Source organism: Bacteroides nordii, from assembly GCF_019930665.1.
Classification (GTDB): domain Bacteria; phylum Bacteroidota; class Bacteroidia; order Bacteroidales; family Bacteroidaceae; genus Bacteroides; species Bacteroides nordii.
The window spans coordinates 3,517,962-3,575,632 of the sequence record NZ_CP082886.1 but is presented as its reverse complement, the minus strand read 5'-3'; the positions used below and the strand labels follow the sequence as shown (position 1 = coordinate 3,575,632).

General features: G+C 44.2%; 54 protein-coding genes (2 of these 54 cut by a window edge). 32 read left to right on the top strand and 22 right to left on the bottom strand.

Annotated elements, in window-relative coordinates; translation table 11 throughout:
- Positions 1-851 carry the 5' portion of an NAD kinase gene (locus tag K8P02_RS14125; RefSeq protein WP_002562592.1) on the bottom strand. Its footprint begins 22 nt before the window's first position, so the window shows 851 of its 873 coding nt (coding positions 1-851); it begins with the start codon at positions 849-851; the stop codon falls past the left edge of the window.
- 103 nt (positions 852-954) lie between these two features.
- Between K8P02_RS14125 and K8P02_RS14120 the strand changes: the two genes are divergently transcribed.
- From K8P02_RS14120 to folE, 14 genes are all read left to right on the top strand, one after another.
- On the top strand, positions 955-1,668 hold the full coding sequence (locus K8P02_RS14120; protein WP_007486882.1) for a pyridoxine 5'-phosphate synthase: 714 nt from the start codon (positions 955-957) through the stop codon (positions 1,666-1,668).
- Positions 1,668-2,390 carry a MotA/TolQ/ExbB proton channel family protein gene (locus K8P02_RS14115; protein ID WP_002562590.1) on the top strand — a complete coding sequence of 241 codons (723 nt, stop codon included), beginning with the start codon at positions 1,668-1,670 and terminating at the stop codon, positions 2,388-2,390. Before K8P02_RS14120 ends, K8P02_RS14115 begins: the two co-directional genes overlap by 1 nt.
- Before the next feature lie 8 nt (positions 2,391-2,398).
- The gene (locus K8P02_RS14110; RefSeq protein WP_002562589.1) at positions 2,399-2,818 is read left to right on the top strand and encodes an ExbD/TolR family protein; all 420 of its coding nucleotides are present in this window, start codon (positions 2,399-2,401) and stop codon (positions 2,816-2,818) included.
- Positions 2,818-3,657, top strand: coding sequence for an energy transducer TonB family protein (locus K8P02_RS14105; RefSeq protein WP_002562588.1), 840 nt, complete (start codon positions 2,818-2,820; stop codon positions 3,655-3,657). The genes K8P02_RS14110 and K8P02_RS14105 overlap by 1 nt, the downstream gene beginning before the upstream one ends.
- 68 nt (positions 3,658-3,725) lie before the next feature.
- Complete coding sequence (locus K8P02_RS14100) at positions 3,726-4,277, top strand: DJ-1 family glyoxalase III (RefSeq protein WP_002562587.1); 552 nt, start codon at positions 3,726-3,728, stop codon at positions 4,275-4,277.
- A 4-nt stretch (positions 4,278-4,281) separates the two neighbouring features.
- Positions 4,282-4,944 carry a 2-C-methyl-D-erythritol 4-phosphate cytidylyltransferase gene (locus K8P02_RS14095; RefSeq protein WP_002562586.1) on the top strand — a complete coding sequence of 221 codons (663 nt, stop codon included), beginning with the start codon at positions 4,282-4,284 and terminating at the stop codon, positions 4,942-4,944.
- Positions 4,937-7,033 (top strand): ATP-dependent DNA helicase RecG, encoded by a 2,097-nt coding sequence (recG, locus tag K8P02_RS14090; protein ID WP_025868150.1) that lies wholly within the window; start codon positions 4,937-4,939, stop codon positions 7,031-7,033. Before K8P02_RS14095 ends, recG begins: the two co-directional genes overlap by 8 nt.
- A 221-nt stretch (positions 7,034-7,254) precedes the next feature.
- Complete coding sequence (gene ndk, locus K8P02_RS14085) at positions 7,255-7,719, top strand: nucleoside-diphosphate kinase (RefSeq protein ID WP_025868149.1); 465 nt, start codon at positions 7,255-7,257, stop codon at positions 7,717-7,719.
- Positions 7,720-7,737: 18 nt separating this feature from the next.
- The gene (locus tag K8P02_RS14080; RefSeq protein WP_025868148.1) at positions 7,738-8,619 is read left to right on the top strand and encodes a M23 family metallopeptidase; all 882 of its coding nucleotides are present in this window, start codon (positions 7,738-7,740) and stop codon (positions 8,617-8,619) included.
- Positions 8,620-8,728: 109 nt separating this feature from the next.
- The gene (locus K8P02_RS14075; RefSeq protein WP_007486889.1) at positions 8,729-9,271 is read left to right on the top strand and encodes a DUF1599 domain-containing protein; all 543 of its coding nucleotides are present in this window, start codon (positions 8,729-8,731) and stop codon (positions 9,269-9,271) included.
- Positions 9,261-10,709 (top strand): BT_3928 family protein, encoded by a 1,449-nt coding sequence (locus tag K8P02_RS14070; protein ID WP_025868147.1) that lies wholly within the window; start codon positions 9,261-9,263, stop codon positions 10,707-10,709. The genes K8P02_RS14075 and K8P02_RS14070 overlap by 11 nt, the downstream gene beginning before the upstream one ends.
- A gap of 64 nt (positions 10,710-10,773) precedes the next feature.
- Entirely contained in the window at positions 10,774-11,529 is a 756-nt protein-coding gene (gene tpiA, locus K8P02_RS14065; protein ID WP_002562580.1) for a triose-phosphate isomerase, read from the top strand.
- A 91-nt stretch (positions 11,530-11,620) separates the two neighbouring features.
- Complete coding sequence (locus tag K8P02_RS14060; protein WP_025868146.1) at positions 11,621-12,067, top strand: SPOR domain-containing protein; 447 nt, start codon at positions 11,621-11,623, stop codon at positions 12,065-12,067.
- 7 nt (positions 12,068-12,074) lie between these two features.
- Positions 12,075-12,656: a GTP cyclohydrolase I FolE gene (gene folE, locus K8P02_RS14055; RefSeq protein WP_002562578.1), complete on the top strand. Its 582-nt coding sequence runs from the start codon at positions 12,075-12,077 to the stop codon at positions 12,654-12,656.
- 88 nt (positions 12,657-12,744) lie between these two features.
- Here the strand turns inward: folE and dnaG are convergent, their stop codons facing one another.
- From dnaG to K8P02_RS14010, 9 genes are all read right to left on the bottom strand, one after another.
- Positions 12,745-14,760, bottom strand: a complete 2,016-nt coding sequence (gene dnaG, locus K8P02_RS14050; protein WP_002562577.1) for a DNA primase — start codon at positions 14,758-14,760, stop codon at positions 12,745-12,747.
- A gap of 109 nt (positions 14,761-14,869) precedes the next feature.
- Positions 14,870-15,643: a prephenate dehydrogenase gene (locus tag K8P02_RS14045; protein ID WP_002562576.1), complete on the bottom strand. Its 774-nt coding sequence runs from the start codon at positions 15,641-15,643 to the stop codon at positions 14,870-14,872.
- A gap of 103 nt (positions 15,644-15,746) precedes the next feature.
- Entirely contained in the window at positions 15,747-16,808 is a 1,062-nt protein-coding gene (locus K8P02_RS14040) for a bifunctional 3-deoxy-7-phosphoheptulonate synthase/chorismate mutase type II (RefSeq protein ID WP_025868145.1), read from the bottom strand.
- A 102-nt stretch (positions 16,809-16,910) separates the two neighbouring features.
- On the bottom strand, positions 16,911-18,095 hold the full coding sequence (locus tag K8P02_RS14035) for a pyridoxal phosphate-dependent aminotransferase (protein WP_025868144.1): 1,185 nt from the start codon (positions 18,093-18,095) through the stop codon (positions 16,911-16,913).
- The gene (locus tag K8P02_RS14030) at positions 18,070-18,918 is read right to left on the bottom strand and encodes a prephenate dehydratase (RefSeq protein ID WP_002562573.1); all 849 of its coding nucleotides are present in this window, start codon (positions 18,916-18,918) and stop codon (positions 18,070-18,072) included. The genes K8P02_RS14035 and K8P02_RS14030 overlap by 26 nt, the downstream gene beginning before the upstream one ends.
- A gap of 526 nt (positions 18,919-19,444) precedes the next feature.
- On the bottom strand, positions 19,445-20,404 hold the full coding sequence (locus K8P02_RS14025; protein ID WP_002562572.1) for a tetratricopeptide repeat protein: 960 nt from the start codon (positions 20,402-20,404) through the stop codon (positions 19,445-19,447).
- A gap of 124 nt (positions 20,405-20,528) precedes the next feature.
- Positions 20,529-22,439: a RecQ family ATP-dependent DNA helicase gene (locus K8P02_RS14020; protein WP_025868143.1), complete on the bottom strand. Its 1,911-nt coding sequence runs from the start codon at positions 22,437-22,439 to the stop codon at positions 20,529-20,531.
- A 120-nt stretch (positions 22,440-22,559) separates the two neighbouring features.
- Entirely contained in the window at positions 22,560-24,278 is a 1,719-nt protein-coding gene (recJ, locus tag K8P02_RS14015) for a single-stranded-DNA-specific exonuclease RecJ (RefSeq protein ID WP_195350078.1), read from the bottom strand.
- Between the two features lie 933 nt (positions 24,279-25,211).
- Positions 25,212-25,661 (bottom strand): acyl-CoA thioesterase, encoded by a 450-nt coding sequence (locus tag K8P02_RS14010; protein WP_025868316.1) that lies wholly within the window; start codon positions 25,659-25,661, stop codon positions 25,212-25,214.
- A gap of 79 nt (positions 25,662-25,740) precedes the next feature.
- On the opposite strand from K8P02_RS14010, the gene K8P02_RS14005 reads away from it, so the two are divergent.
- The 11 genes from K8P02_RS14005 (at position 25,741) to glmM (ending at position 37,385) form a co-directional block, all read left to right on the top strand.
- Positions 25,741-26,304, top strand: coding sequence for an L-threonylcarbamoyladenylate synthase (locus K8P02_RS14005; RefSeq protein ID WP_002562568.1), 564 nt, complete (start codon positions 25,741-25,743; stop codon positions 26,302-26,304).
- Complete coding sequence (locus tag K8P02_RS14000; RefSeq protein WP_002562567.1) at positions 26,305-26,874, top strand: sugar transferase; 570 nt, start codon at positions 26,305-26,307, stop codon at positions 26,872-26,874.
- An 8-nt stretch (positions 26,875-26,882) separates the two neighbouring features.
- A complete protein-coding gene (locus K8P02_RS13995) occupies positions 26,883-28,673 on the top strand; it encodes a chloride channel protein (RefSeq protein WP_002562566.1) in 1,791 nt (596 codons plus the stop codon).
- Between the two features lie 142 nt (positions 28,674-28,815).
- Positions 28,816-29,784 carry a methionyl-tRNA formyltransferase gene (fmt, locus tag K8P02_RS13990; RefSeq protein WP_122202210.1) on the top strand — a complete coding sequence of 323 codons (969 nt, stop codon included), beginning with the start codon at positions 28,816-28,818 and terminating at the stop codon, positions 29,782-29,784.
- 344 nt (positions 29,785-30,128) lie between these two features.
- On the top strand, positions 30,129-30,722 hold the full coding sequence (locus K8P02_RS13985; RefSeq protein WP_002562563.1) for an RNA polymerase sigma factor: 594 nt from the start codon (positions 30,129-30,131) through the stop codon (positions 30,720-30,722).
- A gap of 78 nt (positions 30,723-30,800) precedes the next feature.
- A complete protein-coding gene (locus K8P02_RS13980) occupies positions 30,801-30,974 on the top strand; it encodes a hypothetical protein (protein ID WP_002562562.1) in 174 nt (57 codons plus the stop codon).
- 68 nt (positions 30,975-31,042) lie between these two features.
- Positions 31,043-31,693 carry a ribulose-phosphate 3-epimerase gene (gene rpe, locus K8P02_RS13975; protein ID WP_002562561.1) on the top strand — a complete coding sequence of 217 codons (651 nt, stop codon included), beginning with the start codon at positions 31,043-31,045 and terminating at the stop codon, positions 31,691-31,693.
- A gap of 3 nt (positions 31,694-31,696) precedes the next feature.
- The gene (locus tag K8P02_RS13970; RefSeq protein WP_195350076.1) at positions 31,697-33,805 is read left to right on the top strand and encodes a ComEC/Rec2 family competence protein; all 2,109 of its coding nucleotides are present in this window, start codon (positions 31,697-31,699) and stop codon (positions 33,803-33,805) included.
- A 161-nt stretch (positions 33,806-33,966) separates the two neighbouring features.
- Entirely contained in the window at positions 33,967-35,004 is a 1,038-nt protein-coding gene (locus K8P02_RS13965; RefSeq protein WP_025868067.1) for a DHH family phosphoesterase, read from the top strand.
- 235 nt (positions 35,005-35,239) lie between these two features.
- A complete protein-coding gene (locus K8P02_RS13960; protein WP_007486912.1) occupies positions 35,240-35,950 on the top strand; it encodes a DUF4827 domain-containing protein in 711 nt (236 codons plus the stop codon).
- Between the two features lie 46 nt (positions 35,951-35,996).
- On the top strand, positions 35,997-37,385 hold the full coding sequence (gene glmM, locus K8P02_RS13955) for a phosphoglucosamine mutase (protein WP_025868066.1): 1,389 nt from the start codon (positions 35,997-35,999) through the stop codon (positions 37,383-37,385).
- A gap of 106 nt (positions 37,386-37,491) precedes the next feature.
- On the opposite strand, the gene K8P02_RS13950 is transcribed toward glmM, so the two are convergent.
- From K8P02_RS13950 to K8P02_RS13905, 10 genes are all read right to left on the bottom strand, one after another.
- On the bottom strand, positions 37,492-37,974 hold the full coding sequence (locus tag K8P02_RS13950; protein WP_155921483.1) for a hypothetical protein: 483 nt from the start codon (positions 37,972-37,974) through the stop codon (positions 37,492-37,494).
- Complete coding sequence (locus tag K8P02_RS13945) at positions 37,944-38,408, bottom strand: N-acetylmuramoyl-L-alanine amidase (RefSeq protein ID WP_025868064.1); 465 nt, start codon at positions 38,406-38,408, stop codon at positions 37,944-37,946. Before K8P02_RS13945 ends, K8P02_RS13950 begins: the two co-directional genes overlap by 31 nt.
- 44 nt (positions 38,409-38,452) lie before the next feature.
- Complete coding sequence (locus K8P02_RS13940) at positions 38,453-38,803, bottom strand: hypothetical protein (RefSeq protein ID WP_007486915.1); 351 nt, start codon at positions 38,801-38,803, stop codon at positions 38,453-38,455.
- 6 nt (positions 38,804-38,809) lie between these two features.
- A complete protein-coding gene (locus tag K8P02_RS13935) occupies positions 38,810-39,289 on the bottom strand; it encodes an HU family DNA-binding protein (protein WP_196039458.1) in 480 nt (159 codons plus the stop codon).
- Between the two features lie 463 nt (positions 39,290-39,752).
- Entirely contained in the window at positions 39,753-43,166 is a 3,414-nt protein-coding gene (locus K8P02_RS13930) for a T9SS type A sorting domain-containing protein (protein WP_155921482.1), read from the bottom strand.
- Positions 43,167-43,705: 539 nt separating this feature from the next.
- A complete protein-coding gene (locus K8P02_RS13925; protein WP_025868062.1) occupies positions 43,706-44,620 on the bottom strand; it encodes an Rpn family recombination-promoting nuclease/putative transposase in 915 nt (304 codons plus the stop codon).
- Positions 44,621-44,959: 339 nt separating this feature from the next.
- The gene (locus tag K8P02_RS13920) at positions 44,960-45,421 is read right to left on the bottom strand and encodes a hypothetical protein (RefSeq protein ID WP_025868061.1); all 462 of its coding nucleotides are present in this window, start codon (positions 45,419-45,421) and stop codon (positions 44,960-44,962) included.
- A 146-nt stretch (positions 45,422-45,567) separates the two neighbouring features.
- Positions 45,568-46,170 carry a DUF6633 family protein gene (locus K8P02_RS13915; RefSeq protein WP_044158545.1) on the bottom strand — a complete coding sequence of 201 codons (603 nt, stop codon included), beginning with the start codon at positions 46,168-46,170 and terminating at the stop codon, positions 45,568-45,570.
- The gene (locus K8P02_RS13910) at positions 46,106-46,996 is read right to left on the bottom strand and encodes a DUF7833 domain-containing protein (RefSeq protein ID WP_122202201.1); all 891 of its coding nucleotides are present in this window, start codon (positions 46,994-46,996) and stop codon (positions 46,106-46,108) included. The genes K8P02_RS13915 and K8P02_RS13910 overlap by 65 nt, the downstream gene beginning before the upstream one ends.
- A gap of 2 nt (positions 46,997-46,998) precedes the next feature.
- A complete protein-coding gene (locus K8P02_RS13905; RefSeq protein WP_007486923.1) occupies positions 46,999-47,208 on the bottom strand; it encodes a hypothetical protein in 210 nt (69 codons plus the stop codon).
- Between the two features lie 116 nt (positions 47,209-47,324).
- On the opposite strand from K8P02_RS13905, the gene K8P02_RS13900 reads away from it, so the two are divergent.
- The 6 genes from K8P02_RS13900 (at position 47,325) to K8P02_RS13875 (ending at position 55,186) form a co-directional block, all read left to right on the top strand.
- Entirely contained in the window at positions 47,325-48,089 is a 765-nt protein-coding gene (locus K8P02_RS13900) for a helix-turn-helix domain-containing protein (RefSeq protein ID WP_007486926.1), read from the top strand.
- 362 nt (positions 48,090-48,451) lie between these two features.
- Positions 48,452-49,123, top strand: a complete 672-nt coding sequence (locus K8P02_RS13895; protein WP_025868056.1) for a hypothetical protein — start codon at positions 48,452-48,454, stop codon at positions 49,121-49,123.
- A gap of 16 nt (positions 49,124-49,139) precedes the next feature.
- Positions 49,140-51,071 carry a hypothetical protein gene (locus tag K8P02_RS13890; protein ID WP_195350059.1) on the top strand — a complete coding sequence of 644 codons (1,932 nt, stop codon included), beginning with the start codon at positions 49,140-49,142 and terminating at the stop codon, positions 51,069-51,071.
- 29 nt (positions 51,072-51,100) lie between these two features.
- Positions 51,101-52,573 carry a hypothetical protein gene (locus K8P02_RS13885; RefSeq protein ID WP_195350057.1) on the top strand — a complete coding sequence of 491 codons (1,473 nt, stop codon included), beginning with the start codon at positions 51,101-51,103 and terminating at the stop codon, positions 52,571-52,573.
- A 15-nt stretch (positions 52,574-52,588) separates the two neighbouring features.
- Complete coding sequence (locus tag K8P02_RS13880) at positions 52,589-54,214, top strand: PEGA domain-containing protein (protein WP_122201868.1); 1,626 nt, start codon at positions 52,589-52,591, stop codon at positions 54,212-54,214.
- Positions 54,215-54,643: 429 nt separating this feature from the next.
- Positions 54,644-55,186 (top strand): glutathione peroxidase, encoded by a 543-nt coding sequence (locus K8P02_RS13875; protein ID WP_025868051.1) that lies wholly within the window; start codon positions 54,644-54,646, stop codon positions 55,184-55,186.
- Between the two features lie 3 nt (positions 55,187-55,189).
- Here the strand turns inward: K8P02_RS13875 and K8P02_RS13870 are convergent, their stop codons facing one another.
- Together K8P02_RS13870 and K8P02_RS13865 are read right to left on the bottom strand one after the other, a co-directional pair.
- Entirely contained in the window at positions 55,190-55,699 is a 510-nt protein-coding gene (locus K8P02_RS13870) for an NUDIX hydrolase (RefSeq protein ID WP_025868050.1), read from the bottom strand.
- A gap of 20 nt (positions 55,700-55,719) precedes the next feature.
- A complete protein-coding gene (locus tag K8P02_RS13865) occupies positions 55,720-56,940 on the bottom strand; it encodes an S-adenosylmethionine:tRNA ribosyltransferase-isomerase (RefSeq protein ID WP_025868049.1) in 1,221 nt (406 codons plus the stop codon).
- A gap of 80 nt (positions 56,941-57,020) precedes the next feature.
- Between K8P02_RS13865 and K8P02_RS13860 the strand changes: the two genes are divergently transcribed.
- A protein-coding gene (locus K8P02_RS13860; protein ID WP_025868048.1) for a DUF2027 domain-containing protein crosses the window boundary here: on the top strand, positions 57,021-57,671 show its 5' portion. 402 nt of this gene lie beyond the right edge of the window; 651 of the gene's 1,053 nt are visible here — the first part of the coding sequence; its start codon is at positions 57,021-57,023; its stop codon lies off the right edge, out of view.

Below are 57,671 nucleotides of genomic sequence, written 5' to 3'. Positions count from 1 at the left end.
CACATCAGTTTAGATCGTAAGGTGTCGAAGAAGATATGGTCGTAGCGTTTTACTACTTTGATAGCGTAAGGAGCTTTTCGGATTGTTAGTCGTGTTGTTTCTTTACATGTTTCGCTTCGTCCGTCTATGGCTACGAGGAAATTGTGGCTACGACTTTCCACATCAAGGGTTAACTCCCAATCATCACAAATAACAATTGGACGTACGTTAAGACTGTGTGGAGCTACAGGAGTAATGGCTATTGTTTTGGAATGCGGTACAATGATAGGTCCCCCTACGCTGAGTGAGTAGGCCGTAGAACCTGTAGGTGTTGAAATTATTAATCCATCTGCCTGATACGTAGTGAGGAAAGCTCCATTTATCGCTGTTCGTATGCTGATCATTGATGAGCTATCGCGTTTTAATATTGCAATTTCATTAAGTGCATATGGAGAGCATTGTAAGTGTTTGTCATCACATATCAGTTGAAGTACACTACGTTCTTCCACGCTATATTGTCCTGTATGTATTTCATTAAAGGTCTTCTCCATCTCTGCCGGAGATATATCAGCAAGAAATCCCAAACGTCCGGTATTGATTCCTAGAATCGGAATGTTCTTGTCGCCAACTCTGCTGGCTGCTTTCAGAAAAGTTCCGTCTCCACCAATGCTGATAACCATATCGGCCGAAAAGTTATTGCCATCAAACAATCCGGCAGGATGGATGTTCAATTTCATATCCGATACCAGAAAGTGATAAAATTCTCTGCACAGGAATATTTCAGCATCGTGTTCTTCCAGAATGCGGAATAATGTTTCTGCGTGTGATGATTTTTTGGCTTGATACGTATTTCCGAAGATAGCAAATTTCATATGTAACATCATTAGTTAGGATGCAAATTTGGCATTTTTTTTCGGGATTGCTGTTATGGTGTTACTAATATTTGTATTTTTGCAGCAAACAATTCATGTAATGATGACTAGATTAAGTGTGAATATAAATAAGGTGGCTACCTTGAGGAATGCCCGCGGTGGAGATGTTCCTAATGTGGTAAAGGTGGCACTGGACTGTGAGGCTTTTGGAGCGGACGGAATAACTGTTCATCCCCGACCTGATGAACGACATATCCGTATGGCTGATGTATATGATTTACGTCCGCTATTACGAACAGAATTTAATATTGAAGGGTATCCTTCTCCCGAGTTTATTGATCTTGTGTTGAAGGTAAAGCCTCACCAGGTAACTTTAGTTCCTGACTCTCCTTCTCAAATTACCTCCAATTCCGGTTGGGATACAAAGGTTAACTTTGATTTTCTGACAGAGGTACTTGATGCGTTTAATACTGCCGGGATTCGTACTTCTGTATTTGTATCCGCTGATGCGGAGATGATTGAATATGCAGCTAAGGCTGGTGCTGATAGAGTAGAACTTTATACAGAACCTTATGCTACTGCTTTTTCTAAAGATCCGGAGGCTGCTGTTGCTCCTTTTGTTGAAGCTGCTAAGGTGGCACGTAAACTGGGGATTGGGCTGAATGCCGGACATGATCTTAGTTTGGTGAATTTGAATTTCTTTTATAAAAACATTCCCTGGCTGGACGAAGTTTCTATTGGACATGCATTGATAAGTGATGCGCTTTATCTGGGACTCGAACGTACTATCCAGGAATATAAAAATTGTCTTCGCTAATGAATACACTTCTGTTATTGGCCCAAGGGGCCGCAAGTATGGCTGATTCTCTGGCAACAGCCAATCCGGTACTTACACCTGTAGATGCTCCGGCAGAGATGAATATGCTTGATATGGCTGTGAAAGGTGGCTGGATTATGATTGTACTGGCTGTACTTTCAGTAGGATGTTTCTATATCCTGTTTGAACGTATGTACGCTATTCGGAAAGCGAACAAGGAAGATCCGATGTTTATGGATAAAATAAAAGATTATATTCATAGCGGAGAAATTAAGTCTGCCATAAACTATTGCCGTACTGTAAATACTCCTTCCGCTCGTATGATTGAGAAAGGAATAAGCCGTCTTGGTCGTCCGGTAAACGATGTACAGGCAGCTATCGAAAATGTAGGAAATATCGAAGTGGCTAAACTGGAAAAAGGATTGCCTGTAATGGCTACGATTGCAGGTGGTGCTCCGATGTTGGGTTTTTTGGGTACGGTAACCGGTATGGTACGTGCTTTCTATAATATGGCCAATGCAGGTAGCGGAAATATTGATATAACGTTGCTATCGGGAGGAATTTATGAAGCAATGATTACTACAGTGGGTGGTTTGATTGTTGGTATTATTGCTATGTTTGCTTATAACTATCTCGTAATGTTAGTAGATCGTGTGGTAAACAAAATGGAATCAAAGACAATGGCTTTTATGGATTTACTCAATGAGCCTGCTCAGAAATAACTATTAATATGGCATTAAAACGAAGAGCTAAAATATCTCCTAACTTTAGTATGGCATCCATGACGGATGTTATATTTCTGTTGCTGATTTTTTTTATGATTACTTCTACTGTGGTATCTCCGAACGCTATTAAAGTGTTACTTCCGCAAGGAAAACAGCAGACTTCAGCGAAGCCTCTGACACGGGTGATTATCGATAAGGATCTGAATTTTTATGCGGCTTTCGGTAGTGAGAAGGAACATTCTTTAACGTTGGACGAATTGACACCTTTTCTGCAAAGTTGTGCAGAGAGAGAACCGGAAATGTTTGTCGCACTTTACGCAGACGAAACAGTGCCTTACCGTGAGATAGTGAAAGTTCTGAATATAGCGAATGAGAATCATTTTAAAATGGTGCTGGCTACACGCCCACCTGAAACAAATAAATGATGGACGGAAAGAAAAAGGGTGAATACATAGGAATGTTGGGTGCATTGTTGGTGCATGTAGCTATTATTGCTCTTTTGATTCTGGTGAGTTTCACTCTCCCCAATAATCAGGATGAAGGTGGTGTGCCCGTAATGATGGGGGATGTAGATGCTTCGTTAGGAAATTATGATCCTTCTACAATGGTAGATGTAGATGTTCTCCCTCCGGAGGATGTGCCGGAAGTGGTAGAATCACAGGAAACCGTGGAGCAGGAGATGATAACGCAGACAGAAGAGGAAACGGTTGTCATAAAGCCTAAGGTTGAGCCTAGAAAGGAAAAGCCTGAAGTGGTGAAGAAGCCCGAGAAAACTGCTGCTGAGAAGGCTGCAGAGGCAAAAAAACTTGCTGAAGAAAAAGCAGAACGAGAACGGAAAGCTGCTGCAGAAGCCGCAGCAAAACGAGTTTCGGGAGCTTTTGGTAAAGGTGCTCAGATGGACGGAAGTAAAGGAACAGCCAATAGTGGTACAGGTGTAGAAGGCAGCAAAGATGGTAATTCGTCGTCCGGAGCTAAAACAGGTGCGGGGGGCTATGGAACATTTGATCTTGGTGGACGTTCTATAGGAGAAGGAGGTTTACCTCGTCCTGTGTACAATGTTCAGGAAGAAGGCCGTGTAGTAGTTTCTATTACTGTGAATCCGGCCGGGCATGTGATTGCCACAAGTATTAATCGGCAGACGAACACGGTAAACACTGCATTGCGCAAAGCAGCGGAAGATGCTGCCAAAAGAGCTCGCTTTAATGCTGTGGAGGGTGTGAATAACCAGACAGGTACTATAACGTATTACTTTAATTTGAGATAAATAATTAACCAATTAACGCGCCAGCCAATTGGTGGATAACTGATTGGTGTTGGCATATTATTTAGAGTATGGGAACTGTATATGCTTTTTTCGCAGACGGATTTGAAGAGATTGAAGCCTTCACCGCTATTGACACGCTGAGACGTGCCGGATTGAATGTAGAAATTGTATCTGTGACTCCAGATGAGATTGTTGTTGGTGCACATGATATTTCGGTACTTTGCGATGTTAATTTCGTGAACTGTGACTTTTTTGATGCTGATCTGTTATTGTTGCCTGGTGGTATGCCCGGTGCGGCTACTCTTGACAAGCACGAGGGGTTGCGCAAACTGATTCTGAGTTTTGCAGAGAAGAACAAACCGATTGCAGCCATTTGTGCAGCACCTATGGTACTTGGTAAACTCGGCCTGTTGAAAGGGCGCAAGGCGACTTGCTATCCAAGTTTTGAGCAATATCTTGACGGAGCTGAATGTGTTAATGAACCGGTTGTAGTAGATGGTAATATTATTACAGGTATGGGACCGGGTGCTGCTATGGACTTTGCATTGGCTATTGTAGAAAAACTCGAAGGTAAAGAGAAAGTAGAAGAATTGGTAGAGGCAATGTGTGTAAGACGCTGATGCTATGACTCATACTGTCTTGATTGTTGCCGGTGGTAAGGGATTGCGTATGGGGAGTGATCTTCCCAAACAATTTCTTCCTATTGGTGGAAAACCTGTGTTAATGCATACCATTGAAGCTTTTCATCATTTTGACAGGACGATGAAAATCATTCTTGTATTGCCCCAAGAGCAGCAAACTTACTGGCAGGAACTCTGTGCAAAGCATTCATTTGTTATTGAACATACTGTTGTTGACGGAGGTGAAACACGTTTTCATTCTGTGAAGAATGGCTTGGCTTGTGTTAACTCCGGGTTGGTGGGAGTACATGATGGAGTACGTCCGTTTGTTTCTCCGGAAGTTATAAAACGTTGCTATGAACTGGCTGCTATAAAAAAAGCAGTAATACCGGTAATTGATGTGGTAGAAACAGTACGTCATATAACAGAAACAGGTAGTGAGACGGTAAGTCGTAATGATTATAAATTAGTTCAGACTCCGCAGGTATTTGATGCAGAACTTTTGAAACAAGCTTATGCACAGGAGTATACTCCTTTTTTTACTGATGATGCTTCCGTTGTGGAAGCAATGGGAGTTTCTGTTTGTCTGGCAGAAGGGAACCGGGAAAATATAAAGATTACCACTCCTTTTGATTTGAAAATAAGTAGTGCTCTGGTGAATGTTTGATTTAACTACACGTGACATAAAATATATATCCGGCGTAGGGCCACAGAAGGCGGGTGTACTCAACAAAGAGTTGGAGATATATTCCGTGCACGATCTTATTTACTATTTTCCTTATAAATATGTTGACCGTAGTCGTATTTACTATATCCATGAGATAGATGGAAATATGCCCTATATTCAATTAAAAGGGCAGATACTGGGTTTTGAAACTTTTGGTGAAGGTCGTCAGCGTAGATTAGTGGCACATTTCTCTGACGGAACAGGAGTGGTAGATTTAGTGTGGTTTCAGGGAATCAAATTTATCATAGGTAAATATAAAGTTCACGAAGAATACATTGTATTTGGCAAGCCGACTGTCTTTGGCGGACGTATCAATGTGGCACATCCCGATATGGATAAGATATCCGAACTAAAGCTTACTGCTACCGGCTTGCAGCCTTATTATAATACAACGGAGAAGATGAAGCGTAGCTTCCTCAATTCTCATGCAATAGCCAAGATGATGGCGGCTGTGCTTCAGCAAATGCAAGAACCGCTTCCTGAAACTTTATCTCCTAAGATCCTTGCTGGTCATCATTTGATGCCATTGACAGAGGCTTTGCGTAATATTCATTTTCCTGTCAATCCGGAACTTCTGCGTAAGGCACAGTATCGTTTGAAATTTGAAGAGCTTTTTTATGTGCAACTCAATATTCTACGCTATGCCAAAGACCGTCAGCGGAGATACCGGGGATATGTTTTTGAAGTTGTCGGTGACGTATTCAATACGTTTTATTCCCGTAACCTTCCTTTTGAACTTACCGGTGCGCAGAAACGTGTATTGAAAGAAATTCGTCAGGATGTCGGGTCCGGGCGGCAAATGAATCGTTTGTTGCAGGGTGATGTGGGAAGTGGAAAGACGCTGGTAGCGTTGATGAGCATGTTGATGGCGCTTGATAACGGTTATCAGGCATGTATGATGGCTCCTACGGAAATACTAGCCAACCAGCATTATGAAACGATAAAGGAGTTTCTTTTCGGTATGGATATTCGCGTAGAATTACTTACTGGCTCGGTGAAAGGTAAAAAGCGGGAGGCTATTCTTTCCGGTTTGCTCACCGGAGACGTTAATATACTGATCGGTACCCATGCCGTTATTGAGGATACTGTCAATTTCTCATCTCTTGGTTTTGTGGTTATAGATGAGCAACATCGTTTTGGTGTAGCACAACGTGCCCGTTTGTGGAGTAAAAATGTACAGCCTCCTCATGTACTCGTGATGACGGCCACCCCGATTCCCCGTACGTTGGCGATGACCTTGTATGGAGATCTTGATGTTTCCATCATTGATGAACTGCCTCCTGGCAGGAAGCCTATCTCTACTGTTCATCAGTTTGATAACAGGAGGGAAAGCCTTTATCGGTCTGTCCATAAACAGATTGCCGAAGGACGCCAGATTTATATTGTTTATCCGCTTATAAAAGAGAGCGAAAAGATTGATTTGAAGAATCTGGAAGAAGGTTATTTGCAGATTTGTGAAGAGTTTCCTGAATGTAAAGTCTGTAAAGTTCACGGGAAAATGAAACCTGTCGAGAAGGACGAACAAATGCAACTTTTTGTATCGGGAGAGGCACAAATAATGGTGGCCACTACCGTTATTGAAGTAGGAGTAAATGTACCCAATGCTTCTGTTATGATTATTGAGAATGCTGAGCGTTTCGGATTATCACAGCTCCATCAGCTTCGTGGTCGTGTGGGGCGTGGTGCCGAACAGTCTTATTGTATTCTGGTGACAAATTATAAACTTACTGAGGAAACCCGCAAACGACTTGAAATCATGGTACGTACTAATGACGGTTTTGAAATAGCGGAGGCTGATTTGAAATTGCGTGGTCCGGGAGATTTGGAGGGTACCCAGCAAAGTGGCATTGCTTTTGATTTGAAGATAGCTGATATTGCCCGGGATGGTCAGTTGTTGCAATATGTCCGTAATGTTGCACAAGAAATTGTTGATATCGATCCGGAAGCTCGTAATCCGGAGAATCAGATATTGTGGCAGCAGCTTAAAGCACTTCGTAAGACGAACGTTAACTGGGCTTCTATAAGTTGAAAAAAACGGTTAAACATACAGCTTATTTGCAAAACATGCTGCAAAACATATTTCTTATTATTTCTCCTATTTATAGGACTTTAGAACCTCTTTCCCTTACTATTTGCTTTTCGGATTACGAAAAAAAGTTAAGGAAGTACCTTGTTTTTCGTCGGGAAATGCTATCTTTGGAAGAATTTTATAATAAATGTGCCATTTAACACTTTGAAAGAAGTCATCTTATGATTGAAAAAACGTTAGTCATCTTGAAGCCATGTACCGTTCAGCGGGCGTTAATCGGTGAAATACTTCATCGTTTTGAACGTAAAGGTTTACGTTTGGCTGGTATGAAGATGATGAAGTTGACAGACGAAGTATTAAGTGAACATTATGCCCACCTGAGTGCAAAGCCTTTCTTTCAGCGTGTGAAAGATTCTATGATGACAGCTCCTGTTGTCATTTGTTGCTTCGAGGGGGTGGATGCAATTCAAACTGTCCGTACGTTGGCTGGTCCTACTAACGGGCGTCTGGCAGCACCGGGAACTATTCGTGGGGATTACAGTATGAGCTTTCAAGAGAATATAGTTCATGCTTCTGATTCACCTGAGACCGCGGCAGCCGAATTAACCAGATTCTTTAAACCAGAAGAGATATTCGATTACAAACAGGTGATATTTGATTATCTGTATGCAAATGACGAATATTAATTGAATTGACGAAAACGAATGAATTTCAATTGTATTAAAACCGTAATGATTGCCGCAGTGGCTATGGTCAGCCTGAACTCTTTTTCTCAGGACTTGATCGCCCGGCAGGCCCCGATTGACAAGAAATTAAAAACTGTAGACTCTTTGGCATTGCAAAAGCAGATTCGTGCCGAACAAGCTGAATATCCCGCATTAAGTCTTTATCCGAACTGGAGTAATCAGTATGTGCATGCTTACGGAAAGGATGTTATCATTCCCGAAACTTACACTATTGACCTGACCGGTTTCCATATGCCTACTCCAAGCACACGCATTACTTCGCCTTTCGGTCCTCGTTGGAGAAGAATGCATAACGGTCTTGACCTTAAAGTGAATATTGGTGATACAATCGTAGCTGCTTTTGATGGAAAGGTACGTATTGTTAAATACGAACGTCGTGGGTATGGTAAATATGTAGTCATTCGTCATGATAATGGGTTAGAGACTGTGTACGGACATTTGTCTAAGCAATTGGTTGAAGAGAATCAATTGGTAAAAGCCGGTGAAGTGATTGGTCTGGGTGGTAATACCGGACGTTCTACAGGTTCACATCTTCATTTTGAAACCCGTTTCCTGGGTATTGCTATTAATCCGGTTTATATGTTTGACTTCCCGAAACAGGATATCGTAGCAGATACATATACATTCAGAAGATCTAAGGGTGGTGCAAGCAGTAAGACTGGTGCTCATGATGCTCAGCTGGCAAGTGACGGAGCCATCAGATATCATAAGGTGAAGAGTGGAGATACCTTGTCTCGTATTGCAAAATTGCGTGGTGTTTCTATTAGTACACTTTGTAAGTTAAATCGTATTACTACTAAGACGATTCTGCGTCCCGGACAAGTTTTACGCTGTTCATAAGAGAAATATATTTATTTATAGTGCAAGTAGCCGGACAATGTATGATTGCCCGGCTATTTTTTTCTTTTTTCTTCGATTATTGTTACCTTTGCGCTCTATTTGTAAGGAAATGAAAGATACCAAGCAACAATTTGAGCATGTCACCGCTTTGTGCCGTGACCTATTTTCCAAGAAGCTGCACGATTACGGTCCTGCGTGGCGCATTTTGCGTCCGGCTTCTGTTACTGACCAGATTTTTATAAAGGCCAACCGGATTCGTAGCATTGAAACAAAAGGTGTGTCATTAATTGACGAAGGCATTCGTTCAGAGTTCATTGCGATTGTCAATTATGGTATTATCGGATTGATACAGTTAGAACTTGGTTATGCCGATTCTGCTGATATCAGTAATGAGGAAGCAATGGTTCTTTATGATAAATATGCAAAGGAAGCTTTGGAACTAATGCTTGCTAAAAATCATGATTACGATGAGGCGTGGCGAAGTATGCGTGTCAGCTCCTATACCGATTTGATTCTAATGAAGATTTACCGTACCAAGCAGATTGAGAGCTTGTCAGGTAATACATTGGTGTCTGAGGGAATTGATGCAAACTATATGGACATGATTAATTATTCCGTTTTTGGTTTAATTAAAATAGAATTTGAAGACTAAGAATTTACATATCATTCAAAAGACGTGGACGAATGCCTGCCGTTTCCTACTGGCAGCAGCATTTATATTTTCCGGATTTGTGAAAGCTGTTGATCCGCTGGGGTCACAGTACAAGATACAAGACTATCTGGAAGCTTTTGGTATGATATCGTGGTTTCCTTCTTTTTTCCCTTTGTTGGCAGCAGTTATTCTGTCAGCTATAGAGTTTTCGGTAGGGGTTTGCATGTTTTTTGGTATACGGAAAACTACGACCACAATTCTTGCTTTGCTCATCATGCTGTTCATGACTCCGTTGACTCTTTATTTGGCATTGAAGAATCCGGTTTCAGACTGTGGCTGTTTTGGCGATGCATGGGTATTGACTAACTGGGAAACTTTCGGCAAGAATATTGTGTTGTTGATTGCAGCTTATTCTACGTTCCGGTGGAAGAAACAGATTATACGTTTCATTTCGGCAAAGACAGAGTGGTTGGTGTCATTGTATACTGTATTATTTGTGTTTGCTCTTTCATTTTATTGTCTCGCACATTTGCCTATTCTGGACTTTCGTCCCTATAGGATAGGAAATAATATTCTTGCAGGGATGGAAATACCGGACGGAGCAAAGCCAAATGTTTATGAAACTACTTTTGTTCTGGAAAAGAATGGTGAGAAGAAGGAGTTTACACTTGATAATTACCCGGATAGTACCTGGACGTTTGTAGATACACGTACGGTTCTGAAAGAGAAGGGATATGAACCCTCTATTCACGATTTCTCATTATTGGAACAGAGTACAGGTGAGGATATCACTGATAAGGTGCTGACTGATATCGGTTATACTTTTTTGTTGGTGGCGCACCGGATAGAAGAGGCGGATGATAGTAATATAGACCTTATTAATGAGATATATGATTATTCGGTTGAAAATGGTTACGGCTTTTATTGCCTAACTTCTTCACCGGAGGAAGAGATAGAACTTTGGCGTGATAAGACCGGGGCAGAGTATCCGTTCTGTCTGGTGGATGATATCACCCTGAAAACAATCATTCGTTCCAATCCGGGGTTGGTACTGATAAAGAATGGTACAATTCTGAATAAGTGGAATGATGCCGATTTACCGGATGAATATGCGTTGACCGATAAGTTGGAAAAACTGGAAGTGGGTAAGCTGAAGAAGGTAAGTGATGTGCATACTATCGGATATGTATTTCTGTGGTTTGCTATACCGTTGCTACTTGTGTTAGGACTGGATATTCTGGTCGTAAAACGTAGAGAAAAGAAAGGAGAAGCGCTGAGAAAAAGAAATGCCGAATTGTTAAAGGTGCTTCCCGCACGGGGAGGTTCGGCAGGCGATGATGGTGCTAATCATGCTGAGGAGAATAATTTGATAAACCAGGATCTGGTTGATAAGACTGATAAACCGGGTCACTCAGATAAACCGGGTCACTCTGGCTAACTTCAATCGTCTAATTGTAAATTGTTTAATCGTAAATATATTAACCCTTTTAATAAAAAACAAAATGAGAAAGAACATTGTTGCAGGAAACTGGAAAATGAACAAAACCCTCCAGGAGGGTATTGCTCTTGCAAAAGAATTGAATGAAGCATTAACAGCTGATAAACCTAATTGTGATGTAGTAATTTGCACTCCGTTTATTCACCTTGCTTCTGTTACTCCTATTGTAGATGCTGCTATTATCGGTGTAGGTGCAGAAAACTGTGCAGACAAAGTTGAAGGAGCTTATACAGGTGAAGTTTCAGCTGCTATGGTTGCTTCTACTGGTGCAAAGTATGTAATCTTAGGTCACTCAGAACGCCGTGCTTACTATGGTGAGACTGTTGAAATCTTGAAAGAGAAAGTGAAATTAGCTTTGGCTAACGGTCTGACTCCGATCTTCTGTATTGGTGAAGTGTTGGAAGAACGTGAGGCGAACAAACAGAATGAAGTAGTTGCTGCTCAGTTGGCTTCTGTATTCGATCTGTCTGCTGAAGATTTTGCTAAGATCGTTTTGGCGTATGAGCCGGTTTGGGCTATCGGTACAGGTAAAACTGCTACTCCTGCTCAGGCACAGGAAATTCATGCATTTATCCGTTCGGCTGTTGCTGAAAAATATGGTAAAGAGATTGCTGACAATACTTCTATTTTATACGGTGGTAGTTGTAAGCCTTCTAATGCTAAAGAATTGTTCTCTAACCCGGATGTTGACGGTGGATTGATCGGTGGTGCTGCTTTGAAAGTTGCTGACTTCAAGGGTATCATTGACGCATTCAAATAAGAACATGAGATAGGGTTATAAGGTTATAAAGTTATAGGGTTATAACTTTATAACTTTATAACTTTATCACCCTATAACTTTATATTGCCTTATGAGAAAACTTGGTTTACTTTTGTTGTTGTTTGCTTTTGTCGGTGCAATGCAAGCCCAGAATATAGTGAAGAGTCTGGAACGAAATGTTCCCGGACAGGGCAAGGTGACTATCCACCAGGATCCTCGTATTGAGGCATTGTTGGGAACGGAACATACTGCTACCGGAGAGCAGAAAGTACTTAAAGCTTCTGGTTTTCGTGTGCAGACGTATGCCGGTAATAACACCCGTCAGGCAAAGACTGAGGCCCATAATGTGGCAGCGAAGATAAAAGAGTTCTTCCCGGAATTGCCTGTTTATACCCCTTTTAATCCTCCCCGCTGGCTATGTCGTGTCGGAGATTTCCGTAGTATTGAAGAAGCAGACGCCATGATGCGCAAATTGAAAGCAACCGGCGTATTCAAGGAAGTTTCTATTGTTAAAGATCAAATAAATATCCCTTTATAATTTCATTATGTTAGGAAAAGAAGAAATTGTCTCTCCGGCTTTGGAGGATTTGAAAAGTCACTATCGCAGTATTATTACTTTATTGGGCGAAGATGCCGAAAGGGAAGGGCTTTTGAAAACTCCCGAGCGTGTAGCCAAAGCCATGCTCAGTTTAACAAAAGGATATCATCTGGATCCTCACGAAGTGCTTCGTTCTGCTAAGTTCAAGGAGGAATATAGCCAGATGGTGATAGTGAAAGACATTGATTTCTTCTCTCTCTGTGAACACCATATGCTTCCGTTTTATGGAAAGGCACATGTGGCTTATATTCCCAATGGCTACATCACGGGGTTGAGTAAGATTGCCCGTGTAGTCGATATCTTCTCTCATCGTCTGCAGGTGCAGGAGCGTATGACATTGCAAATTAAAGAATGTATTCAGGAAACTCTCAACCCATTGGGAGTAATGGTTGTGGTAGAAGCCCAGCATATGTGTATGCAAATGCGTGGTGTGGAGAAACAAAACTCAATAACAACTACATCTGATTTTACCGGAGCTTTCAATCAGGCTAAAACCCGGGAGGAATTTATGAATCTGATAAACAGGTAAGCAGTGATTAGCGGGGTAGTGATTAGTACCATGCGGTATAATAGCGCAGCCACTAATCACTCATCATTAATCACTACTGCACTAATCCCTATCTTAGCACCACTCTATCTCCAAGTCTTTTTGCCATCAGACTTTGGATTTCTTTCATCTCTTTGTAGCGTTGCATAAGGGCAGCGCATTTCTCATCATCGTCTTCGTTGGCAGGATCTTGCAGGGCATACATGATGTGCTTCAGCTCTGCTGCTACAATTGCATTCTTAAAGTTTATCATCAATGTAGGAACCAGTTCAAAGAGGCGTTCCTCGTCTGTAACTATTTTCTGTGTTTTGGAGTGAAATTTACTCAGTTGATACCGGTCACTTGCCAGTTCGGTAGCAATGGAACTGATTTCCGGATCGGAGTGGGCTATAAAATAGCGTTCGGCTATAAATCCGGGATTATGGATATGGGATGCTGCTTCTGTAAGGATACGTCGGTGCAAGGGATTGTGAAATGCGAGTTCATCTTCTTTTAAGTCATGAACGATGTATTCAATCACACTGACCGGAGTTTCCTGTCCCTCTTCATCCTCCATGTTGCACATTATCTTTTCCCCATAGCGCACTATTGCCTGAAGAATCAGCCGTTCGTACCGATAAAACTCCTGGCCTTCTTTTCCTTCCTGGGGGATGTAAGACTGATAAGAATCTTCCAATTCGTCAGGTGGGAAAGGAGGAGGGAAATCTCCATTTTGCATTTCTGCCGGAGCGCCGGATGAATTGTTAGCGTTGAGTATCGGTTTATTCTCTTTTTCGGCTTGTATTTCTCTTCGTTTGGCAACTTCCGAAACAAGTAGTTTATCTTCTACCCGCAACAATTGTCCGCACTCTTTGATATACACATCGCGCACAATTGCTTCCGGGATCACTGAGATGCTTTGTACGATGTTATTAATGAGTTCTGCCCGTTTGATCGGGTCTTTACCGGCATCTTCCAGCAGTAGGTTGGTCTTGAAACGAATAAAGTCGGTTTCATGTTCCTTGATGAACGCCTGGAATTCTGTAGCATTGTGTTTCCGGGCAAAGGAGTCAGGGTCGTCACCATCGGGTAGAAGGCAGACCTTAATATTCATTCCTTCTTCCAGCAACATATCAATACCACGGATGGAAGCCTTGATACCAGCCATGTCGCCATCATAAAGTACGGTAATGTTGTTGGTAAAGCGATGGATCAAACGGATTTGCCCGGGAGTTAATGAGGTTCCTGATGAAGCAACAACATTTTCCACTCCCGACTGATGCATGGAGATAACGTCCGTGTATCCTTCTACAAGAAAACAACGGTCTTGTTTTACAATGGCCTGCTTTGCAAAATAGATACCGTAGAGTTCATTACTTTTATGATAGATTTCGGACTCCGGAGAGTTGACATACTTGGCGAGCTTTTTGTTCTCTGTACTGAGTACGCGCCCTCCAAAAGCTACGACTTTTCCCGAAAGTGTATGTACGGGAAACATTACACGCCCCCAAAAGCGGTCGCGCAGACGCCCATCATCTGTTTCGTAACAAAGCCCGGTCTTGACAAGGTATTCCTTTTTGAATCCTTTGCGTATAGCCTCTTGTACCAATGCGTCATGACTCTCGGTACTGAAACCAAGCTGAAATTTTTCAATGATATCATCCCGGAATCCACGCTGGCGGAAGTAAGCCATACCGATGCTTCTCCCATCTACATGGTTTTTCAATATATTCTGGAAATAGTCGCGGGCGAAGTTATTAACGATAAACATACTTTCGCGTGTACTTTGCGCCTGCTTCTCTTCATTGGTCAGTTCCCGTTCTTTTATTTCGATGTTATACTTCTTAGCCAGGTATTTTAGTGCTTCGTAGTATGACATTTGTTCGTGTTCCATGACGAAATGCACTGAATTACCACCTTTGCCACAGCTAAAGCATTTGCATAGCCCTTTTGAGGGGGAAACACTAAAAGAGGGGGTTTTTTCATTATGGAACGGGCACAAGCCTACATAGTTCACACCGCGTTTTCGTAGCGTGACGAATTCGGATACCACATCAACGATTTGTGCAGCATCGAGTATACGGTCTATGGTTGCCTGATCTATCATGGATTCTCCTTTGTTTTTTAGCGGATACAAAGTTACTATAAAATTAGCCCTTATCAAAAACTTATTTGATAAGGGCTGATTAATTTTTCTCTAAGATCTCTTTTACAGGTTATTTGATCTTTTCCCGTATCTTAGTCAGATACTTTTTCATGCCTTCGGCGTCTTTATTCTCTATTATCTCTAAAAGATTTTTTAGTTCTGTCCGTATATTGGCCACTTGTGCCGGAGTGCGGGGATTGAAAAGAATCTCTTGCAACAGATAATCGTCTTCACTCAAAAGACCTTTGGCAATGGCCATATGTTTCTTGAAAGTGGTTCCCGGGGCTTCCTGATGCTTCATGACAGCAGCGAACACAAATGTTGAAACAAATGGTATGGAAAGTGAATAAGCCACTGTCTCATCGTGTTCGTCGAATGTATATTCAAAGATATTCAATCGGAGACTGTTGTACAGATCCTTGAAGAATACTTTTCCTAAATGGTCACTTTCGCTGATGATAATAGCACTTTCGCTACTCAGATTGCTGAGGCTGGCGAAGGTAGGACCAAACATCGGGTGGGTAGATACATAGCGGAAACCGCTCTCTTCATAGAATTTTTTCAGTCCGGTTTTTACGGAAGCGATATCACTAAGTATACAGTCTTTAGGTAGTGCAGGCAGGATTTTACGAAAAGCATCCAGCGTATACTTCACTGTTGCTGCGTTGATAACCAGTTCCGGTTCGAAGTCTTTAATCTCTTCCAGCGTAGTGAAGCGATAGGTGTTATAAACAAAGCGCAACTGGTGTGGGTTGACGTCAAACACGGCCGTCTCGTGCTGAAAACTCAGTATATCAGTGAAAAAAGAGCCCATCTTGCCGGCTCCGAGAATTAAAATTCGCATGTGATTAGTGATTAGCGATTAGTGATTAGTGATTAGTGAGGGGGGGTAGTGATTAATCATTAGCTGCTAATCATTAATCACTATCCCGCTAATCACTCACTAATCATTTATTAATAATTTCCATTTGCTGACGAACCGATTCTTCGTGTATCGCTTCGAATATTCTTTTCATGAATTCTCCGTCCATACCGCATTGTTCACCTTGTGCACCGCGTTTCTCAAGAATTTCATTGTAACGTCCTCTTTGAAGCACCGTGATATCGTGCTCTTTTTTGTACGTGCCGATTTCGCGGGCTACGCGCATACGTTTTGCCAGTTCCTGAATGATGTTATCATCACATTCGTCAATCTGTTTGCGGAGTTGGCTCAGGTTTTCGGTAGTCTGAGTCTCTTTACGGATAACGAGTAAGTTCAGGATATAATCCAATACGTCTGGTGTAACTTGTTGTGAAGCATCACTCCAGGCACAATCCGGATTGCAGTGACTTTCTACAATTAGTCCGTCGAAATTGAGGTCCATTGCTTGTTGGCAGAGCGGAGCTATCAGTTCGCGTTTACCTCCAATGTGACTTGGGTCGCAGAAGATGGGCAATTCCGGTAGACGACGGCGCAGCTCAATGGGGATATGCCATTGCGGCAAGTTGCGGTAGAGTTTTTTGTCATAGCTACTGAAGCCACGATGAATAGCCCCCAAGCGTTTCAGGCCCGCATTATTGATACGTTCCAAAGCACCAATCCAAAGTTCAAGATCGGGGTTTACCGGATTCTTTATCAATACAGGGATGTCTACACCTTTCAGTGCATCGGCTATTTCCTGTACGGCAAATGGGTTGGCAGTCGTACGGGCACCTACCCATAGCATGTCAATGCCTGCTTTCAGGCACTCGTATACATGTTTGGCTGTAGCTACCTCGGTAGATACATACATGCCTGTTTCTTTTTTTACTTCTTTCAACCATGCCAGTCCGTCAACACCTACACCTTCGAAACCACCCGGTTTGGTACGGGGTTTCCAGATTCCGGCACGAAATATTTTCATTCCTTTGGCTGCCAACTCTTTGGCGGTAGTCATCACTTGTTCTTCTGTTTCTGCACTACATGGGCCGGCTATGACAACGGGTCTTTTTGCTTCGATGCCCGGCAGTAAAATTGATTCGAGTTCCATAATTGAATAATGTGCCAATATGCCAATGTACTGATGTGCCAATTGGCTGGCGCTTTAATTGGGTTATTATTTATTTTTCTATTATTCTCTATTATAATTGCCTTATTGGCATATCATTTTAATTCGTTCCAGCGCTTCCGCCAGTTTTACATCTTTGCAGCAAAGAGAGATACGGATGTATCTTGCTCCGTTACTTCCGAAGATGAATCCCGGAGTGATAAATACACGCGCCTCGTGAAGTATTTTTTCTGTCAGTTCTTCTACATCGGCATATGTATCGGGTATTTTTCCCCAAAGGAACATGCCCACTTGTTGGTCGTCATAAGTACATCCCAGCGTTTTCATGATTTCCCCTGCCAGGTGGCGGCGGTTACGATAGTTGTGGTTGTTCCCTTCGTACCATTCGGTATCGGCTTCCAGCGCTTTGGCAGCAGCCAGTTGCATGGCGCGGAACATTCCGCTGTCTATATTACTCTTCACTTTCAGTATCCACTGTACAAATTGTGCATTGGATGCGAGCATACCGATACGCCAGCCCGGCATATTGTGGCTCTTACTCATGGAGTTGAATTCGATGCAACAATCTTTAGCTCCCGGTACGCTGAGAATACTCAAAGGACGATCATTCAGGATGAAGCTGTAAGGGTTGTCGTTCACTATAACAATACCTTTACGACGGGCGAAATCTACCAGACGTTCATACATCTCCATGGTGGCATTGGCTCCTGTCGGCATGTTGGGATAGTTGGTCCACATCAGTTTTACGCGACTCAGATCCATCTTTTCCAGTTCATCGAAGTCGGGCATCCAGCCGGCATCTTCTTTCAGATTGTAATTTACGACTTCTGCACCCAGGATTTTGCTGAGTGAAGTATAGGTAGGATAGCCCGGATTCGGTACTAACACCTGTTCACCCGGATTAACGAAAGCCAGGGTTACGTGCAAGATACCCTCTTTTGAACCTATCAGTGGCTGTATTTCCGTAGCGGGATCCAGTTCAACGTTGTACCATTTCTTATACCAGCCGGCAAAACCTTTGCGCAATTCCGGGATACCTACGTAAGGTTGGTAACCGTGTCCGTTCGGGTTTTGTGCTTCGTTGCACAGTGTTTGGATCGTCTCTTCGGAGGGAGGCATATCAGGACTTCCGATTCCTAAGCTGATCACATCTTTACCTTCTGCATTCATTTGCGCTACTTCTTTCAGCTTTTTAGAGAAGTAGTATTCGCTTACGCTGGCCAGCCGATCGGCGGGAGCAATGTTATATGTTTGATTTACCTTCTGCATATTCGCCTAATATTTTAAGTTCTTTGGTTAGTGGTGTGATCGCGGTGATTGATTGTTTATATCTCAGATAGTCGTTGAATGACACATCTACATAAAACTGATATTCCCATTCCCTTCCGATGATGGGGAGTGATTGTATTTTAGTCAGGTTGATGTTGTAGAATGACAGGATAGAGAGCACTTGTGACAGACTGCCTTCTGTGTGTGGCAAAGTGAATACCATGCTTGCCTTATTGATTACTACTGAGTGGTGGCGGCTGAGTTCGTCTACTTGCCAGGGATCGGCTACTATCAGGAAACGGGTGAAGTTGTGTTTGTTTGTCTCAATACTTTCTTGTAGAATTTTCATTCCATAACGCTCGGCGGCTACTTTGGAACAGATGGCGGCATGTCCTTTCAGATCCCCTTCTTTTATCATTTCGGCACTGCGGGCGGTGTCTTCGCCTTCTACCACTTTGATATTGGGATGTTGTTGCAGGAATTCGCGGCACTGCATAAGCGCGATGGGGTGGGAGTTGACTTCTGTGATGTCACTCCAATCTTCCTCGGGCAGGCAGACGAAGCAATGTGAAATACGCAGTTTATGTTCGCCGATAATCTGTGTACCACTTTGACGCAGTAATTCGTTGTTGTGCAGCAGGCTTCCTGCTATGGTATTTTCAATAGCTAACATGCCGATTACCTGGCTGTCTTTGCGGATGGCCTTAAACACGTCTTCAAAAGTAGTGCAGCAGATTAATTCTATTTCTTCTCCTTCGAAGTACTTGTGAGCGGCGATATCGTGATACGAGCCGAGTGTTCCTTGAATTGCTATCTTTTTCATTCCTTCTTAATGTGTATTATATAAAAAAATCCCGCGTCCATAATGGAGCGGGATTCATATGATTGATTCTTTCCTTTCAGTCCTTAAGCATCACTGTCACTTGATACATACAAACTCCCGCTCTACTTTCTGGCCAAAGTAAAAGTAAAAAAAGAAGTAATATGTAAAATTAAATACGTTCATACTAACAGTGCTTTTGTTCTAATTCGGGGACAAATGTAATACTTTTCTTTTAAATGCAAGCAAAAAGAGACTTTTTTTTGCATTGTAAAGGCTAATATTAAGAGTTTGTTATGATTCGCTGTGTTTTGGTTACTGTTAATCCGGATATAAATCAAACTGCACTATGTTTCTATGGCACACAAGATGAGACAGATCGAACGGATGACAACGGATCAGATTTTCTTTTTCCCTGATTACCAATAAATAAAATAAAAAGATCCGTTATCATCCGTTTTATCCGTTTCATCCGTGTGCCATAGAAAATACAAAGCCATTTAGCTCGTTTCCGGATAAGGAAAGCACACTATAATCCTAATACATTGGTTGATGAGGCTGACTGGTTATTAAATTGTCCGTTCAGATTTTCTCCCTCTTTGGGATTGATCTCAAGCGCTTTCTTCATATCTTCTATGGAACCATCTTTATCGCCATTCAGCAATTTGGCACGGCCGCGTTCGTGATAGGCTGCTCCGAAATTCGGATTCAGTTCTATGGCTTCGTCGAAAAGACTGATAGCTTCGGTTAGTTTTTTCTGAGTGATAAAGAGTTGACCTAGATAGAGGTATGCCTGTTCATTAAAGGGATTCATCTCGGTGACTTTCAAGTAATCGGTTTCTGCCTCTTCGGGAGCTCCTTCTGCTTCTTTTAGTTTACCATGCAGCAGGATAGCTGCCTCTTCATCCGGGCTCTGAGTCAGAATTGCGGCTATATCTTCAGCAGATTCTTTGAGCTGATTCATCTTTAGCAAAGCTTCGGCGCGTAACAGGCGTGCTTCGGTGAAATCGTCTTTTAACACAATGGCTTTTGTCAGGTGGGCAATGGTCATGAGGTCATCATTCATACCCATCATAGCTTTTCCCAGCAGGAAATGGGCAACTGCATTACCTTCCTCTATCTGAATAGCTTTGCTTGCCGCAGCCTGCATTGCCTGATAGTCTTCTTGCATATAGCATACGTTGGCTATAGTAAGATATGTACTGGTCAGTTCGGGTTCAAGTTCCACCATGCGATTCAGTATTTCACGGGCTTTGTCCAGTTCGGCAGATTGTATGTAGAGCTGGCTGAGGTATCCCAATGTTTCGAAGTCTTCCTCGATAGCAAGGGCTTCGGTGAAGCATTTTATGGCATAGTCCGGTCTGCCCATACGTTGAGCACGCAATCCGTCATATTTGAATATCTCAAAGTTCTTTTGTGCAGCTTTCTGCTTTTCGCTTTCCGGGCTTTCGGACTTTCCCGAAAAGAAAGATTTAAAGAAGTTCGGCATGATTTATGATGTTATAATGTTATAAAGTTATAGTAGCTACAATCCGCAACACTATAATTTGCAAATTTATAACTTTTATAACTCTATCGCTTTATAGTCCTGTAATTTTTACAACTCTATAACATTATAACCCTATAACCTTACTCAACATTCCATCCTCTGTTTTTATTATTTCCTCTTCCAATAAATATTGAATGACTTGTGCCAGTATGTTTTTATCTTCTTCCATTCGTTTGCTGACTTCTGCGGGAGTCAGAGGGCGCTCTTTCAGTAAATCCAGCAGTTTTTCCTTTACTTCTTCGAAGGTATTGTCTGACAAGTCTTTACTGGCTTTCCCGCTGAGGCATACGTCACACTGCCCACAGTTATGTTCATTTTTCTCACCGAAGTAACGGAGAAGCATACGGCTACGGCAGGCAGTTTCGGAGGTGACGTATTCTACCATTGCCTCGATACGGGCTACGTATCGTTTCTTACGTTCTTCGTATACGGATGGCGGGATATGCAGGCGGTCAGGTTCTACCCGTTCGCGCGTGTATATTATATAAGGTGTTTTCTTACGAGGAATATAGTCAATAATGCGACGTTTGGACAGCATCATTAGCAGATTGTATATCTGCGAACGTGTCAACCCGGTACGCAGGCTCAATGCTGTTTCGCTGATGTAAGCGTAATCCGTGAAGATCCCGGTATACGAACGAAGGACGGTTTGCATCAGTGCTTCTGCCTCTTTACCCATTTCGCGAAGCTTATACAGTTCATCGCGACGGATGGTAAAGAGGATACGTGAGGCGTTGTCCTGTTCATCGGTATATTCTATGTACCCTGCCTGGGTCAGTATTTTCAAAGCACTGTCTGCCGGAACCGGAAAATGCTTGAACTTGCGGCAGAATTCCTCCAGGTTGAATTCCTTTGTACAGTCGAGTCCGTCTCCCATTGCCATCTGATAATAATATTGCAGATGTTCATATACCTTTATGATATAATCCTTATCAGGGAAGGTGTCCGGGACCCGTTTGTGGAGGGCCGTTTTGTCCAATGAGGTGTGGAGAATAACGGCGTATGCCTTTTCTCCGTCGCGTCCGGCACGTCCTGCTTCTTGAAAATAGGCTTCGGGAGAGTCGGGCAGATCGAGATGGATTACCAGACGTACATCGGGTTTGTCAATGCCCATTCCGAAAGCATTGGTTGCTACCATCACACGGCATTCGCCGCTTTGCCAGCGTTTCTGGCGGATATCTTTGACGGCATTGTCTAGTCCGGCATGATAGAAGTCGGCGGTGATACCTTCGTTGATAAGCAATTCAGTGATTTCTTTGGTACGGCGACGACTACGAACGTAGACGATAGCGCTTCCCTGCATCCGTTGAAGAATATGTAGTAGTTCGGCCGTTTTGTTATCTACCTTGCGTACGATATAGGCAAGATTCTTTCGCTCGAAGCTCATCCGGAAAACGTTTTCTTCCTTAAACTTCAACCGGCTTTGGATGTCTTTTACTACTTCCGGTGTGGCTGTGGCAGTGAGTGCCAGTACGGCTACTCCGGGCAATAGTTCGCGTATATCGGCTATCTTCAGATAGGCAGGCCGGAAGTCATATCCCCATTGGGAGATACAATGGCTTTCGTCTACCGTAATCATGCTGATCTTCATGGCACGGAGTTTCTGTTTGAAGATGTCCGTGTCCAGTCGTTCCGGTGAGATATAGAGGAATTTATAATCGCCGAAGATACAGTTTTCCAGCGCAATAAGAATTTCCTGCCGCGTCATGCCCGAGTAGATGGCTACAGCTTTGATCCCCCTTTGACGGAGATTCTGCACCTGGTCCTTCATCAGGGCGATGAGTGGAGTGATAACGATGCACAAACCCTCTTTGGCGAGTGCCGGGACCTGGAATGTAATGGATTTCCCACCACCGGTAGGCATTAATCCCAGTGTATCACGCCCTTCGCCAATACTATTGATAATCTCCTCCTGTACACCACGGAAGGAGTCATAACCCCAGTATTGTTTGAGTATATCGCGGTAAAACACCATTTTGATTTACGATTAGACGATTTACGATTAGACGATTTACGATTAGACGATTTACGATTGAGTAATCTTAGAGAATTAAGAGTAATTTCAATCGTAAATTGTCAATCGTCTAATCGTAAATCATTCAATGGGTTTAATATCCTCAATCTGCAACTGTACTTCGCCACGCTTGTGCGTGTTTTCTTCGATTGTGTAGCAGATGTCGAATGAACGCTTTGTCTTGATATAGCGTACGTGTGAACTTTGACCAAAGGCGATGCCGTTCATTACGTTGTTCGATTTGTTATCTACCAACTCGAGTTTGATATGCTCCTGGTCGCGTCCCACCACTTTACTTGTACCATAGTCGTAGACATGGTGCGTGCAGAATATGGGTTTTTGGTTGTCCGGGCCGAAGGGATTGAATTTCTTCAGATCACTAAAGAATTTCGGAGTGATGTCTCTGAAGTCTATTTCAGCATCGATATCTATTACGGCACTGGTTTGTTCCGGCAGGATGTGTTGTGATACGAATGTTTCAAAACGCTCGGTAAACGCCGGTACATTTTCCACTTTCATTGACAATCCTGCAGCATACGTGTGTCCGCCGAAGTTCTCAAGCAAGTCACGGCAATGTTCTATGGCTTTATATACGTCAAAACCCGAAACCGAGCGGGCAGATCCCGTTGCCATATCATTTGTACGTGTCAATACTACGGCCGGCCGGTAATATATTTCCGTCAGCCGGGAAGCCACAATTCCGATCACACCTTTGTGCCATTCTTCATTGTAGATGACGATAGAACGGCGGTCTGCCAGTCCTTCAAGATTGGCTACAATCTGGTTGGCCTCTTCGGTCATGCTCTTATCCAGATCTTTGCGGGTCTCGTTGTACTGATTTATCTGATTGGCCTTTTCAAGAGCTACGGAGAAATCTTTCTCTGTCAACAGATCCACAGCTTCTTTTCCATTCTGAATACGTCCGGAGGCATTGATACGGGGGCCTATTTTGAACACGATATCGCTCACGGTGATATCCTTCTCTGCCAATCCGCACACATCGATGATGGCTTTCATTCCTATGCTGGGATTACTGTTCAGTTGTTTCAGCCCATGATGTGCTAAGATGCGGTTCTCCCCCATAATGGGCACAATGTCCGAAGCTATGCTGACGGCCACAAGGTCGAGCAGAGGAATGAGGTGGTGAAATTCAATGCCGTTGTTGATTGCAAATGCTTGCATAAACTTGAAGCCGACACCGCAGCCTGAGAGGTGTTCATAAGGGTAGGTGTTATCCGGACGTTTGGCATTTAGAATAGCTACGGCGGGTGGCAGTATATCGTCCGGTACATGGTGGTCGCAGATGATAAAGTCAATTCCCCGTTCGCGGGCATAGGCTATTTCATCTACGGCTTTTATGCCGCAGTCGAGCACAATAATCAGGCCTACACCGGTTTCGGCAGCATAGTCTACTCCTTTTCGTGAAATACCGTAACCTTCGTTATAACGGTCAGGAATGTAATAGTCCAGGTTTGAATAAAACTGCTGGATGAACTTATAGACCAGTGCCACGGCTGTGGTACCGTCTACATCATAATCTCCATAAATCAGAATGCGCTCTTTCTTTCCCATCGCCTTGTTCAGACGTTCCACTGCTATGTCCATGTCCTTCATCAGGAATGGATCATGCAGGTCGGGCAGTTGCGGACGGAAGAATTTCCGGGCATCATGTACCCGTGTGATTCCCCGCTGCACCAGGAGCCGTCCCAGAATAGGGCTAATGCCTAATTCCTGAACCAATGTCTGGCTTATCTCTGCCTGTTCTGATGTGATGGGTTGATAATTCCATTTGTGATTCATTTTATATATTGTTTTTTCTTTTTCGTATCTCAGGATGGGAGAGAATGACATTTTCCCCCAAGAAGCTGTAAAAGTACGAAAAAAAGATGAAGCATGGCTGTAATCAGATGAAAATATTTCAGAGGGATTACTTCGGTATGAAAAGGATATTTACAAAAGGAACGGGGTATTTCTTGCTTGGGAGGGTGGATAATGTGGTAATTTGGATATGTTATACCGATAAGTATTCAAACCCGTACAGACACGAGCTAAATGGCTTTGTGTTTTTTATTGGCACACGGATGAGGCGGATAAAACGATGACAACGGATCAGATTTTCTTTTTCCCTGATTACCAATAAATAAAATAAAAGAGATCCGTTGTCATCCGCCCGATCAGTCTCATCCGTGTGCATAGAAACAGAACGCAATTTGATTTGAATCTGAATAGACATGAGCAGACTCACCACAGAGTAACACAGAGTTCCACAGAGTTTTTTAGACATAAGAACAAAAGAACCAAAAGCCGAGATAAGAGCTTAAAGACGTTATGCAACTAATATGTTCTTTTGTTCTTATGTCTAAAAAACTCTGTGGAACTCCGTGGTGAAATACACTCAAAACTGATAAAGTATAAACACCCTGCAGTAGAGATGTACTGTTTGAATAATTATTACATCAGAGCGAATACTTCCCGTTGCCAACTCTGCTTTTCTAACCCCCGGCAAACTTTCGGTTGTCCCGGCTCCGGGGAGCAACCTCCTCGGCTCCGGGGAGCGCATCCCTCGGCTCCGGGGAGGAGACTGCTCCCCGGAGCCGAGGAATGTGTTTTGTAATACGTTGATAAATAGCGGGTTAAAAAGATAGGTTTTTACCTCTTTTCTCACTTCTTTACTCTGTCCGTCTCCTGTCTTTCAGTACTTACGTGTATTAAAATACTGACAAATACGGTCCTTTAATCCTTGCTCTCCTGTCTCCTTTTCCTCACATCTCTGCCCTCATATTTGCAAATCGCATCTATCCACTCTTCGGTGAGCGCTTTCGATTCGTGCTTATCTAAATCGAATGCTACCATCACGGATGTGCAGATGCACTTTACCTCTTCGGTTTCTACATCGATCACCCGCTGAATGAGGTGAAAACTCTTTGTCCCGATCTCCGAAACAGCCGTTTGTACGGCAATGTGGTCCGATGCAAATATCTGAGCCAGGAAGTCGGCCTCTATATGGACAACGACAATTCCATCCTTTTCCCAGTCCACTCCGGGGCAGACAGAGGCAAAATATTCTGTTTTGCCAAGATCATAGAATGAGAAGTAAACCGTGTTGTTGACATGACCGAATTTATCTACGTCATTGAATCGTAGTTGTATAGGCAGGGTGTGGCGAAACTTAATTTCTTCCATTTGTTTTCTCTTAAACTTTGTTATTACCATGCAAAAGTAGTATTTTTGCGCGTTACTCTTATCAGATATAAATCAAGAAATGATAGAAGATATTAAAAAAGCCTGTCAGGTGATGCAGGAGGGGGGGGTTATCCTTTATCCTACCGATACGATTTGGGGACTGGGCTGCGATGCGACCAATCCTGATGCAGTGCGCCGTGTGTACGAAATCAAGAAACGTGCAGACAGTAAAGCGATGTTGGTTCTGGTTGACTCATCCGTAAAGGTGGATTTTTATGTGCAGGATGTGCCCGAAGTGGCATGGGACCTAATAGAACTGGCCGACAAACCACTTACTATAATTTATTCGGGGGCCCGCAATCTGGCTCCGAACCTGCTTGCCGAAGATGGCAGCGTAGGTATCCGTGTGACCAGTGAGGACTTTTCCCGTCGTCTTTGCCAGCAATTCCGCAAGGCAATTGTGTCGACATCGGCCAACATCAGCGGACAGCCTTCGCCGGCCAATTTCAGTGAAATAAGTGATGACGTTAAATCACAGGTAGATTATATTGTAGGCTTTCGCCAGGATGACATCAGTCGTCCCAAACCATCGAGCATTATTAAACTTGATAAAGGCGGAGTGATAAAGATTATCCGTGAATAGATGAAGCAGTTGGTGGATTATATGGTGGCAGCGTTGGTGCTGTTGCTATGTTGCCCATTACTGCTCTATATTGCTATCCGCATTCGCATGCAGGGAGCGGGTAGCGTTTTTTACCAGCAAGAGCGGTTGGGAAAGGGAGGTGTCCCCTTTCGGATGGTGAAATTTCGTACCATGGTGACAGGTGCGGAAGATGGGACGCCGTTGCTTGCTGTTTCTGATGATCAGCGGGTGACAGCTTTTGGCCGGACACTGCGTAAACATCATTTGGATGAACTGCCGCAGTTCTGGAATGTTTTGAAGGGAGATATGTCCATTGTCGGACCACGCCCCGAACGCGCCTGGTTTGTACAACAAATATTGGAGAAGACCCCGGACTATAAACGGATATTTAACCTGAAACCAGGGATTACCTCTTTAGGAATGGTGAAATTCGGGTATGCTAACACGATAGAGAAAATGATTGAACGTTCCCGTTACGACCTTTATTATTTAGAACACTATAGCTTTTGGCTCGACGTGAAAATTCTACTGGCAACCGTCAGAGAAGTGTGGATCGGCAAAGGCATTTAGACAGAAATATGGAAAAAGAAAAGATTAGTCTGCTACAGCATTTTATTCATTGGCGTGAAAACAATATTAAGGAAAAGCAATTCATTCTTATCCTTAGTTTTCTGGTGGGCATTTTCACAGCGATTGCTGCATTGATATTGAAGTTCCTGATTCACTCGATACAGAATTTCCTTACCGACAACTTTAGTGCAACGGGGGTGAATTACCTCTATCTGGTATATCCGGTAGTAGGTATCTTTCTGGCCGGATGGTTTGTGCGGAACATTGTGAAAGATGATATCAGCCATGGAGTTACCAAGATACTCTATGCCATCTCCCGGAGGCAGGGACGCATCAAACGGCACAACGTGTGGTCGTCCACCATTGCCAGCGCCATCACCATCGGCTTTGGCGGGTCGGTTGGAGCGGAAGCACCTATTGTGCTGACAGGATCGGCCATCGGTTCCAATCTGGGAAGCGTGTTTAAGATGGAACACCGCACGCTGATGCTGCTTGTGGGATGTGGTGCTGCCGGTGCCATTGCCGGTATCTTCAAAGCGCCTATTGCCGGGTTGGTATTCACGCTGGAGGTACTCATGATCGATCTGACGATGTCCTCACTGCTACCCCTGCTCATCTCCGCAGTGACGGCTGCTACGGTCTCTTATATCACCACCGGCACGGAAGCGATGTTCAAATTCCACCTCGATCAGGCGTTTGAACTGGAACGTATCCCTTTTGTTATTCTGCTGGGCATCTTCTGTGGGTTAATCTCGTTGTATTTCACCCGTGCCATGAATTCGGTGGAAGGCGTCTTTGGCAAACTCAACAATCCTTATAAGAAGCTGGCCTTGGGAGGGGTGATGCTGAGCGTACTCATCTTTCTTTTCCCACCGCTTTATGGCGAAGGTTACGATACGATCAACCTCTTGCTGAACGGCACGAGCAATGCCGACTGGGATACGGTGATGAACAACTCCCTGTTTTATGGATACGGCAATCTGCTGCAAGTCTATCTGATACTGATTATCCTGTTGAAAGTCTTTGCCTCCAGTGCAACGAACGGAGGCGGGGGCTGCGGTGGTATCTTCGCACCTTCGCTCTACTTAGGTTGTATTGCAGGATTTGTCTTTTCACACTTCAGCAATGACTTTGCATTCTCAGCCTATCTGCCCGAGAAGAACTTTGCACTTATGGGGATGGCTGGCGTGATGAGCGGAGTGATGCATGCCCCGTTGACGGGGGTATTCCTCATCGCCGAGCTGACGGGTGGATATGACCTCTTTCTGCCATTGATGATTGTCTCCGTCAGTTCCTATCTGACTATCATTGTTTTCGAACCGCACAGTATCTATTCCATGCGTTTGGCAAAGAGGGGGCAGCTATTAACCCATCATAAGGACAGAGCTGTACTGACGCTGATGAAGATGGAGAATGTGGTGGAGAATGATTTCGTAACCGTTCATCCGGAGATGGATTTGGGTGAACTGGTTAAAGCCATTGCTGCTTCACATCGTAATATCTTTCCTGTGACAGATAAGAACGGTATATTGCTCGGCATTGTTTTGCTGGACGATATCCGTAACATCATGTTCCGGCAAGAACTTTATCATCGTTTCACGGTGAATAAACTGATGACATCGGCCCCTGCCAAACTGTTTGATACGGATGGTATGGAACAGGTGATGCAGACCTTTGATGATACAAAGGCCTGGAATCTGCCTGTGGTGAACGAAGAAGGCAAGTATCTGGGCTTCGTCTCGAAATCAAAGATATTTAATTCGTACCGGCAGGTGTTGGTACATTTCTCGGAAGACTAAAATAATTATTCAATGTGCCAATATGCCAATGTGCCAATTGGCTGTGTTATAATAGAGTTGTAATATAACTGGCCTATTGCCACATTGTCGTATTGTCACATTATTAAATACTCTCAATTGGCATATTGTCACATTATTGTTTATGAAGAAAGAAGATTTAAGAATCGTTTATATGGGAACTCCCGATTTTGCAGTGGAGGGTTTGCGTTGCCTCGTCGAAGGTGGTTACAATGTGGTTGGTGTGATTACCATGCCCGATAAACCGGCAGGTCGTGGTCATAAAATCCAGTTCTCCCCTGTCAAACAGTTTGCATTAGACCATAATCTGCCTTTGTTGCAGCCGGAGAAACTGAAGGATGAAAGCTTTGTGCAAGCTTTGCGTGAATGGAAAGCCGACCTGCAAATCGTAGTTGCTTTCCGCATGCTGCCGGAAGTTGTCTGGAATATGCCCCGTTTGGGGACATTTAACCTGCATGCTTCTCTGCTTCCCCAATATCGTGGTGCTGCTCCTATCAATTGGGCGGTTATCAACGGTGATACGGAAACAGGTATTACCACTTTCTTCCTGAAGCACGAAATCGACACGGGAGAAGTCATCCAACAAGTTCGCGTTCCGATTGCAGATACGGATAATGTAGAAGTCGTGCATGATAAACTAATGATGTTAGGTGGCAGGCTTGTTATAGAGACAGTAGATGCCATTTTAGCGGGTACTGTGAAACCTATTCCACAGGAAGAAATGGCTGTAGTAGGAGAATTACGTCCAGCTCCTAAAATCTTTAAAGAAACCTGTAGGATTGACTGGAATCAGCCTGTAAAACGTATCTATGATTTCATTCGTGGCCTTTCCCCTTATCCGGCAGCATGGACTGAACTCATAAATCCTTCGGGCGAACCTGTTGTAGTGAAGATTTTTGAGAGTGAAAAGCGATTCGAAACTCATCAATTGCTTCCGGGTACAATCGTGACAGACGGAAAGAAATCTCTCAAAGTAGCTGTTACGGATGGTTTTATAGGCATTCTTGCTTTGCAGTTCCCCGGCAAGAAACGGCTTAGGACAGAAGAACTGTTGCGTGGTTACAAAATTACCGGGGATATGAGGATGAAGTGACTTGTAATAGAACAATAATGAAGGGATTTACGATTAGATGATTTACGATGTACGATTGGGATTAGTCTGCTTTACATTACTGAAACAGGCTATTAAAAGGTAACTTCAATCGTACATCGTCTAATCGTAAATCATCTAATCGTCTAATCGTAAATCCCCTCATTAATGAGTATTCCGCAGTAGAAACTGCACGTCAATGAGTTAATAATATGGTTCCCATTAAAAATATTTCTCTTTTCTTTTGGCTCTTTCACTAAGATTCCTTTTCTTTGCCCATTATTAACTCTTTAAATGTGAATGCCTATAGAAACACGTTACGCTAATTATATCTAATCGCATACGTAATGAACACATGGAACAACAAGGCTGACGAAACGTTAGTCTCTCTCTATGCCGAAGGAGAGAATCAGGCATTTAATGTACTTCTAAATAGGTATAAGGACAAGTTGTACTCTTATATTTATTATATTGTACGCAACTCCGAGATGACAGAAGACATCTTTCAAGAAACTTTTATGAAGGCAATTATTACTATCCGTCAGGGACGTTACAATGAAAATGGTAAGTTCTCTGCTTGGTTGCGGCGTATTGCCCATAACTTGATTATAGACTCTTTCCGTCAGGAGAAATCGGAGAATCTGGTGTCTTGTGATGAGCCGGAAGTGAACATTCTGAATAATATCGGTCTGGCAGAAGGGACGATAGAGAATACGATTGTAAATCGGCAGATATTATCTGACGTACGCCGTTTGATGGAATTCCTGCCAGATGAACAACGCGAAGTGGTATATATGCGTTTCTACCAGGATCTCAGTTTCAAGGAGATAGCAGAGCAGACAGGTGTAAGTATCAATACTTCACTGGGGCGTATGCGTTATGCTATCCTTAACCTTCGTCGCATGGCCGAAAAGAACGGAGTCGTTCTTACCGTTGATTAAATTTAACTAACTTGTTATATACTAAAAGGTTTGTTTCCTACGTTCTAAAGGAAACAAACCTTTTAGTGTATAAGGCCTATGAATAAAAAAACTACTCCCTCTCATCAACAGTGTCCCAAAGAAAAGAACTCGGTGGAAAGTAAGAGGCCCCGGGTCAGTGAACAAACGCTGGCTTTTCTACGTTCTTTTGCCGGTAACTATTATGTGGAACAACAATTGCCACAAGGGTTACAAGGGATTATTTTGGGATAAATTTGTTACTTCCGTTTATTCCCTCTACTTTTGTATCATTGTATTAAATTTGTAATAAAAACAAGCTCATGAAACCAATGATATCTCCTTCTATTCTCTCTGCAGATTTTGCTTATTTGGCGAAAGATGTTGAAATGTTAAACCGTAGCGAAGCCGACTGGGTTCATATTGATATTATGGATGGCGTATTTGTGCCTAATATCTCTTTTGGATTTCCGGTATTGAAGTATGTGGCTAAGCTAAGTGAGAAACCACTTGATGTACATCTGATGATTGTACAACCGGAGAAGTTTATTCAGGAGGTGAAAGCGTTAGGAGCTCATGTGATGAATGTGCATTATGAAGCATGTCCGCACCTCCACAGGGTGGTGCAGCAAATCCGGGAAGCAGGTATGCAGCCGGCAGTGACCATAAATCCGGCCACGCCCGTCGCAATGCTTCAGGATATTATTCGTGATGTATATATGGTGCTCATCATGAGTGTTAACCCTGGTTTCGGGGGGCAGAAATTTATTGAACATTCCGTAGAGAAGGTTCGTGAGCTACGTGCATTGATAGAACGTACGGGCTCAAAAGCTTTGATTGAAGTAGATGGTGGGGTAAACCTTGAAACCGGTGCACGTCTGGTGGCTGCCGGTGCCGATGTATTGGTGGCAGGAAACGCAGTATTTGCCGCCGAAAACCCTGAAGAGATGATCCACCGGCTGAAAGAGCTATAATTAATGCTCTTTGCCTGGCTGCATCGCTATCCTTTTTTACGCCTGTTATGCCCTTTAGTTGTGGGTATTTATTGTGGCGACGAACTTTTTTTCCAGAGGCAGTCCGGAAGGATTGCCTTTGGCGTTATTTTACTTCTCTTTCTGTCTTTCGGAGGGCTGATTTTCTTCTTTAACCGGAAGCATTACTCCGGACGTTGGCTCTTTGGGAGCTGCCTCCTTCTCTTTTGTTTTACTTTGGGTACCGGATTGATGAACCGGGAATTACGCCAGGCTGAATCTGTGTTTCCACAAAAGGAGACGACCTATAGGCTGATTGTTACGGAGCAACCGCAGGTGAAAGAGAAAAGTGTACTTTGCCGCGTACTGTTGATAGAACAGATTGATTCTGTTTCCGGGCGACTTGCTTTGGATCATAAAGCTCTCCTTTATTTCACTAAAGATTCCTTGAGCGAGCACTTGCGTAGTGGGGATGAACTATTGGTTTATACCAAACTTTCTCCTCCGGTGAATAATGGCAATCCGGATGAGTTTGATTATGCCCGTTTCTTGTTCCGCAGACAGGTGGCTGCTATTGGATTTGCTTACGCAGATAACTGGAAAGTGATTTCACGGGGTACCATGCGCTCTTTTCGTCAGCAAGCAATGGATTGCCGGGAGTCTGTTTTGTCTGTTTATCGTCGCCTTGGGTTTCGGGGAGATGATTTAGCTGTGCTTTCGGCTCTTACCATCGGTTATAAGGAGGAGTTAAGTGAAGATATCCGCGAAACTTATTCCATATCCGGTGCAAGTCATGTGCTTGCTTTGTCTGGTTTGCATATCGGTTTTCTATATTTGCTGCTTTGTTTCTGTCTGCGATGGTTACCTGAGCGATGGCGGATGGTGGTTTTGCTACGTACTTTACTGATCCTTTTGTCTCTTTGGGCCTTTGCCTTTTTTACAGGGCTGTCTGCTTCAGTAGTCCGGTCAGTAGTTATGTTTTCTCTGTTTACTTTGGCGGGGTTGTCCGGGCGAACTAATTTTTCGCTGAATACTCTTCTGATAGCAGCTTTCTTTATGTTGCTTTGTCGGCCATCCTGGTTGTTTGATGTTGGTTTCCAACTCTCATTTTGTGCAGTGGCCGCTATTTTGCTGATACAACCTTGCATATACAGATTGATTCCTGTGGCGGGTTCCCGCATCGGGCGGTACATTTGGGGATTGATGAGCGTTTCTATTGCTGCGCAGATTGGCACAGCTCCACTGGTGCTCCTCTACTTTTCCCGTTTCTCTACTCATTTTCTGCTGACCAACTTATTGGTGATACCGTTGGTGTCACTTATAATGTATGTAGCCGTCATTATGTTGTTGCTGAATCCTCTGCCTTTCCTGCAGGAACTTGCGGCGGCAGCACTGAGAGGGCTGGTTGGGGCGTTGAACAATTGTGTCCGTTGGATAGAGCAGCTCCCATGGGCGTCTGTTGATGGGGTATGGGTGTATATTCCGGAGGTTTTCGGATTCTATCTGGCTTTGATTTTGGGAGGATGGTATCTGTTTTTACGTACGGGAAAGCGTCTTGCTGTCTGTCTTTCCTGTATATTTCTTGTTTGTATTTATCATGTGTCGATGAGAGTCATCGACCGTCCCCGGCAAAGCATTGTATTTTATAATGTCCGCAATTGTCCGGTGGTTCATTGTGTTGCGTCCAACGGATCTTCCTGGCTGGCTTATGCCGATAGTTTGCCGGATGAATCCCGGTTGCGCAGGGCTGTTTCAAAGCGATGGAATCGCCAGGGGTTGAAGCCCCCTCAACCTGTTACTGCCGATTATACCTGCTCTGCATTGGTATATGATCATCACCTTCTTTCCTTTTCCGGTTGCAGGGTTTGTGTGTTGAATGATAATTACTGGCGAAACAAAACGACCCTACAGCCGTTATCTATTGATTATCTTTACGTATGCAAAGGCTATGACGGACATTTGCGTGAATTGGCCGACTTGTTTGTCATTCATAATGTGATTCTTGATGCCTCTCTTTCCGACCGTCGTTTACAGGCATATAAAATAGAGTGTCAACAGCAAGGTGTTCATTTTATATCACTCTCAGATGAAGGTTCTACTGAGTTTTTGCTTTAAGTACGAAGAATTATCGTAATTTTGCCGGGCGGTAATATGGCAATTGTACTGATATGCCATGTGCCTAATTTACGAAAGATAAGCAAATAGAATATTAATCCATAAACAAACGTGTCTGGCCATCGGCACATTGCCCATTGGCGTATTGACACATAATTATTATGCTGACTAAAGTAATAGAACAAGCTAAGATAGATCATTTCACAAAATGGTTTGAACGTGCTGATAAAATAGTGATTGTATCCCATGTATCTCCTGATGGCGATGCAATAGGATCTTCTTTGGGGCTTGCCCATTTTCTGGATTCACAGGATAAGACTGTAAACGTGATTGTACCCAATGTCTTTCCCGATTTTCTGAGATGGATGCCGGGTAGCAAGGATATCTTGTTGTACGACCGTTACAAGGAATTTGCTGATAAGCTGATAGCTGAGGCAGATGTGATTTGCTGTCTGGACTTTAATGCTTTGAAACGGATCGAGAAAATGGGAGATGCCGTAGCCGCTTCGCCTGCCCGCAAAATAATGATCGATCATCATCTATATCCCGAAGAATTCTGTCAGATTATTATCTCACATCCGGAAATATCTTCTACCTCCGAACTTATATTCCGGTTAATCTGTCGTATGGGATACTTCAGTGATATCTCTTTGGAAGGAGCCGAATGTATTTATACAGGTATGATGACAGATACCGGAGGGTTTACTTATAATTCCAATAATCGTGAAATATACTTCATTATCAGTGAACTTCTGTCGAAAGGGATTGATAAGGATGATATCTATAGAAAAGTATACAACACTTACTCGGAGAGTCGTCTGAGGCTGATGGGGTATGTTTTGTCGAATATGAGGGTTTATCGTGAGTATAACTCTGCGTTGATTTCTTTGACAAGAGATGAACAAAGCCAGTTTGATTATATTAAAGGTGATAGCGAAGGCTTTGTCAATATACCTCTTTCCATTAAGAATGTCTGCTTTTCTTGTTTTTTGCGTGAAGATACGGAAACCAGGATGATTAAGATATCCTTACGTTCTGTAGGAACGTTTCCCTGTAACAAAGTGGCTGCCGAATTCTTTAATGGCGGTGGTCATCTGAATGCTTCGGGTGGTGAGTTTTATGGCACGATGGACGAGGCAAGGGAAGTATTTGAACGGGCTTTGGAAAAATACTCAGAGCAGTTGTCAATTGATAATTGACAGTTGACAGTTGATAGCTACTATGTAGTGTGATAGCGCAGCTAATTGTCAATTGTCAATTGTCAATTGTCCACTGTCCACTGTCAATTGTCAATTGTCCACTGTCAATTGTAAACCGTCAACTGTCAATTAAATAACTAAATAAGTTAAAAGACTTGAACTTTCAACTTTTAACTCTCAATTTTCAACTAAATTACGGTACATTTGTACGGACATATAGTTAAGATACAGACGAATGAAGAAACTTATATTATTATTTATTTCCCTGTTGGCTCTTGGAGCCTTTTTTCAGGCATGTGATGACACGAAAACCTATGCTGAGATGCTCGAAGAAGAGCGGGATGGTGTCAATGATTTCATTAAAAAGAATAATATTGAAGTAATCACTGTAGAGGAATTCGAAAAGGATACGATTACAGAATGTGAAGACGGATATCCGGTTCAGTATCCGGGCAAGAATCAGTATGTTGCTTTCTCTAATGGTATTTATATGCAGATTGTGCAACGTTACGGAACTCCGCGTGCCGCGTCCGAGCCTTATCCCAATCTTGAAGCGGCTCTTCCGTTTGAAACCGGTAACCTGATCCTTACCCGCTTTAAAGAAGTCGATATCTTGACTGGAGAACCAACTTCTGTTTCTAATGTGGATAATCAATATTATCCGCCTATGAATAATTATCCTACAGGTTTTCGTTATACGATAGACGGAACAAGTATATACGGGCAGTTTATTCAAGAACCGGGACTTGATTCCGAATATTATTGGGATGTAACGATTGGTGGTCAGTATGGAACCTCAGTTCCTGCCGGCTGGCTGATGGCTTTGCAGTATATCAAAGATGGGGCACATGTCAGACTGATTGTGCCATCGAAGAGTGGACACTCTTATGCACAGCAGAAGGTATTTCCTTATTTCTATGATATATATAGATTCTCTATCTATTGATACTACACTGATAGAACTAACTTTAATTACCGATATTTAAATCCTTATGACTCTAATCAAATCTATCTCTGGAATCCGCGGAACGATTGGCGGAGGTGCAGGCGAGGGATTGAACCCGCTTGACATTGTGAAATTCACATCGGCGTATGCTACGCTGATTCGTAGAACATGTAAATCTACAAGCAATAAAATCGTAGTAGGCCGTGATGCACGTATCTCCGGCGAAATGGTGAAAAACGTGGTAGTCGGCACTCTTATGGGCATGGGCTGGGATGTAGTAGATATTGATCTTGCTTCTACTCCGACAACTGAGCTGGCCGTGACGATGGAAGGCGCTTGTGGAGGTATCATTCTGACAGCTTCGCACAATCCCAAGCAATGGAATGCGCTGAAACTGCTTAACGAACATGGTGAATTTCTGAATGCAGCTGAAGGCAACGAAGTGCTTCGTATTGCCGAAGCTGAAGAGTTTAACTTTGCAGATGTAGATCATCTCGGCTCTTATCGTAAAGATCTTACTTACAATCAAAAACATATTGACAGTGTTTTAGCACTTGAACTGGTGGACGTGGAAGCTATCAGGAAAGCTGATTTCCGCGTGGCTATCGACTGTGTGAATTCTGTCGGAGGTATTATTCTTCCCGAATTGCTCGAACGCCTCGGTGTAAAGCATGTGGAGAAACTTTATTGCGAACCTACCGGTAATTTTGCCCATAACCCCGAACCGCTTGAGAAGAATCTGGGTGATATTATGAACCTTATGAAAGGTGGTAAGGCAGACGTGGCTTTTGTGGTAGACCCTGATGTTGACCGCCTGGCTATGATTTGTGAGAACGGTGTGATGTATGGTGAAGAATATACGTTGGTGACTGTGGCTGATTATGTGTTGAAACATACTCCGGGTAATACTGTTTCTAATTTGAGCTCTACCCGTGCATTGCGCGACGTGACTCGCAAATATGGAATGGAATACAGTGCTTCGGCTGTGGGTGAAGTCAATGTGGTGACTAAGATGAAGGCTACCAATGCCGTGATTGGTGGTGAAGGTAATGGTGGAGTGATTTATCCTGCCAGCCACTATGGGCGCGATGCTTTGGTAGGTATTGCTCTTTTCCTGAGTCATCTGGCTCATGAAGGAAAGACGGTGAGTGAGTTGCGTGCTACTTATCCTCCTTATTTTATCGCAAAGAACCGTGTGGATCTTACCCCGGAAATTGATGTAGATGCCATCCTTTCCAAAGTGAAAGAGATCTATAAGAATGAAGAAATCAATGATATCGACGGTGTAAAGATTGATTTTGCCGATAAGTGGGTACATTTGCGTAAGAGCAATACAGAGCCGATAATCCGTGTGTATAGCGAGGCTTCAACTATGGAAGCCGCCGAAGAAATCGGACAAAAGATTATGGATGTAATCAATGAACTGGCTAAATGATAATTCTTTTCTAAGATTATAACTTGAAGTGTAAATAAGTAGAGGCTGTTGCAAAGTAATATTTGTAGCAGCCTCTCTTTCTTTGTGCTCGTGTTGTTTCGGCTTGTCAGAAGTAGCGATATCTTCTTCTGAACAATAATAGCAGCAGAATTCCTGCCAGGACGATGACGTACGGTACTACAGACCCGCTACGCTTTTGAGTTTCCTTTTCGTTCTCTTTTGTCCGGATTTGTTTCCGGAGGTACTGTGTAGTGTCCGTCTGTTGCCATTGTTCTTGTTGCCGGCTGCTTTTCGTGTTCTGCTCTTTTCGGGAGGTCACTGTGCGGGTGAGTTTTAAGCCTGTCGTGTCTTTTCGTATCATTAGTGTTGTCTCCTCGTTGAACGTCTCGATGACTTCGGCCTGTTTGCCGGTGCATTGGCGGGTGTTTCTCACCTCTTTCTGTGTGATTGCCATGATGGAGTCACGCTCCGCGTAATGCGTCCGGGTAAGCGCTTTCCGACTGCCACATCCCGACATTGCTGCGAGTAGCAATAACACACCGATACGTTGTGCCGTTTTCATACCATTACCTCCGTTTCCTTCAGCCACTTTCGTACGTCAAAACACGGACAGGCTTTGATGTACTCTTCAGGTTCGATGTGTCCGTTTCCATTCAGATCGGGCGATGTATCGCGATGCCCGATGACGTAGCGTATGGCAGCATACTGCTGTTGCAGTTCGGTGATGAGTTGCTTCATGGCTTGTTTTTGTGCCGGTGTTCTTGTGTCTGTGGGTTGTCCGTTAGTGCTCAGACCACCTACGTAGCATATTCCGATACTTTGCCGGTTCCAACCGTAGCAGTGGGCACCCTCTTTTTCTATGGAACGGCCCTTTTCAATGGTTCCGTCCAGGCGGATGACATAGTGGTAACCTATCTCTTTGAATCCGCGTCGTCGGTGCCATTGGTCTATGTCGACTGCTGTAAAGTCCACTCCGCTACGTGTAGCGGAGCAGTGGATGATGATAGAGTCTATTGTTCTCATGCGTTTTGTGCTATTAAAAGGTTTGTACTAAAGAATGGGGAGGGTTAATATTCCGATGGTGGTTGCCGGTTGGGGCATCCCCGGATAAAGCAGCGTTTTGCTTCCAGTTCCTTGCAAGTTATTTCTGCTTCGTGACAGCGGTTTATCCACTCTTGCTTTTCGGTTTGTTCTTTGTGCAATTCGTTGTACAGGGCATCTATGCGCGTATCCCGTTGCACTATCCGCTCTTCGAGCCAGTTCACCTGTTGACGGTGGTTTTCATTTTCAAGGCTGTTTACTCCAGCCTCGCTTCTGCGTGCTTCCGTCTTTCGGTTCACCAGCCAATTCAAGCCCCATTTGATGGCTTCCATCCCGCCCAGGGCGGAGATGAAAGCCAGAATGTCAGAACTGGTCATAATGGGCTATACGCTGGGATCTTCACCTTCGCCTTCGCCACCACCGCCGTCACCGTCGGTTTTTTCGGCGTTGATACGGTCTACATCTTTCAATACCAGCCCGTCGGTACGTGTGCTGGTCGAAGTACTCAGGCGGATTTCGCTATCGGCGCGAAAACAGATACGCAGCCCTCTGATGTCGGCAGCTGTGAAGTCTTCCGGGAGGTCTGTCCCCTTGCTTTGTGCGGCGAGGAAGAAGTAGCCCAACCCGTCGATGTTCACTGTGCGGCCTGTCAGCAGCAGTTTTTTCAGCAGTGTGCGGAAGTCTTTCAACACACTGATTGTTTCTCCTTCACTGACACCGGCATTGCTGCTGATTTCTTTGGCGATTTCGTTCAGCGTAGCCGAGCTGCTGTACTGATAGGTGATTTGCGGATACGTCTTTTTAGGCGAGTTCTTGTCACTGAGATCGGATAGTCTTGTTACTTTTTTGAATAAGATAGCCATGATAAGCTCCTTTCTTTTTTTAATGATACAATCGTGATACTTTGTGTTCTCTGTTATTAATAACACTACAAATATAAGCATGTTTGGGGGGAGTGAAAAGGACAGGTGATGATGTGGATTTTGTTTACGTAATTTGTTGATATTGAGGTGGGTATGCTGTTTGCTTGTTACTAAGGTACACTGCGTTTCCCCGTGCGGGTAACGAACCGGACAGAATGGGGTATAAGGGCGGTGATAATTAAAGGGAGAAGGGAGAATGAAGAGGGGAGAAGTACTGTGCAGTGTGATAGCGCAGCTAACTATTAACTTTTAACAGAATAAGGCTTTTAACTAAATAAGAAGGGGGGGCGAAGGGAGTTAAAAGAAGGGAGAGGGAGGGAGAGAAGGGAGAGTTGAGAATTTAGAAGGGAGGTGTATTGTCACAGCGCAGCCCCTTCTCTCTTCTCAACTCTCCCTTTAATACTTAGTTCTTTATCACTTTGTAAGCTATTCGTTGCTTACCGTTACTGAGTACGAACAGATAGATGCCTTTAGGGTTATTTCCGATATAAACGTTGTTTTCGGTATCCAGGTGTTGCTTGCTGGTGTAGACAAGGCTGCCGTTGATAGATACTAATTGCAAGGTCCACAGGTCGGTAGAGGTGCTGTTGGTGTTGATATACAGATAATCGTTGTCCGTCCATATGCTAAAGCTGTTTGATGACATGGGTGTTTCTTCGATTCCGGTAGGCACAGGTTGCAGGATTGCAAATACCGGTACATAACCATTGTCTTTAGCCTTCTCGGCGGATACGTTCACCACCCCTTTCAGTGTTGTATATCCCGGGGCGGAAATGGTGTAAGAAACATCACCTGCCACGATGTCCGTAAAGGAAACATCGCCCTCGTATCCTGCTGCCAGTTGTCCGTAGCCTTCGAGGCTGACGGTGGCGCCTTCCGGTGTATACTCGCTATCGTAGCAATCGGTTACCAGGAACTGAACGGTGTAGGTGTTGGCGGTCTCTTTTGGTAGTTTCAGGGTGATGGTCTGATCTGTTTCGCCAATGGTCACAGATTGGCTGACGGCTTTGTAGCCTTTGCACCAGGCGCGTATCTGATAGACTCCTGCCGGGAACATGGCGTATATGCTACGGTTGCCAGAGTAGATGAATTTGCCGTCCTGGTATACGGAAATTTCGGGACTTCTGTCTATGTATTGCCCCTCCTCGTCTTGTACCTGCACCTGCAGGTTTCGGTAGGTGCTGTAGTCGAACGTCAATTCCTTGTCAGCAGGAAGTGTGACGGTGCCGGATAGCTCTTTGCCTTCGGGTTCGTCGACGCGATAGGTGTAGGTTCCTTCAGGAAGTTGGATCGTTTCTTCGCCTGTACCGTCTTCTGTCCTTATTTCGTAACCTCTGATGGGAATTCCGCTCTTATAAAACTCTACGTAGCAATAATTGTTGTATGCGGACACTATTCCCTTTACCTTGATAGTGAGTGATGTTTCCTTCGCCTCTTTGTGTGTTAAAGTTACGGTTTGTGGTTGGTCTACGACGCTGAATTCAGTGGTTGATACGCTGGTTTCGCCCATGTTGTTCCGGTTCTTGAATTTGGCAACATACTCTCCCTGAGGTAGATATGTATCAATAAAGCTGCCATTATAGGTGTCGAGCCGATAGATATATGTGTCTTTGTCTTTATGCGCACTGTTGCAGATATAGATGGAAGATTCGTATGTCACTGGCCATGCTGTGCCGTTTTCATCGACTACGTTCAACGCCACTTTCTGGTAGTCGGCAGTTGATAATGTGATTGTTTCGGTTTTGTCCGTGTCCAGTTTTATTAGCGTTTCGGGGGTATTTATACGTTTGCCCTGTGTTATCTCAAGGCTGTAAGCGTAATCGTCGGCGGGCAGATAATAAGATCCGGTAAATCCGTCAGTGGGGTTTCCGTTGAATAAGGCAAAGGTATTTCGGTATTCTATTGCATGGTTGACCAGGGTGAGCATCGGGATGCCGTAGGAGTTTGCTGATTTAAACATCTCCAGCAGGTCACCGTTTACTTTGAATGTCAGTTCCTTGTAGTTTTCAAAGGAGAGTCTGATATCCATGTCGGCTTCGTTTATTTCAAACGAGTGTTCCTGTGGCTTGTAATCGGCAAGATTCGTTCTGCATGTATATGCACCATTGGGCAGATACAGCTTGATTACTCCTTGTTCATCTGTTGTATATGTTTTCGGAGTACCTCCCGTGATTACATCAACGCTTGCTTCCGCCATCGGCTTACCGGTCCGGTCGATCACGCTGATGATGACTTGGTGGTAATCGTTTTCGTTGAGTGTGTAAGTTACGGTCATTTCTTGTCCGGCTACTGTAAACAGTTGCTTGCTGATGCCGGGGAACGACTCTTGTGTGGTCCGGTCGGTGATTGTTGCCGATATTTCATAGTCACCATCCGGCAGGTAATATCCGTGATCTGCCTCAAAATTGTATGATTGCTCCCCTTGAGCTGAATTGACGTAAATCTCCGTCAGTTCATATTTTTCGATGTCACTTGATGTGAATGTCACTTTGTGATAGTCAGTAAAAGAGATGGGAATCGTTTCGTGTTTGGTGGCATGTATTTCTCCTTCTTTAGTAAACATGTCCGGGTAGGAGATGTAGTATGGGTAATATGAATTGTCGTCCGATTTCTCTAAAACGGTGGTATAGAGTCCGGTCTGTTCATTGTACTGTACGGTATTTTCCGCTATGCTTACATTCATTTGGGAGGGGTCTGTCATGAAGCTGCCGGGGGTGATGTCCAGGCTGATGCGGAAGTACCTGTCTTTGTAAGAAATCTCCTGTACCATCTCCTGGCTACCTACCACGATCTCTCCTTCGATAGATCTGTAACTCTGTTTGTCTGTCCCGATCACTGCTAATACGCGGTAAGTATAGGTACCGGCTGTGGCTATATAGGTCACTTCTCCCCTGGCATCCGTCTTTTGTCCGTCCCAATAATCGTTGGAGGGAATCAGTTGGCTCACGATGGCGTTTTCTATCGGGAGTCCGTCCATATCAAGTACGCGGACGGTGACTTTTTTGCCTGTTTCGTAGCTGAACGTTTGTTCTATGGGGGAGTCTGCTAAGCTGATTTCCTGATAGATGGGAATGTAGTAGGCTTCCTTGCCTGTTATTCTTGCACCGATGTAATAGGTGCCTTTGGGCAGATAGATATCGGTAGGCTGGGCGGTGATGGCTTGTTCGTAGGATTGCTGTGGCCCGGATATGGTGATCAGACCGGAGCATAGCGCATTGGTTTCATCTTTAACGGCTACCGTTATTTTCTGTTTTCCTGCCAGTGGGTTGTTTACTTCTATCCGACCGTCGGTCAGTTCTTCTACGTCTATTGTGCTGACAGAGGTTACTCCCGAAACGCTTCCGGTGAGTTCCCAATACAGCTGTTCGCCTTTGTAGAGGAAGCTGAAGGTACCGCTATCGGTCCATTTTATATCGAAATGCTCCTTGTTGTAGAGGGAACCTCTGTAGGGAAAGAGGTCTATGCCTGTAAACAGGGAATACTGTTCGGATTCCACCTCTTTCAATGCCAAGGTAAGCCAGTAATGTCCTTCGAGTTTTACGACAACGGGGTCATTACCACCGGTCCATACGAGTTCATAGTCGTCTCCGGCTACTCGCATGCTTAGGAAGTTCAAACTGCTACGCTTGACTACAAACTTGCCGTTTGCGTCTGTAGTGTAATCTCCTGCTCCGTCGGAACCGGTTCCGCTGATAAATGCTTGTATCCCTGGAATGGGTAGGTCTTTACTGTCTGTAATTAGTACGGTCATGTCTTTGGCCCATGTACAGACGGTTACCAGGCACATCAGGCCCACTAATAGTAATCTTCGTTTCATAATTCTAAGTATTGTTTGTGCTTCTCCAGTTCCTATAAAAGCGTTAAAATAAATAAAGCGTGGAACTGCGTGCTATTTATAGTAACTGGAGGTCCTAGGAAAACCCGTACATACATAAACAGACAGCAGACCCACGCATAAACGTGAGAAACTACTATGTCATTCTTTGTATGTACTTGAAAATTTCCTAGGTTTCCAGTCACAAGAAAGAGCATAACGCTTCAATATCTTTTTTATAAGGCAGGAATGTGACGCTTCGTATTCCTGCCTGCAAAGATATAAATAGTTAGTAAAGTAATGAAATATTCGGACCGATTATTTTGTTGGCAGTTGAGGATTGGTGGCTGGCTGCGCTGGGTGATACATCGGCTTTCCTCGTTGGCAAGGGGAAGCTGTGTGATAATGTGGTATGCGTTTTGGTTTATTAAATTGTGCGGAAATGAAGGCAAATATGAATGAATTTAAAAGCCTTGCAAGCTACGGGTTGATATTCTCGCAGTTTGCAAGGCTTATGATAAAACAGGTCCTTTTCTCTGTCTTTATAGATTGGCTATCTCTTCGGAAGTCAAACCGGTGATATCAGTAATCGTTGCGTAATCCAATCCTTTATTTTTCATCTTCCGGGCATTAGAAAGACGCTCTTTTTCTGCCCCTTCTTCCAAGCCTTCCTGTCTTCCTTCTATTCTACCTTCCATTCTCCCTTCCATTCTCCCTTCCAATTTGGCCGAATCGATGACATCATTCTGAATCATTATCGCACTCAGATGTTCGTCATACGCCCGACGTTCCTGAGGTGTCATGGAGTAGTATTTCAATTTCTCACGTGCTTCTTCCAAGCCGGGAGCTGTGGTGTCGGGGCGTATCACTCCGCTTTTCAGATAGCGCATCCATTCTTCCAAAGGGGTAACGGCCATCTGGTCGAACTCGTTGACACGGATCAGAACATATTCCGGGAAAATATCGGCAGGCATACGTGTCACAATCGCATTCTTTTCCTTGACGTTGACTTGCAGCTTGTCGCCGGTGTGTACACCGATAAAGTTATTTTGTCCGTAATACAGATAGTCACTGCCGATGCCTATGTCGAAGTACAGAATGCTGATGGAATAGATCTTCTTTACATGATAGTATGCCTCGCCCAGCGAGATATGCTCGGTGATGGCTTTGGCCACTCCGTAAAGAATGCGTTCCAGATAGTAAAGTTCGCGCGTGTTTTGTATCTCGATGATGATGATTTCGTCTTTACTGTTGCGCGCTTTGATGTCTACGCGGTTGAATTTATCGTCAGCAGTCAGTTGGTTACTTTCGCTTTCGAGTATTTCCATGATAGTCACTTTTTCCTTTAGGAATACGGTGAGGAAACCTTCGAGAACACCAAAGTTTGCCTTTTGACGTAGTAGGCGTTTAATGGCCCAGTCAAAGCGTATGTATCTATCTTCCAAATAACTTTCCATAATGATTCTCCTTCCTTCTTTATTTAGAGCAAAACAAAGGTATGGCTTTTACTTTGAAAAACAATGCGGACCGGACGCATTTCTTTGTTGATAAATAATTTGTTAATAAGCCAATGTATTTCACCACAGAGTCGCACAGAGTTCCACAGGGTAGTATTTATCTGATGAAACGCGGATTAACACAGATGAACGCAAATTAAAAGACTGTAACTCTTTATCATACATTTGTTCCCCTTTGCGAAAATCTGCGATCATCTGCGTTTCAATAAAGATTTAAACTCTGTGTTACTCTGTGGTGAGTTTCGCTCATTTCCATACTGATTTGAATAATGTGCTGTGCTATGTGTATGGGTTGCGTTGTGCTTCTTTCCGCCAGCGCCAGAAGGCTTTGAGCAGCCCTTCCTCGCTGATGGACTCTATGTGATAACGCTCTATGAAGCAGCGTACGGATTCGGCGTACGAGATGCCTTGTTGGCGGCGGGCGGTGAGCATGCAGTCAAAGAGCTCGGCGTGAAAAAGGTGTTGTACGCGGCTTTCAAAGATACGGATATTGCTTTGGGTGAGATAATTATAACTTGTGGGCGACTTTCCCCGGTGTGGATTGGGAAGGCGCAGGCAAAGATTTCCGGCCTCTCGTGCCGGCGCGTTGCAGGGGCGTTTGCCGAGCAATTCGTGCAGGCTGTTGCTGAGGTAACTACGGGGTGGCAGGTGGATGACGCCTTTGTCGGTGACGCTGGCGAAGTGTCCGTACAGGTATTCCGCCAGAAAGGGTTTGAGTTGAAATCGGATGGTGTAGTACATACGTGTGTGGTGTTAAGTTTTATGTATATGATCGTTTTTCTGTCGATACGTGTGCTTTGCCCGGCTCCGGGGAGGGCTTTGCTCGGCTCCGGGGAGGAATGTTCTCGGCTCCGGGGAGGAGGGTGTCCGGCTCCGGGGAGGAAACGCTATTCAGGTGAGGGCCTTCTGAGGGCTTGTAGGGCGTCTTCGTCTCCTTCTTGGGCACGCCGCTGCACTTCGAGATAGGCTTCATAAGTGATGCCTTCTGTTGGGTTATTTCTTAGATTTGCCCGCGTTTCGTTCCTTTTGCTGCGTTCTATCTCCTGGTTTCGCTGGTCTGTGTACTGACGAAGCCCGGACATGATTTTCATAGGATCGATGGCGCCGTAAAATTGTCCGTATTGTCCGATCTTGAAACGGGCTATGTAGAGGCAGATATCTCCGGCGGTAAGCATGGGATAGGCGGCGAGGATGAGTTGGGCAGTTTCGTGCAGCTGTCCGGTGGTGAGTTTGGTGCGTACTTCAGTGAAGTCGTTGAGGCTTCCGAGTTGTATTTTTAACCACTCCAGCGGAGCTGTACGTGTGTATAGTCGTGTCAGTAATGCCAGTGTAGGGTTGGCAGGGCGTACGGCAAGATCGGCAGGGGTGAGTCCTCCGGATAACAGACGGGTTTGCAGGTCGGGATTGTAAGCAGTAAAGAACTGCTCAGGTTTCGGGTATTTCAGGTAGAATGCCTGTAGCCTTGAGCTGTTCGATTCGTCGGCGGGCATCGTTGCTGACGGTAGTGCCGAGTGCAGTAATTGTATCAAGCCTTCGCTGTCGGCTTTCTTCACGGTTTGTTGTAGCAGGGTTTTCATGGCTTTGGGGGTGTTTGTTTTGTTTTTCCAGTTGTTGGCGGAGCCAGTTGGCAAAGTGCTGGCGGAAGTCACAGACGGACTTGTCGTTGTTGCCTTCGTTTTGGAGCTTACGGCAGAACTTTTCCAGCCACTCATGCAATCTATCCGGGTCCAGGTGGTGATTCATGCAGAGGAGCTCCATCCACGACTGATTACCGACGGACTGTTTATAAGCCAGGGCGAGCGGTTGGGGGATGTTTTCGTTTACTGTTCTTGTTTTGCTTGCCTGTTCCTGTTCTTTTTGGGTTTCCTCTTCCTTTTCCGGTGTCGGGGAGGGTGAATGAGGGGGAGTGTGTGGGACAGGCTGTCCGGTGTCGGTTCTCATTTTCTGAATGTTGTTTAGCACTGTAACCGGCAGTGCTGCACGCACTTTGTCGGGCAGGTTGTCGAAATCTTTCAGTGCGGAGAGTTTCATGGAGGGGTTCATGGCATTTTGTGTAAGCCAGTGGGTGATGATGATGTGTTCATGGATCATGATGATGAGTTTGAGTTCTTCAAGCTTCTTGATACAACGGCGCACAATTTGGGCACTGGTGTTGCAATCGTAACCGATGCGGCGTACGGTGAGTCCGTAAATCCCTAACATGTTTGTAGCGGGATTGGTGAGTAGATAGATCCAGATGAGCTTTTCGGTGGCTGTGAGTGGTTCAAACCAGCTTTCACCCCAGATACGGGTAGAAATATAACGTCGGATTTCCATAGCTATTTCTTTTTTATGGGTTGATTGATTCTGGTCTGTTGGCAAATGAGTCGGTAGGCATCAATGACACGATGGGACTTGGGACCTCTTATACGTCCGCTTAAAGTGTTGTAAACAGTCTTTTCACTCACTCCGGCAGCTTTTGCCACTTGCTTCTTCCAGCCCCTCGTTGGGAGAAGGGGTAATTCCTGGCGCTTGATTTTTTCTTTCATAATATCATTGTTTTTGATTTTTTATTCTTATATTTGCCTACGACAATGAAATAGAATTCAGTAGAAATGTGTTTCATTTGCAAATAACGTCAATAATCTTGATAAAAACAAATAAAATGTCGAATAACTTGATATTCTTTTCGGAGAATCTCTCAACGTTTCGTAAGGAGAAGGGGTGGACGCAGTCAGAACTGGCTGAAAAGCTAGGAGTGAAAGCAAATACAATCTCCAATTACGAGAAGGGAATCTCAACACCCGATTATAAAATAATCGCTAAACTGCGTGAGTTATTTGAAATGCCCACGGATGTGCTCTTGTATAGTAATTTGTCGGAAGGTAAGGAGAAGTTTGGAGAATGGGTCTGTAGAGATAAGGATAGTACTGGATGGCGTACTTTTAAGATTAGTTTGGGAGAAAAAAAGAAAGAATATGTAATCGTTGATGCGAACTCTGCTTTGGCGGTTGATGGTGTGACAAAGTTGCGGTATAAGAGGGCGGGTATTTATCAAAAGAGATTGGTTGGCAATGGGATTGCTAAGGCTATGGTTGTGAAAAATATGCCAAAAGTCGTTGGTGCCGATTTTGAAGGCGACGACACAGAACTTGCCAAGAAGAGTATTGCAAACCGGATAGGCATTAATCTGAAATCTGACAGAAAGGTAGCTTATTGTAAGTTTAATCGTTTTATAACGATGGGTGATGATTCGGTGGGTACTGTGTCCGAAAAGAAGGTAATACCAACCAATTTAACTCTTACCAGGCGCCTGTTGGCTCTTGTTGATAAAAAAGACAACACTATCTCTGAACTTAATCGCGAAATTGGTCGCTTGCAGTACGAAATAGAAGTACTAAAGAAAGAACTATCTTTATTGAGAGGATAAAGCAAAGTCTTGTTCGGTGGCAGATTAAAAAAGAACTGTAATCCTTTTGTCTTATCCTCGAAAAAGGCAATGTGACATCTCATTACATCGGAATAAGCAGAAATAAATTAACTTGTATGCGGTCTTTTTTACCAAATAAACATCCTTTTCTACCAAATAAACACCAATTTAAGCAGACGCCAAAAAACGTTATCAATCCCTTTCTCTTTTCAGGTCTTATGTAGTACTTTTGCTGTAAGTATATAATACATGCAAAACAGAGCGATATACCTCTTTTTGAGGGCATATAGTTTCCCCGCTTATAGTTAAGGATTACCTCTTTGCCGGGAAATTCACGGAGGATAAAAACAGACAAAAGACCTATGAGGAAGATTCAGTTTTTGTTGGCAATATGGATGTTTGCTATTGTCACATGTGGCGCGATGCCTGCCTATGCACAAGCCCAGGTACAAACCCAGGTACCCACCAAAGCACAAACCAAAGCAGCGGAGAAAGCCGGAAAAGCAAGAGCCAAGGCTTTAAAGAAAGAAGGATGGATGACGGACAGTGCAGAACCGCTGGAGATCATTATCATGCATCATCTGCTGAAAACTGATAATTATGGTGGCACAGGCGAAGAATATGTAGGAAACGCACAAGCCGTGAAAAACATCACATTGGGAGGGCGTATGGCACGTTCGGATGCACGTACCCAATATGCCGACATGAACAAAGCCATCGTAAAAGGACGCATCAACGACTCTTCAAAGTCCATCTCCGATGAACAGGCAGAAGCTTTTGTGGCCACCTATGAAACCATGGTGATGCAGGAGTTTGACGGCGATCTGCGTCAGTCATATACCATCTACCGCCCCATGAAAGACGGAAAGTATGAAGTACGTGTTTACTTCTGGCTGGATGCAGACAGGGCTTCTCAGGCACGCATCAAAGCTTTGCAGCATGCGGCGGCCGAAGCCAAACTGTCACAGGAGGTGGCGGACAGCATGTCAAAGTTTATCAAAGACGGATTCAAGAAAGAGACTCCTGCCAACTAACTCAAAGCCCCTATTCATGAAGTATCTTCTCTATGTACTGATCGTTTGCTGGCTACCTGTAGCAGTGAAAGGGCAGAGTGTTTCCGAAAAGATGAAGCGCTATCAGGACGATTCGTCTTACAAGTGCGGCAAAGCCTGTGCTTTTTCCTACGAAGAGGCGGACCGCGCGGCACTCGAAAACCTCGTTAGCCAGATCTCCGTATCCGTCAGTGCCTCGTTCTCCGAGAGTGAATCACAGATTGACAGCGGAGACCAAACCGATTACCAACGCAACATTGACAGCCGGGTGCGTTCCTTCTCTTTTGGAACTTTACCCAACGTAGGGCAGATTATCGACGAAAGCGATCCCGATGAAGTCTGTGTGCTTCGTTATGTAAAGGTGGCCGAACTCGAAGGGATCTTCAAGGAACGCGAAAACAAGATACTCGACTTCATTGCATCGGGCATGGAGGGAGAGAAGAGGTTGCAGATTGATGTGGCCTTGCGTTATTATAACTGGGCACTGACCCTGCTTATAGCCCATCCTAAATCTGTGTATCAAGAGATAGATGGGAAACGTACCAATCTGAAAGTGTGGCTGGATACTAAAATAAACAATATCTTCAATACGCTCAAAGTCGGGATAGGGGAGTGTACGGAAACCGATAATCCCATCGACCGTTACGACCTCTGCCTGCACTTCTCATACATGGATCAGGAAGTGTCCGATCTGGACTTCCACTATTTCAACGGCGAACGCTACGTAGGTCCGTGCAAAGTTCACAAAGGCATGGCGATACTCAACTTCGAACGTCTGCCCCAACGCGAACTGCGTTTGCGTTACGACTATAAGTTCGAGAACCAGGCAAAGAACTTCGACCCCGAACTGCGGGCAGTGTTGGAGACGGTCGATCCGCAGAACTTCCCTAATGCCTCCGTCAGCCTGCCGGTGAAAGACGATAAGAACAAGCCGGTTGTTTCGGCACAGGTCAGAATGTTGGAGGCCAGGGTGAATGCCGCCTCCAAAGCTGCTGTAGCCTCCATTGCCCCTCCCATCGTGGCACCGGACGTGGTGCGTCTCAAACTGAAACCATTGGCAAACAGTGCCGACTTTGCAGGTATCATGAAACAGGTAGAAACGGCTGTACGGAACGGGACCCTCGGCGAAGTGCGGGCACTTTTTACTCCCGAAGGCTATGAACTGTTTGATCAGATGTTGAGTATCGGAGGCGTATCCGTAGTGGGAGAGCCCGTATATACCTTCTATGATAGTGGCGGTCCTTATATAATAGGTAAGTCGCTGCCGCTGAACTTCAAGTTCAAAGGGCGCGGCAACTCCTTTATGGAAGATGTCGCCTTCCGGTTCAACAAAGAGCATAAGATTGCTTCTGTAGCCTTCACACTTACCAAACGTGCCGAAGACGACATCTTCAAAGCTGCCTCCAAATGGGGCGAAGCCTCCCGGTATGCCATTATGAGCTTTATGGAAGATTATCAGACGGCTTATGCCCTGAAGCGGATTGATTATATAAAAAGCATCTTCTCGGACGATGCCATTATCATCACCGGTGTGGTATGCCAGGCGGTAGGTAAGGGATTCTTTCAGGAAGGAGCCGATCCCTTGCCGGGCGGCAAAGCTCCCACTGTGCGCTACAACCGCTATACCAAAGGAGAATATATTGACAAACTGCAACGGAGTTTTGCCAGTAAAGACTTTATCCATCTCGTGTTTGAAGACAATGCCATCAAGAAGATAAATACCAATGGGGTGATTGACGGAGAGTCCTACGGTATTCAGATAAAACAGAGCTATTTCTCGGACAACTATGCCGATACGGGCTATCTGATGTTAATGCTCGATATGCGGGGAGAATACCCCATGATACGTGTCCGTGCCTGGATTCCGGAGAAAAGTGATGATGCATCGCTCGATAAATTTCTTAACCGCTTCCGTCTGGGAGGAAACTGATGATAAACCGCCGAACCGTTTATAGAAGGATGATAAAAATAAAACGATTGTCGCAGCTTTTGATTGTGTTTTGCATGGCTACTGCTGCCTGTGCCCAAGATTCACTCGATGAATACCGGAAGCAGGTCCAAAGCGAATATCAGGGATTTGCCCGGGAGGCCCGGGAAGAATATGCAGACTTCCGTGATCGGGCAAATGCCGAATACGGGAAATTCATGCAGGAACCCTGGCAAGCGGCGGAAGTGCTACCTCCCGATCCGGTTCCGGTGAGGCCGGAGCCGCCAAATCCTCAGGTGAAGAACCCCGAAACCGGTACTATTCCGCCTCAGGAATTGCCTTATGTGGAGGTAGTGTCATTGCCCGCTCCGCGCCCTGCTCCTGAACCGGTAGAGCCCATTCCCCTGCCCGAAAAGTTAACGGGAGAACTGTTTTCATTCGCTTTCTATCATACACCCTGCAAAGTACACCTGTCTGCCGGGCAAAAGTATACGTTGTCGTCGGCAGACGAGAAAGCGGTAGCCAATGCCTGGAAACGCTTGTCGGCAAGCGATTATAATGTGCTTGTAAATGACTGTCTCGAGCTTCGGCAACAACTCGCTTTGTGTGATTGGGCATACGTGAAACTGTTACAGCAATTGACGGAGAGTTATTTTGGTTCGGCAAAATCCAATGAAGCAGTTGTCATGCAGATGTTCATTCTTACGCAATCGGGATATAAAGTGCGCATAGCACGTTCTATGGATAAGAAGTTAGTATTGCTGTTACCTTCCGAATCTGATATTTACCGGTATGGTTTCCTGCGTATGGGAGGAGTGAAGTATTATCTTATTGACTCGTCTGTGAAAGAAGATGTCTTTGTCTTCGACCATGCTTTTCCAAAAGAGCAACTGTTCTCTGTTGCCATCAATGAGAAACCCCGGTTGGCAGTTCACCTTACCGGACAGCGTATGCTGACCTCCGAGGCCTATCCGATGATAAAGGTAGATGTACGAACCAATAAAAACCTGATAGACTTCTATAATACCTACCCGCTCAATAGCAACTGGGATACGTATGCGCGGGCCTCGTTGAGCGAAGAGGTGAAAAAGGATCTGTATCCGGCCTTGAAGAAAGAGTTTTCAGGAAGATCAGAATCTGAAATAGCGAACCGGATCCTGAATCTGGTGCAGACAGCTTTTAAATACGCAACGGACGAAGAGCAGTTTGGATATGAACGCCCTCTTTTTGGAGATGAAACGATCTTTTATCCATCCAGTGACTGTGAGGACAGAGCCATCCTCTTTTCAATTTTAGTGCGTGAATTGATGGGACTTGATGTCGTTCTGCTGCATTATCCGGGGCATTTGGCTACGGCTGTCCGGTTCAATTCGGATGTGAAAGGAGACTATCTGACGGTTGACGGAACCAAATATGTGGTGTGTGATCCGACGTGTATCAATGCACGCGTAGGAGAGGCCATGCCACAATTCAAAGAAGAGAAATGTACCGTAGTAAGAATATAAACAACATAGAAGAATATGAAGAAGTTAATAATGGGGTTGTTGCTGATGATTGCAGCAGTGAGTGCATCCGCACAGTTGAAGTATGTGCCCGGTTCTTTCCGTTGCTTGAGCTTTCAGGCAAAAAACGGGGATATGGGTAAAGGAGATGTAACCTATGAGTATTTAAAGGCTCAATGGCCGATGGACGATAACGGCTCTCCGGCTGCCTTGCTCATTGTGAAGTTCCGCAATATGCTCCCTGAAGAGAGCCGGAAATTTGTTACCTACTTCAGTGCAGGATGCAATAAAGCTGCGGAGGAATTTCCTGCGGCAGACAAACATCCCGAAGCCTATTGGCTATACGTCACAGCCGGCGATCTGATTGAAATCACTTTCAACAATCCCGGGCATGGTGCCTGCAAAGTAGGACCTTTCAAATTGGAAGAGAAGAAGATATACGGGATTGTGTTAGAGAATGAAAAGATGCAGGACATCTCATTCAATAGTATACCCGGAGGGGCTACGGTGATGCTCGATGGCGAATATGTGGGAGTAACCCCCTGCGAAAAGAAACAAGCGACTTATGGAAAACACACAGTGACGTTAACGCTGGATGGGTTGACAAAAGAAGAAGAGATCAATGTTTCCGACGAACGTGCTTATTTTGATTACGATATGCGTAAAACACACTCTATGAGCCTAAGCAGTGAACTGGAAGGTACTTTGCTGGAAGTAGATGGCAAGCCTTATGGAAGATTACCGCGTGCCAGTGTCATTCTTTCCTACGGACCGCATACACTGGTAGCTGTACAAGGAAATATCCGGGATACGTTGCAACTGAATGTTAACGAGCATAGCCGCATGTCTCACAATTTCTCCATGAAAGAGAAGAAAGCTGTAGCTATCTTTGCCAAATATGGTGGAGAAAATGTAGAAGCAGACATCGACATCAATAACGAACGGCTGGATAACTGCAAAACCCCTTATACGGTGAATCTTCCTTATGGAATGCACGATATTAGTGTGTCTTATATGGGGCGGTCTAATAGTAAGAGGTTTAAAGTAGGACCTCGTAGTGCGTCGATTTGTTCGATAGAATTGCCCGGAATTCACAATGACGTACGAGAAAACGATAGACAGGAGAAAACGTACGTTGCAAAAACAGGTAAACGTTATTGGAAGACTCCGGAAAAACGTTGGCTGTTTGGAGTGACTGCAGGATATGTATATAAAGCGATTGATACGGAATCATTCTCTAACCTGCAGGTAGGCGCACGGGTTCGTCCTAGTTTTGGTGGCCGTTTGGGCTGGGGACTGGATACGGGAATTTATTATGAACGTGGTTTTGGTGACTTAGTATGTAATGCTCTTTATATACCTATACATGCTGTATGGCCAGTGAATACCCCATTTTCTATTTCGGCAGGGTTAGGAATGCAATATGACTCGTATGACTATGAGGTGTCTAAATTGACTTATGGTTCTGGATATAATTATTCTATTGATTCAGTGAGCCAGTTTGCCCTTATGGCAGAACTCGGTTGTAATTACCAACTGAAGAAATTTATGTTCAGCTTTAGTGCTTCTTATGGTGGTGGAATTGCTGGTGACGGTGACTACGCTATTACAAAAATCTCTTTGGGACTATCCTATGCATTCTAAATATTGATTGTTGCAACTTTATACATACGTTGTTTGTTATTACTTTGAACTGGTAGTTGAAAATAGTAGAGTTCATTCCTTTCTGTATGGTATTTCACCACAGAGGACACAGAGGGTACAGAGTTTAAATCTTTATTGAAACGCAGATGAACGCAAATTCTCGCAAAGGGAAATAACGATAAAATAAAGAACTACAGTTTTTTTATCTGTGTTCATCTGCGATCATCCGCGTTTCATCAGAGAAAATAATATCTCTGCGCCCTCCGTGTCCTCTGTGGTGAACTGATTCATTTCGGATCGGATTTGAGCTTAATTTCCAACTACCGATTCACAGTATTATCAACCAAGTCCTAACATTAGCTTTCCACTGATAGTCGTTATTGTCGTTTAGCATAACTTCCGGTGTGGAAAGCACAAATAGAAACAAGTATGAAAACCATTTCTTCCCTCATCGTAGCTCTTGTGCTTTCAATTGCTGCCGCTGCGCAGAGTAACTCTTTCTATGACTTCGCCGTAACCACTATTGATGGTAAGCCCTACAATCTCTCTCAACTGAAAGGGAAAAAAGTCCTGGTCGTAAATGTTGCTTCAAAGTGTGGACTCACCCCGCAATATGCAGAGCTACAGGAGTTATACGATCAATATAAAGACGATGGCTTTGTTATCATCGGCTTTCCTGCCAATAACTTTATGGGGCAGGAACCGGGAACTAATGAAGAGATTGCTACATTCTGTACGCTGAACTATGATGTCACCTTTCCGATGATGGCGAAGATCTCAGTGAAAGGTAAAAACATAGCTCCCCTCTATCAATGGTTGACAGAAAAGAAACTGAACGGAGTGCAAGATGCCCCCGTGCAATGGAATTTTCAGAAGTTTATGATTGATGAGAACGGAAATTGGGTAGGAATGGTGCCTCCTAAAAAAAGTCCGTTCTCAGAAACTATCGTTCAGTGGATAGAAAAGAAATAACGATCATAACTTGTCGAAAGAGACGCGCTTGAATTCTCCTTCAAAGTTAGGAGTAAATATCCCTTTTCCTATATGCTCTTTTATCTCTTCTAAGGTCCAGAAGCGTCCGCCATCCAGCTCATCGCTGGGGTGGATGTCTCCGTCGTATACTGTTTTGTACACAAAAACCAGTTCGCGTTCGCGGGCGGATTCAAAAACATAACTGGTCAGGTGTTCCGGTATAAAATCTGTAATACCTAACTCTTCCCGAACCTCGCGTTTCAGCGCCATGTCTACGCTTTCGCCCAAATCTACATGACCACCTACGGCCGTATCCCACTTGCCCGGTTGGATATCCTTCCATTCGGGACGTTTCTGTAAGTACAAATCTCCTTTACTGCTGAATACGTGCAGATGCACTACCGGATGAAGCAGTTTACTTCCACTGTGGCACTCGCCGCGGGTAGCGGCTCCGGTGATATTTCCTTCCTCATCAACGATGGGAAACATCTCTTCATTATTATCGTTTTGCATGATTAAATGAATTAACTTTTTCAGGGTATCAGTAACGATGAATCTCCGTAACTAAGGAAACGGAAGTCATGATCCAGGGCATAGTCATAAATCGTCCGCCAGTTTCCTTTTACAAAAGCCGAAACCAACAACAACAGTGTGCTTTGTGGTTGGTGGAAGTTGGTGACCATTGCTTTTACTATCTTATAGTTGTATCCGGGTGCAATAATGATTTGAGTACTGGTGTGCAGAGCTTCCATACCGTTGCGATCTAAATATCCTAAAATCTTTTGCAGGGCAACTGTTGACGGAATTTCGTCGTACTTTTCATAAGGTTGCCACTGACGTACGTGCAGTTCTTCTTCCGTAGCTCGTGGGTTGGCAGCCAATGTCACTCCGATGTGGTATAGACTCTCTAAAGTCCGCACAGAAGTGGTTCCTACAGCGATGGCACAACCGTTATGATCGATAAGCTTTTTGATGGTTGAGCGTGAAACGGATATGTATTCCGTATGCATCTCGTGCCCCTCGATTTCTTCACTTTTCACCGGCTTGAAAGTCCCGGCACCCACATGCAACGTCAGTTCTTCAAGGTCTATACCCTTTTCGCAAAGGGCATCCAGTACCCGCGGTGTGAAGTGGAGCCCGGCTGTTGGTGCGGCCACAGAACCTTTAATCTTTGAATATACCGTTTGGTAAGTCTCTTTGTCACTCTCCTGTGTCTCTCTGTTCAGATACGGGGGGATTGGCAATTCTCCGAATACCTCTAAGATATCAGCAAAAGTAACTTCCGGATTGTCCCATGAGAAGTCTATCCAATGGCTTGTACCATGACATTCGCCACGTGTAGCGGTAAGCGTAAGTGTATGTCCCTTTACAGTCATTTCCCGACGTAATGCACCCTCTTTCCATTTCTTCAGATTACCAATCATACAAAGCCATGCGGCATGGCGGGTCTGCTGGAAGTTTAATACGTAGTCATTCGGCTGGATCGGTTCAAGGCAGAATACCTCTATCAGTGCTCCTGTTTCTTTACGAAAATGCAGGCGGGCCTGAATAACTTTCGTGTTATTAAATATCATCAGACTGCCTTCTGTCAGATATTCAGGGAGGGATGTAAAGACATCTTCTGTGACTTCGCCACGGCGGTAGACAAGTAGCTTGGATTGATCGCGCACCGGGAGAGGGAATTTGGCAATACGTTCATCCGGCAAAGGATAGTTGTATTCGCTAATACGGATATGTTTTGGGTTTTCTTTCATCTTTTCTTTCATTGCGACCGCAAAAGTAACTATATTTGCCCTAATTTGTAGATTGTAAATGGTAAATTGTAAATATAAAGATGAAAATAGGTGATAAAGTACGTTTCCTCAGCGAAGTAGGCGGAGGAATTGTGAAAGGTTTCCAGGGAAAAGACATCGTTTTGGTAGAAGATGCAGACGGGTTTGATATCCCGATGCCGATGCGTGAATGTGTGGTGATTGATACGGACGATTATAATATGAAAAGGAAAGTGGCTCCTGCTCCCTCAAAAGCCGAGGGACCTGCTAAGCCGATGAAGCCGGAGATGCCCGCGGTACAACGTCAACCCGAAACGCGTGGTGGCGATATGCTTAATGTGATGCTGGCTTTTGTGCCCGAAGATGTGAAAGCTATCAGCAGTACTTCCTTTGAGGCTTATCTGGTGAATGATAGCAATTACTATCTCTATTACACATACCTCAGTGCCGAAGGAAAGGCATGGAAAGTTCGTTCACACGGGTTAGTAGATCCTAATACAAAGCTCTTTCTGGAAGGTTTTGCTAAAGATGTGTTGAATGAGATGGAACGTGTTGCCGTACAATTCATTGCTTTTAAAGATGGTAAGACTTTTGCAATGAAACCCGCCGTTAGTGTGGAATTACGTATTGATACGGTGAAATTCTATAAACTGCATACTTTCCGCGAGTCAGATTTCTTTGAAGAACCGGCTCTGGTGTATGATATCGTAACG

What these genes read in the sequence shown, in the direction of transcription:
- K8P02_RS14120 (WP_007486882.1), top strand. Translation starts at nt 955, where the DNA reads ATGACTAGATTAAGTGTGAATATAAATAAGGTGGCTACCTTGAGGAAT.
- K8P02_RS14115 (WP_002562590.1), top strand. Translation starts at nt 1,668, where the DNA reads ATGAATACACTTCTGTTATTGGCCCAAGGGGCCGCAAGTATGGCTGAT.
- K8P02_RS14110 (WP_002562589.1), top strand. Translation starts at nt 2,399, where the DNA reads ATGGCATTAAAACGAAGAGCTAAAATATCTCCTAACTTTAGTATGGCA.
- K8P02_RS14105 (WP_002562588.1), top strand. Translation starts at nt 2,818, where the DNA reads ATGGACGGAAAGAAAAAGGGTGAATACATAGGAATGTTGGGTGCATTG.
- K8P02_RS14100 (WP_002562587.1), top strand. Translation starts at nt 3,726, where the DNA reads ATGGGAACTGTATATGCTTTTTTCGCAGACGGATTTGAAGAGATTGAA.
- K8P02_RS14095 (WP_002562586.1), top strand. Translation starts at nt 4,282, where the DNA reads ATGACTCATACTGTCTTGATTGTTGCCGGTGGTAAGGGATTGCGTATG.
- recG (WP_025868150.1), top strand. Translation starts at nt 4,937, where the DNA reads ATGTTTGATTTAACTACACGTGACATAAAATATATATCCGGCGTAGGG.
- ndk (WP_025868149.1), top strand. Translation starts at nt 7,255, where the DNA reads ATGATTGAAAAAACGTTAGTCATCTTGAAGCCATGTACCGTTCAGCGG.
- K8P02_RS14080 (WP_025868148.1), top strand. Translation starts at nt 7,738, where the DNA reads ATGAATTTCAATTGTATTAAAACCGTAATGATTGCCGCAGTGGCTATG.
- K8P02_RS14075 (WP_007486889.1), top strand. Translation starts at nt 8,729, where the DNA reads ATGAAAGATACCAAGCAACAATTTGAGCATGTCACCGCTTTGTGCCGT.
- tpiA (WP_002562580.1), top strand. Translation starts at nt 10,774, where the DNA reads ATGAGAAAGAACATTGTTGCAGGAAACTGGAAAATGAACAAAACCCTC.
- K8P02_RS14060 (WP_025868146.1), top strand. Translation starts at nt 11,621, where the DNA reads ATGAGAAAACTTGGTTTACTTTTGTTGTTGTTTGCTTTTGTCGGTGCA.
- folE (WP_002562578.1), top strand. Translation starts at nt 12,075, where the DNA reads ATGTTAGGAAAAGAAGAAATTGTCTCTCCGGCTTTGGAGGATTTGAAA.
- dnaG (WP_002562577.1), bottom strand. Translation starts at nt 14,760, where the DNA reads ATGATAGATCAGGCAACCATAGACCGTATACTCGATGCTGCACAAATC.
- K8P02_RS14045 (WP_002562576.1), bottom strand. Translation starts at nt 15,643, where the DNA reads ATGCGAATTTTAATTCTCGGAGCCGGCAAGATGGGCTCTTTTTTCACT.
- K8P02_RS14040 (WP_025868145.1), bottom strand. Translation starts at nt 16,808, where the DNA reads ATGGAACTCGAATCAATTTTACTGCCGGGCATCGAAGCAAAAAGACCC.
- K8P02_RS14035 (WP_025868144.1), bottom strand. Translation starts at nt 18,095, where the DNA reads ATGCAGAAGGTAAATCAAACATATAACATTGCTCCCGCCGATCGGCTG.
- K8P02_RS14030 (WP_002562573.1), bottom strand. Translation starts at nt 18,918, where the DNA reads ATGAAAAAGATAGCAATTCAAGGAACACTCGGCTCGTATCACGATATC.
- K8P02_RS14025 (WP_002562572.1), bottom strand. Translation starts at nt 20,404, where the DNA reads ATGCCGAACTTCTTTAAATCTTTCTTTTCGGGAAAGTCCGAAAGCCCG.
- K8P02_RS14020 (WP_025868143.1), bottom strand. Translation starts at nt 22,439, where the DNA reads ATGGTGTTTTACCGCGATATACTCAAACAATACTGGGGTTATGACTCC.
- recJ (WP_195350078.1), bottom strand. Translation starts at nt 24,278, where the DNA reads ATGAATCACAAATGGAATTATCAACCCATCACATCAGAACAGGCAGAG.
- K8P02_RS14010 (WP_025868316.1), bottom strand. Translation starts at nt 25,661, where the DNA reads ATGGAAGAAATTAAGTTTCGCCACACCCTGCCTATACAACTACGATTC.
- K8P02_RS14005 (WP_002562568.1), top strand. Translation starts at nt 25,741, where the DNA reads ATGATAGAAGATATTAAAAAAGCCTGTCAGGTGATGCAGGAGGGGGGG.
- K8P02_RS14000 (WP_002562567.1), top strand. Translation starts at nt 26,305, where the DNA reads ATGAAGCAGTTGGTGGATTATATGGTGGCAGCGTTGGTGCTGTTGCTA.
- K8P02_RS13995 (WP_002562566.1), top strand. Translation starts at nt 26,883, where the DNA reads ATGGAAAAAGAAAAGATTAGTCTGCTACAGCATTTTATTCATTGGCGT.
- fmt (WP_122202210.1), top strand. Translation starts at nt 28,816, where the DNA reads ATGAAGAAAGAAGATTTAAGAATCGTTTATATGGGAACTCCCGATTTT.
- K8P02_RS13985 (WP_002562563.1), top strand. Translation starts at nt 30,129, where the DNA reads ATGAACACATGGAACAACAAGGCTGACGAAACGTTAGTCTCTCTCTAT.
- K8P02_RS13980 (WP_002562562.1), top strand. Translation starts at nt 30,801, where the DNA reads ATGAATAAAAAAACTACTCCCTCTCATCAACAGTGTCCCAAAGAAAAG.
- rpe (WP_002562561.1), top strand. Translation starts at nt 31,043, where the DNA reads ATGAAACCAATGATATCTCCTTCTATTCTCTCTGCAGATTTTGCTTAT.
- K8P02_RS13970 (WP_195350076.1), top strand. Translation starts at nt 31,697, where the DNA reads ATGCTCTTTGCCTGGCTGCATCGCTATCCTTTTTTACGCCTGTTATGC.
- K8P02_RS13965 (WP_025868067.1), top strand. Translation starts at nt 33,967, where the DNA reads ATGCTGACTAAAGTAATAGAACAAGCTAAGATAGATCATTTCACAAAA.
- K8P02_RS13960 (WP_007486912.1), top strand. Translation starts at nt 35,240, where the DNA reads ATGAAGAAACTTATATTATTATTTATTTCCCTGTTGGCTCTTGGAGCC.
- glmM (WP_025868066.1), top strand. Translation starts at nt 35,997, where the DNA reads ATGACTCTAATCAAATCTATCTCTGGAATCCGCGGAACGATTGGCGGA.
- K8P02_RS13945 (WP_025868064.1), bottom strand. Translation starts at nt 38,408, where the DNA reads ATGAGAACAATAGACTCTATCATCATCCACTGCTCCGCTACACGTAGC.
- K8P02_RS13940 (WP_007486915.1), bottom strand. Translation starts at nt 38,803, where the DNA reads ATGACCAGTTCTGACATTCTGGCTTTCATCTCCGCCCTGGGCGGGATG.
- K8P02_RS13935 (WP_196039458.1), bottom strand. Translation starts at nt 39,289, where the DNA reads ATGGCTATCTTATTCAAAAAAGTAACAAGACTATCCGATCTCAGTGAC.
- K8P02_RS13930 (WP_155921482.1), bottom strand. Translation starts at nt 43,166, where the DNA reads ATGAAACGAAGATTACTATTAGTGGGCCTGATGTGCCTGGTAACCGTC.
- K8P02_RS13925 (WP_025868062.1), bottom strand. Translation starts at nt 44,620, where the DNA reads ATGGAAAGTTATTTGGAAGATAGATACATACGCTTTGACTGGGCCATT.
- K8P02_RS13920 (WP_025868061.1), bottom strand. Translation starts at nt 45,421, where the DNA reads ATGTACTACACCATCCGATTTCAACTCAAACCCTTTCTGGCGGAATAC.
- K8P02_RS13915 (WP_044158545.1), bottom strand. Translation starts at nt 46,170, where the DNA reads ATGCCCGCCGACGAATCGAACAGCTCAAGGCTACAGGCATTCTACCTG.
- K8P02_RS13910 (WP_122202201.1), bottom strand. Translation starts at nt 46,996, where the DNA reads ATGGAAATCCGACGTTATATTTCTACCCGTATCTGGGGTGAAAGCTGG.
- K8P02_RS13905 (WP_007486923.1), bottom strand. Translation starts at nt 47,208, where the DNA reads ATGAAAGAAAAAATCAAGCGCCAGGAATTACCCCTTCTCCCAACGAGG.
- K8P02_RS13900 (WP_007486926.1), top strand. Translation starts at nt 47,325, where the DNA reads ATGTCGAATAACTTGATATTCTTTTCGGAGAATCTCTCAACGTTTCGT.
- K8P02_RS13895 (WP_025868056.1), top strand. Translation starts at nt 48,452, where the DNA reads ATGAGGAAGATTCAGTTTTTGTTGGCAATATGGATGTTTGCTATTGTC.
- K8P02_RS13890 (WP_195350059.1), top strand. Translation starts at nt 49,140, where the DNA reads ATGAAGTATCTTCTCTATGTACTGATCGTTTGCTGGCTACCTGTAGCA.
- K8P02_RS13885 (WP_195350057.1), top strand. Translation starts at nt 51,101, where the DNA reads ATGATAAAAATAAAACGATTGTCGCAGCTTTTGATTGTGTTTTGCATG.
- K8P02_RS13880 (WP_122201868.1), top strand. Translation starts at nt 52,589, where the DNA reads ATGAAGAAGTTAATAATGGGGTTGTTGCTGATGATTGCAGCAGTGAGT.
- K8P02_RS13875 (WP_025868051.1), top strand. Translation starts at nt 54,644, where the DNA reads ATGAAAACCATTTCTTCCCTCATCGTAGCTCTTGTGCTTTCAATTGCT.
- K8P02_RS13870 (WP_025868050.1), bottom strand. Translation starts at nt 55,699, where the DNA reads ATGCAAAACGATAATAATGAAGAGATGTTTCCCATCGTTGATGAGGAA.
- K8P02_RS13865 (WP_025868049.1), bottom strand. Translation starts at nt 56,940, where the DNA reads ATGAAAGAAAACCCAAAACATATCCGTATTAGCGAATACAACTATCCT.